We start from the raw sequence: 57,671 nt of genomic DNA, 5'->3' as shown, positions 1-57,671 counted from the left end.
ATGGACTTGCTATACGTGTTCCCAATCGTGGTGATATTTACGATCTAGAAATCGAGCAACGTCAACCCCTCGAAATCCGAACCACCGATATTGATATGGATCGGCTAAGAGGTGCAACGATCTCTGGTGGTAATAATTCGGGTGTAGCCACAGACTATATGCTGCCCTATAGCGGCATCGTCTATGCCTCCCGTGAAGATGCGCTCGAAGATCTGAGCTATTACGATAAAGATGGTTCTGGAAACCCCACCCCGACATCTCTGGGAAGACGTAAAAACCTTAGCTCGACTGACTTCCTGCTCGATCCTACGCGCAAGCCTAGCAGTATTCGTCTGATCAATGGCTATCGCCTCTGGCGCAGTAGCCTCAATAATGCCAACCTTGCGAATGTGGATGGTACTGCACTTGTTTCTAATGCCACCTATGCGACTTTCCCTTGGACAGAAGCAACTAAAGGCGAAAAGGGCTTAACCCTCGTATCCAATTTACCAGTATATATTAAGGCTCAACGCGATCCTGTTAACCCTGCTAGTACGACGATTGTACCGAGCTTTAATAGACACACCCGTGAAGAATTTACGCAACTTCTCAATGAAAATATCGCCACGCCAACGCTGATCTGGAATAACTTCTATCAGCGCCATGCCGACAATGGAGCGGCTGATCGCCTCGATGCTAACTTTGCCTGCCGTCCTACTTCTAATGCCAACTGTACACTTGGTGATGAGTGGAGACCAGCAACAGTATTAGCTGATGCGGTAACTGTCTTGTCTGCAAACTTCCGTGATGGCTATCGTACTGATGGTGACTTTGACCTTCGCAACAATGCCTATACATCTACTAGCATCAACTGGCAGTCACAACTCAATACCAGTTCTGAAGAGCTGAAAGACAGTAGCTATGTACTCGATCTACGTCGCAATGGATTCTTTAATAACAATTTTGTGACGAGTTCGCCATGGCTGAGAACCAGAAACTCGGATGGTGGTGCGGGGGCAAATACCACTACTTGGATGGGTGACCCTGATGCGACTCCTGCGGTTAACGGCAACCTCGCTAGTTACAATGCCAACGGGGTTACGCCTGTACAACGTCGGATTGCCTTTAATGAGTACGGCATGGAGATTTGCCGTAAGCTGCCAGTTAGTGAATGTACTTCTACTGATTGGTTTAAGGAGGGTGCAGGGACAACCACATTACCTACCTTTGATGCGGCTGGAAATATAACTACCCCAGCACCTACAAATACTCCCACTCCATCGACTGGAGCACCACGCTACATCGATCCAAATGATTGGCGCTATCCTCGTCGTCTTTCGTTCTTGCGCTTTGACGATATTTATAAAGATGGCAATAACCAACTGATTTTTGCTGGCTCCTGCCCTGGAAGCAATCAGACTTGGCCGATGGCAATTGGTGTGCAAAATGGCGATCTCGCAACTGGTTATACGTATCCCATGATTATGGGAGGCTTGGGAGCGCCCTTTACCTTGGGTAATAAAAATAGCTATGGAACTGTCGGTTGTCCTGATTCGGGCATTACAGTCAGTCTAGGCGGCAATGTAGATCAGCCTGAGGGACGAAGAAGAGATCAGAACACTCCTGTATTAACAGCTACTGATGGAAGGCTGGAGTCACAGCTAATTGCTATAGGTGCTAGTGGTACAAATTTACCTGCTCCTGATTGGACACCACTTATTGCAACACCGACTTGGGCAGCAGGCACAGGTAATATAACCAGCCCAACACCTGGAGACTTCCAAAATGACAATCTTTTAGGTGCTGCGATCACCAATGATCAAAGAAGGAGCACAAACAATGCAGTTTATCGCCGCTATAACTTTCCTGTAACGATCCAAAACCGTGGTCTTCTGTCGGCTGGAGAAACTGTAAAGGTCAGAGTAACTGCCTACAATAGCGGTGGTGCTACACCAGGTGCGGTAGGTTCACCATTCTCTTTGTTCGCAGATCCGATAGCTAACACTAAAACCGATTACATCAATTCTTTTTACAATGGTACAGTTGGTCTTAACCTATTGATGACGACATCGGCAGGTCTTGTCAACGTCGCTGCACCTATTGCGACAGCTACTACTAACATATTCCCTCGACTTCCAGTTGCAGCTAGTAGCACGGCTGGCGTAGCAACTGGAACTATTCCTCCTGAGAATGAATCATGCCCTGCTACAGAGTACTGTACTGTCGTCTCTTGGACAGGTCCAACAAACACAGCCACCGATCCTAACACTAAGACACTCACAGTTTTGGTTGTTCGTGATAGCACTGATGAAAACCAAGAAGAGTTTCGGGTAAAACTTAATAACCTTCAAGGACCTTTAACGACTTATGGAGCTATTACAGATGTCAGAGGACGTCTTCAAATCGCTACCACAACCGCAGCTTGTGGTTCTGGAATTACTCGAAACAACAATGACGATAGAATAACTACTCCTGGAGCTTGTCCAACACCTCCAACACCAACACCTCCAACACCTCCAACACCTCCAACACCTCCAACACCAACACCTCCAACACCTCCTCCAACTCCAACACCTCCAACACCTCCTCCAACTCCTCCGTTGACAATGTACCCTCGCGTTTATTTGCAGGAATACTTGCCAAAGCTTCCAAGTAGCGCCCGTAGCATGGGTATGCCTTTCTCTACGATCGTACCTCCAGCTGCGTCTTATCCTTTCTACCATTCAGGTACAACTGACACTCGTCCTCGTCCATTTACACCACCATCTTGGAATGGCAGCACTGGTAGTACCATAGGTCAATTTGTATGGAGTAATTCATTTGAAATTGAAAGTGCTGTAGATATTACAAACAATACATTTACGGTCAAGGGAAATAACTTTGCGAATGGTGACGCTGTGATTGTGTCGCCCAGTATCGGCGGGACATTGCCAACAGCAGCGCCAGCATTAGTTGCAGGTCAGACTTACTATGTTCGTGATGTAGATCCCTCAACCGAAACATTCAGGCTCGCGACGACCTTAGGTGGTGCTGCGATCGATTTGACGGCTCAAGGTACAGGTCAATCAATAATAGTTCGCGATAATAGAATCGATACTATTAATCTTTTAAATGATACATTCAGTATATTAGGATCGCGCTTTTCCAATGGCGATGCTCTCACTTTGTCGGTTACTGGTGGCACAGTGCCAGTAGCAACACCAGCATTGGCGGTAGGTTCGACTTACTATGTTCGTGATGTGGTCGGAGATACATTTAAGCTTTCGACAACATTAAACGGTGCAGTAATTGATCTAACGGCTCTAGGCACTGGTCAAGCGACGCTATCTCTAGAGAGTGGGATTTTCCCTGACATTCCTCAGCGCCCTGAAGCTCTAGGTGAAATTCCAATGTTGCCTGGTAACCTCACCACTGGTAGCAACAATGGTCAGCAGATGTCAAACAGCTTGCCTCCCACAGCAAATGGAACGCTTTGGTACAAGGCAGCAGGCAGCGCTGGTAACTGGATTGGAGAAGGAAACAATATTAGCTATTCAGCTAGTAACCTCTTTATCAATAACTTGAGTTTCCCTGCGATCGGTGGTGCGGGAAGAGCCAACTTAAACAGCACAGGAAGGCTTTTACTTCCTGATACTGTTTGTATTAACTCAAGTACTGGGATTGTCGATGAGCGATGCTCTACGGAGACTGCGGCTTTCAATACTAGTGCATCTACAGCTAATCTACTCAATCTTAATCTGCCTTATAACCCACACTTCCCCAGTGACAACATCAGTTCGCAGAGTACTACCAGTTCAGTTCAACCTGCTACTACCTTTGCGGTATGTGGTGGTACTGGCAATTCCCGTGCTTATCAGTCCATAGATAAGATTCTGAATCTTGCGAATGGTACAACTCAGACACAGAGAGACATCACGACTGGTAGTTGTCCCACGGGAACTAATACCCCTGGTGCTGCGATCTCTAACTTCATGGGTACTGCTCCTACAGGCACTTTCCCAAGTCTAGCCGCTGGTACTGGTCTACGCAGCGCTCTACTTGTACCTGGTAATGCTGGTTTTATTGGCTTATCACCTAATGCCTCTACAAACGGTAACAATGGTACAAATACTCCTGCGCCTGACTTTGGAAAACTTTCGTTTACTGCAAGTGCCACAACGGTAGATATTGCAACGAATGAACTTATATTGCCAGGTAATACTTTTACCAATAACCAGCCTATTGTTTTTGGTCCAGGTTCACTGCCAGCAGCAACACCACCACTAGCCCCAATCACGACATACTACGTTCGCGACAAAGATGTATCGACATCAACAACGGTCTCTAAGTTCAAGCTGTCAACCTCATTAGGAGGTCCTGCGATCGACCTTACTAGCAATGGCTCTGGAACTATCGACATTAGCTCTAATATTAATCTTTCCCTTGGAGCCATTAACACCTTTGCCAATAACAAGGTTCATGTTTACAACTTGAAGAATTTGGGTGCAGCCGATCCATCCGTGAGCTTAGGTACGGTAGTCGGAGGTACAAGAACTCTGACAGGTACGCTTACCTTTAGAGCCAACTGTGTTGATCCTGTTACAGGGGCTGGCAGTACTTGTACACCTACAAGTATCCGTCGCGGTCCTAGCCCTGTCTTCGTTATGATGGCTGACTCTGCTGAAGACGTTGTGTTTAATAGCTTCCGCATCAAGCTGGATGGAGTCGATCCAAACAACATTTTCTGGGTCTTCTCCAAGGTTGATGCAAATCCTACATTTGTAGCTTCAGCATCAAATACAATTACGACGACGACATCACATAACTTCCCAATCGGCAAACCTGTTTATTTCAATAGTTCAACTAATTCTCTTCCTACAGGTTTGACTAACGGCAGGGTTTATTATGTGCTGTCCACTCCTTCAGCGACTACTTTTACGGTGAGCGATACTTTGGGTGGTTCTGTAACCACAATAACTGCTGCCACAGGAGGTGGTACTTTAACGGTTGGGCCTGCTAACTTAGCGTTTTCTGGTACTGCAAGTAGACCAAGTGTAGTGACTGGTAACTTCATCGGTACGATGCCAAATGCTGCTTCTACTATAGCCAATACATCAGAACTAGCGGTAATGGACGAGTTTACATCCTTCCGAGGTGTACGCTTCTTAGGATTCCGTGCTACAGATCCAGCAATCAACGATGCGACATTGTTTACCGCAATGACGGAGGTCGATCAGCCCGCACTATTACCTGTGTTACAACTTCATGTCCCCGATGCCACCGCAAACAATAATCCTTCCATTTCTCAGCCAGCTTCTGGTGGTATTAACGGTACGCCTGGTGCATCAACTGGTCAATGGACGATTCGTCCGACCCAAACTGAAGTTAATGTGTACTTCGTCGCAGGTAGTACACCTTCTAGAAACGGTATAAGCTATACAGTATCTAGCACTATTAATTCTATAGTAGGAGTGAGCGCAGGTACTGTCTTGCCGACACCCGCTTTCCCAACAGGTGAGACAGGTGGCGGCTTAGCCAACTTTGTCCGATTCCTTGAAAATTGGCAAAATGTACCAGTCAAGATCGCAGGTGGATTTATCCAAAATACAAGGAGTCGTTTTGCAACTGCGCCCTTTGCAATTACAGGCCCTTTGGTCAACAATCCTTCGGTCGGGGCTTACAGTGATATGAAGACCATCTTTATGAATCCTGCGCTACCGACTTCCTCAGGGCTGAGTGGCTATAAGTTATTCTATCAGTCAGCTACAGGTCAACAACTCCCTTACTATTCTCCTCCGATTCGTCTCTGGGGCTATGATGTGGGTCTGCTGACACAGCAACCCGATCGCTTTGCTGAGCGCTTTGCCGTACCAATTGCTGGTTCTAATGAGTTCTTTAGAGAGATCAGTGGTGATGATGCTTGGGTTGAGGCTCTGCTCTGTGCTTTGGAGCCAGCTAATCCAACAGCGCTCACTGTTGCTGGTACTGCCGCTGTGAATGTGGGTAGGGCGCAAAGAGAAGGTACTACACCAACCAACTATGTCAAACGCGCTTTGCGCGGTAGCGATCGCCGTTCCGCTTGCGATTTTCCAAGGTACGGAACTACCACAGCAGGTGATAATCCAACCATTACATATGAATAACTCAATCCTCTTTAATCCTCTTTGATGAGGAAAGGATTAAAGAGGATTGATAGTTAAGATTCTGATTTTGGCGATTTTTGGCAATTAAGTGCGATTAAAATTTAAATGCTTTGTCCTTGTTCTTTGATGATGGTGGGTTATGTTAAATCGAAATTGCAAAGCTGACGGTGCTAAGACTAGTAAGCCATATATGGCTCCTTCTTTGGCGGGTTATCTGTCCCATCTTCTCAAGACCAGGCGATCGCTTGAGTCAGAAGCGGCTGGTTTCACCATACTAGAATCTCTGGTGGCGGCGGTAGTAGTCGGGATATTAATTGTATCGATCGCACCGATGGTCGCGCTTTCCACCTCAGCAAGAGTCAACGCCAGAAGGATCGATCAGGCGACTCAGGCAGGAAGGTCATATATCGATGCTGTAAGAGGCGGAGTCATTGACGTTACCAACTTCCCAAACAATCTTGTTATAAGTCAGCCAAATTCTCAAGATCAATATTCATTTGAAGATCCAGCTGCTCCACTTGATCCAACTAAAACGGTTCAGCCACCAACTACAACTAGCTTTCCACCCGCGACAATCTGTAATAACAGCCTTGCAAATAATGTTCCAGCAGGAAAAGTCCCTGGTGTCTGTGTTGATGCTAATGGCAATGGATTTAGTGTCGACGATCCGCAAGACTTCTTTATTCAGCCCATGCGAAGTGGTCCATTTAGCGCAGTAGCAACTGCATCTACTGACCTCAAAAATCAAGGTTTCTGGCTAGCGATTAGAGTCTACCGTGCCGATGCACTATCAGCAGGAGCTGCGTTACCTAGAGTTGGGACAGAACCTGAATGTGCTCAAAGTAAAACCCCATTTTCTAGTACAGGTACGAGTAGATGTCCGATTGTGACAATGCGATCGCAGATTTTTCTGCCTACTGTCAATCCCAAAAATATTGATGACATCAAAAAGGGCATTGGCTCGTAACAGTAATCAAGTAAGGCTAATCAAGTAAGGCAATCTGTCCTATGAAAAAACTTCTCCATAAAATAATGGCATTTCGGCAACACAAATGGCTATTGCGATCGCCAAAATCTCGGCATCGTCAAGGTTTTGCCTCTGGGTTTACCTTGATTGAGTTGTTAGTGGCGGCTCTGATTGCCTCGTTGATGGTTGCGATCATGCTGGGATTTTTGGTGGGTGTGCTAGATAGCGATCGGAAAGAGACAGTTAAGACCAATGCTCAAGAAGAACTTCAAGCAGCCATTAGCTACATAGCAGACGATCTGCAAGAAGCAATTTATATCTATGGTGCAGAAGGGCTGGCTTCGATCAATAGTCAACTACCACATATGCAAACAACAGGTCCCAGTACTGAATGTAATCAAACCTCTAATACCTGTACCCCGATCTTAGTTTTTTGGAAAAGATTTACTTTTGATCCCGACGCAAGATCAAGCTATAGCAATCCAGCGGCAACCTATCTAGTGCCGCCTGATGAATTTATTGGTTGTATGCCCTATGTAAATAATGCAGCAGCAACACCACCAGCATCACTAACAGAATTAACAGACTGTAGGACAAGTAGTAGTGGTGCTAATAGTAGAGCCTACGGGAGAGACACATACACCTATGCTCTGGTCGCCTATTACCTAAAAAACGATGACCCAACTATTGCTAGCAACAATACAAGTGGCTGGTCACAGACTGCTCGGATTTTGAGATGGGAGATCAAAGATGGGTATGTGGGTTATTGTAGTAATGGCGGCGCGATCGGGTCTGTCGGCTGCCCAGCAGCAACACAAGTAACTACGAGATTGCCCATCAACATTTCCCCGTTGATCACAGTTCCTGTTCCTCTAGAAGATCGTAATCAATATTTCATTTCTCCATCCGTAGGATTTAATCGACCCGACTTCTCAACCGCAGGTGGACTAACATCTTGGAAAAAGTTTGACGATTTTAATTTTACCCTTAGTCCTTTTGTCACCCTTGTAGACTTTATCGACGATACTGCCTATAACACCAACCAAGGTGGTGATGTAGTTGCGGCTGGTACTGGAATTCCTGCTTCAGCTACCGCTGCCTTTAAGATTCCTATTGGCAGGAATGATGCTACTACTCCAAATAAAAATCTGGATTGTGACGATCCTTCGGTGGGAGTTGGTACGACAGATCCTGCAAATAACTTCACGCAGAGAATTCCTGCCAATTTTGCTGATTCTGCTATCGGTGGCAGTAATCCTTCAAGGCTGAGTAGTTTTTATGCTTGTGTTTCTCCAAATACAGTTACAGCCAGAATCTTCATGCGCGGTAATGCGATCGCGCGGTTGACAACTCCTGCGACTGATAGAACTAGGAGAGCGCCAACAGCAAATAATATTACGTTTTTCCCAACCGCTGATGTGCGGAGCTTTGGGCGTAGTCAGATCGGTTTAGGTAAGTAGTAACAAGGTGAAATCCAAAAAAATGTTTACTTCCAATTTTTTTAGTAACCTTCCTAGAAATTTGTCAAGCTTCTTCCGAAGCTTGATTGTCACAAATCAGCGCAAAGTTCTAGCATTTACAACTCCCAAAAAACGCCGCGATCGCTATTCCAAATCTCTAGGGTTTACACTTTTAGAGGTTCTGGTTGTGATGATCATGGTTGGCATCCTCAGTGCGATCGCTGCGCCATCTTGGTTAGGTTTTGTCAATAACCAACGCATTAATGCTTCTCAAACCAAAATCTTCCAAGCAATTAAAGTTGCCCAATCAGATGCAAAAATCCGTAGTTCTAGTAATGCAAATAGAACTCAAATTACTTTTACGACTGGGCAAACTACAAATGCCTATCAGATAGATAATGTCAGAACTGGTGCTGGTCTACAATCTCTAGAGCCAGGTGTTAGGATTTCGAGTGTAACATCAGGTGGCTCGATCACTCCTGCTGTGGCTCCAACCATCTTAGCTAGCCCCTATACAATACAGTTTGATTCGAGAGGGCTTGTGTATGACCCTGGCAATCAGTTGGTTTATCCTATTTGTATAAACCTATCTGTAGACAACAGTCCTAGAATTAGGTGGATTGCCATCAGAACTCTACTTGGAGCTATTGTCTCAGGTTCTGATGGAAGCTGTATAAACCCAATTTGATCCAATTTTAGATATAGCAATGCAAGTTTTACTTAAGACATAAAACCCAATAAAAGAGCTGCGGCGCTTTGCGCTGAAGCTCTTTTATTGGGTTTATTAGCCTCTAAAATTATCCATAATCATTAAATAAATACTATAATTGCCAGATAATTATAGTTAAAAGTCACAGAAAAATGACACTAATTGTCAGAGGATATCGATCAAGAAAGCGCGATCGCCGTTCTACAATCATCGGGTTTACACTGATCGAAGTCTTAGTTGTGATGGCGATGATTGGCATTTTGGCAGCTATATCCGCACCATCTTGGTTAGGATTTGCCAATAACCAAAGACTCAACACTGCCCAAAGTCAAGCATTTAGCACTCTGCGCCTAGCTCAAAGTAATGCTAAACGCACCCAAACCATGTGGCAAGTAACTTTTAGAAATATGCCTAACTTTGCCCAATACGCAGTGCACCAAGCTCCTCCATCATCAATGACGAAAGAATATTGGGACAACCTGCCTTGGCAAAATTTCGATGGAGGCGTACGAATTGTTGAGAATACAGAAATGCAACCAAGGACAACATTTACACAACTGACGGCAGTTCCAGATCCAAACGTATATCGTGTTCAGTTTAAATCTAAGGGTAATCCCAACGGTCTAGGTGAAATGGGTCGGATCACTTTTGTGAGTAGATCTGGCGATCGCAAAAAATGTGTGATTATCTCGACAATATTAGGTGCTATGCGTGTAGCTGAAAACGAAGAATGTAATCAATGATAAAATTTCTCAATGATCGATAACATCTGTAAATTTCTGGCAGAGAGCTTCTCCAAAGACTTTGCGAGTTGGATATTAGGAAAATCTATCCCTCTAACCAAACTCGAACCGTCGGAACTTTCAGTCGAGCCGATCCGCGCTGACTCAATTATATTTCTAGAATCAACAGAACTGATCCTGCATATTGAATTTCAAACCGACCCAAATAAAAATATTCCTTTTCGCATGGCTGATTATCGGCTGAGGCTATATCGGAGATTTCCTGAAAAGGAGATTCATCAAGTAGTTATTTATCTCACCCCCAGCCAATCACCCTTGGTATATGAAAATACCTTTAATTTAAGAGAACTAAATCATCAATTCAACGTAATCCGTCTCTGGGAGCAGCCAACCGAAATATTTCAAAAATATTCAGGGCTTTTACCATTTGCCACACTGTCCCAAACCGACAACCCTGAAGAAACATTAAGAAAAGTTGCAAGGCAAATTGAAAATATTACCGATAAACAAGTCCAAAGTAACGTAGCCGCATCGACAGCTATAATATCTGGCATAGCCCTAGACAAAGAAATCATCCAAAGACTTTTAAGGAGCGAAATCATGAAGGAATCAGTGATTTATCAAGAAATTCTGCTGGAAGGCAAGGCTGAAGGCAAGGCTGAAGGCAAGGCTGAAGGCAAGGCTGAAGGCATAGCTGAAGGCATAGCTGAAGGCAAGGCTGAAGGCATAGCTGAAGGCATAGCTGAAGGTAAGACTAAGGAAAGAAACCAAATCGCCATAAACATGGTGCGTTCCAACGTTTCCATTGATTTAGTTGCCCAGTTTACAGGGTTAACCTTAAAACAAGTTAAAAAACTACAACTCCTCCAGACAAAACAGTCCCAGATTCCTAATGCATCAAAAGTAAAGCGTTCCTCAAAAAAATTAAAAAAATAGATGGGTCGCAAAGCGCCGCATCTATCACGATTGTTAGTGCATGTCATAGCCAAACAAATTAGGATCGGCTCCATCCAGCTTCAAGTCGGCTAAACCATATTCAGCCCAACGGCGCGTTACCATATCCGCCACATCAGGATCGCTCTCTAATGGATCTCCCCAATCGCGATCGGTTTCAGGATAGATCTTAGTCGTCGCATCAATTCCCATACGTCCGCCTAGACCTTCCTTCTCACAGGCAAAATCAAGGGAATCAAAGGGATTATCGGGCAAGATAAATACATCGCGAGTGGGGTCAACCTTGGAACTGAGCGCCCAAACTACCATACGCGGATCGCGAATGTTAATTGTGTGGTCAACGACGATCACAAATTTGGTATAGGTAAACTGTGGCAAGGCGCTCCAGAATGCGAGGGCAGCGCGTCTAGCTTGCCCAGGATAAGCTTTTTTGATCGAAATAATTGCGGCTTTATATGACAGCGCTTCCATTGGTAAAAAGAAATCGGTAATTTCGGAAACCTGTTGGCGAAGGATGGGGGTATAAATGCGATTTAGAGCGATCGCTATCATCGCTTCTTCCTTGGGAGGCAAGCCACTAAAGGTAGTCAGATAAATCGGATCTTTGCGGTGAGTCATGCAATGAAATCTAATCAATGGCGCTTGATCGTTAATACCGCCGTAATAGCCCATATGATCGCCAAATGGCCCATCAGTTCCCACTTCATGGGGCGTAATCGTGCCTTCTAAAACATATTCCGCACAGGCGGGAACTTCTAAGTTAAGGGTTTTACATTTAGTAAGCTGTACGCCTTCATTGCCATAGAGTCCTGCAAAAATCCATTCTGATAGATCTATAGGAATTGGAGTTGCTGCCGCCATGATCAGAACTGGATCAACACCGATCGCGATCGCAATTTCCAGTTTCTTTCCCGCCTCAGTTGCTTTGCGTAAATGTCTTGCGCCGCCACGTACTGACAGCCATTGCACCGTCATCGTGTTTTTAGACTGCTGCTGCAAGCGGTATACGCCCACATTAGGAATACCATTCTCGACATCTCTAGTGATAACTAAGGCAAGAGTCACTGCCCGCCCCCCATCTTTAGGATAGGGCTTGAGAATGGGAATCTGATCAAGATCGACATCATCGCCTTGCAGGATGATTTCTTGACAAGGCGCATTTCCAAAGAGAACTTTTTGAGGACGAGACTTAACTACATCAAAGAGAATCTTGCCGAACTCGATCGCTTGAGAGATTTTTTTTGGTGGTTTCGGGCTTTGCAGCTTTCCTAATTTTACGCCGAGTACTTCTAATTCCGATTGCTCCTTCATGCCCATCGCCCAGCAGACCCGCTCAACTGTCCCCAATAGATTTACAGCAACTGGTGTTTTATAACCCTTGACATTCTCAAATAGTAGCGCTGGCCCAGCCGACTGTAAAAGACGATTGCTAATCTCCGCAATTTCTAATTCAGAATCGACAAGGGCTTTAACGCGATGGAGTTGTTTGCGTTCTTCGAGCAGATTGAGAAACGATCGCAGGTCACGGGGCATAGGGATTTAGTGGCGCTAGGGAAATGATGTAATGATACTAAGTACCTCGGTATAATCAAATATAAAACCCCAGAATCTGTACCGCCCGCGCAGCGGGCGGTACAGATTCTGGCTCTGGTTTTTAATTATGCCGAGGTACTTAGCCTAATTCTAACTCAATAAATACAAGCATCTAAAATGCTCAAAACTTCAGCAAGTAAATCATTGGAAGCAGCCTCTATCCATTTTATTTTTCTCGATTGGTAATCAATAGACTTGACTTGCTCTACCATCACATAACCAGTTAACGTTTTACTATTGTCGATCGACACATGAAATGGGGAATCACGATATGTATTTGTAACTGGGCAGACAATTGCGAATCCAGTATGTTGATTAAAAACGCTATTACTCACAACTAAAGCAGGTCTTCGACCTTTCTGTTCATGCCCTGACTGTGGATCAAAAGTAATGATGATCAAATCACCTTTTTTAGGAATGTAGTTAGACATTTACCAAACTTCCATACCTACAGGGCTACCCCAATCCAACTCTTCGACTTGATAGTTAGGAGGCAACTTGGCAACTAAATCCTCGATTTTGTACTTCCCTCGAATTTTACGAACTGGCTTAATAACCAATCGATCTTCTATACTGATAACCTCCAACTCATCTCCAATCAAGATATTTGCTTGATTTAATATCTCTTTACTCAATCTGATTCCTTGACTGTTTCCCCATTTCTGTACTCTAACGAACATAATTTTGCTGTCCAAAGCTTAAGAAGTATAGCCTAAGTATAGCCTAAAAACTATACTAAACATTTTTGTCTATAATCCTAGAGTTTTGGCATATTCACAGTCAGCATTTGCCCCTTCAGCATCACCAAGTTTTGCCTTGGCTAAGCCACGATTAAAATAGGCAGGGGCAGCATCGGGAGCGATTTCGATCACCTTGTTATAATCCTCGATCGCACCAGCATAGTCCTCAATTTCAGAGCGATCGTAGGCGCGATTGTAGTATGCCTCAGCATAGTTGGGATCGAGGGCGATCGCGGCGGTGTAGTCAGCGATTGCACCTGCAAAATCTTCATTTTCGGCACGTTCCATACCGCGATCGTTGTAGGCTTCTGCGGAGTCAAGTCTATCCGTCATTGCTTTAAAAAATAATTACTACTGATGCTTTTCTTCTAAGATACAAGGTGTAAGGTCTCTTAGACCTAATATTTTTGCGCTGTCCATAACCAGTTAATTTTCCCTGTATGAATCTCAAGCTCCAACTACCATTTATCCATGTCTACAGTAAATTTTTGCAGTTAATAAGCCCGTTACAGGCTTGGCGCGAAGGTAGTCGCTTGGTCGGCGCGAAATTTTTGGGCGGTTTGTTAATTATCCTCATTGCCACTTTACCGTTTCTAGAGAATGCTCAAACTGGGGTAATTGGGGCGGCTGTAGCGATCGCATGGTTGATGATGTGGCTTAGCGATCGGCGGGATGAGGCGGATCAATCAGTACCAATTTGGACACCGATTCATTTGCCTCTGATCAGTTATTGGGCGATCGCACTTATTGCCACTTTAATTTCACCTGTACGAGTAGCTGCACTTGATGGCATGGTCAAGCTGACAATTTATATGCTTGCCTTCGTATCAATGAGTCGGATGATGCGCTTGGGTTGGCGATCGGTTTTAGTAGGTACATATTTGGTAACCGCATTAGTGGTTTGTGCCTACGCAGTGCAGCAATGGTATCTCGGCGCACCCGAACTAGCTACATGGACTGATGTTACTTCCGAGACGGCGGGAACTACGCGCGTTTATAGTTTTCTTGGCAATCCGAATCTGCTAGCTGGATATCTAGTGCCAGCGTTACCCCTAGGTGCGATCGCCGCGATTCATTGGCGCAGTTGGGGAATGAAAATATTGGGCGCGATCGCTGCCATATTAGGCGCATTTTGCATTACTCAGACCCAAAGCCGTGGCGGACTAATGGGATTGGCGGCTGAAAGCTTTGCCCTAGTGCTTCTATTAGTGTATTGGTGGGGCAAGCGTTTACCGACTTGGACTTTGCCAGCTACTTTTGGCGGAACTGCGGGTGCGATCGCCCTAGGAACAATTCTCGTCCCGACATTGCGTAAGCGGGTTGGCAGTATTTTTGGCACTGAAGATAGCAGCAACGCCTTTCGGGTCAATGTCTGGCAGGCTGTATTAAATATGATCAAAGCCAAGCCGATTTTAGGGATTGGACCTGGAAATAAAGCTTTTAACCTAGTTTATCCGCTCTATCAGAGATCGGGCTATAGCGCTCTGGGGACTTATTCAGTGCCATTAGAGATCACCGTTGAGACAGGAATTATCGGTGTAATTTGCTATGGCTGGCTAATTCTCTCCATCTTTCGCCAAGCATGGATAGCACTGAATCGTTTAAGAAGAGATCGCGATGCTAGTGGCTTATGGATTATCGCTGCGATCGCGACAATCGTGGGCATGATGGTTCATGGCTTAGTCGATACGGTTTGGTATCGACCTCAAGTGCAATTACTTTGGTGGCTTGCGATCGCGCTCAGCAGCAGCTTCTATATTGCTCCAATCAGGAATGAAGCATAAAAAGTAGCGTAGGGTGGGCAATGCCCACCTTACTAATTTCTTAACTATCTACAAAAAATGTGAGCACAGTTTCATCAACACCTTTAAGCTTGAGAGGTTCGCGCTTGCGAAGTTCCTCATCATTAAGATAATCAGCAACTGCCGCCGATACGAGAATGCAATCAGGTTCCGCCGCCGATTGGATACGTGCAGCAATATTTACTGTCGGTCCGATCGCCGTGTAGTCCGATCTCTCGGCACTGCCAAACATGCCAACTACGGCTGTACCTTGATGAATACCACAGCGAAATCTAACCTTGGGAATGCCATGAGCAGCCCATTCCTCATTTAGTACAGCTAGCGATCGCTGCATATGTTTCGCAGTCTGAACAGCGCGGCGTACTTGTTCATTGGGACTGCAATCTTCGGGCGCACCAAACAGAGCCATGATGCCATCGCCCATAAATTTATCGACCGTGCCACCATTAGCAAAAATCGCTTCCGTCATTGCACCGAGATATTGATTGAGAAGTTCGGCAACACGACGCGATCGCAAGGTATTGGCAAGGGAAGTAAAGCCGACAATATCCGTAAATAGAACTGTGATCATCCTTGGCTCAGGACGCAAATCGAGACTGAGTTCACCTGTAGCAGCTTTTGCAACTAAGCTAGGGGGAAGAAAGCGCTTGAGAACTGATTCGGTTAAATAGAGATTGAGTTGAGCAACGCGCCGCTCATTGGTCTTGAGGGCTAATAAATTGCGAACTTCCGCTAACAATTCGCGATCGTTAAAAGGCTTGGCTAAGTATGCATCAGCCCCCATCTCTGTACCTTCAATGCGTGTCTCTTCGTTAGCTTTGGCAGTCAGCAAAATCATCGGAATACCCGATAATTGAGGATCTTGGCGAATCATGGCAATTAAGTCTAAACCTGAAACTTGAGGCATCATCAAATCGGTAACGATTAGATCAGGGCGATATTCCTGAGCTTGAGTATAGCCATGAGCGCCATTATGAGCCGAGATCACACTATAGCCAGCCTGATTGAGAACCCTTCGTAAATATCCCCGCAGATCGCGATTGTCGTCAACGATTAAGATTTTACCTGTAGGTGTAAGTGGAGATTCTTCATGTTCACTATCAGTAATGAAAATATCTTCTTCTAAACCCAAGTCAGTTTCTAGATCTGCAAGTTCTACTGATGCTCTCGATATTTGGAGATCCGCAGGTAAGTTGGTAACTTGATTGGCGGGTAAATGTTTTTTACCTGTGGGAATGGCGATCATAAAGGTTGTCCCATAGCCATAATCTGAGGTAACGGAAATGTTTCCACCGTGCAGATTTACCAATTCTTTGACCAGCGATAAACCTAAGCCACTGCCTTCATAACTACGATTGACAGAACCTTCAGCTTGACGAAAACGATCAAATAGAAATGGAATTTGATCTTGACGAATGCCTATTCCAGTATCATGCACGCTGAGAATACAATGTTTGCCATCCGGATCGGCAGAAATATTAATAGTAACGCTACCGTTGCTAGGCGTGAATTTCATTGCATTAGACAGCAGATTGTAGAGCACCTTGTCAAACTTCTCTAAGTCTAGATAGATTTCTGGACATTCGCTAAACTCACTAAACAGATGAATATTTTTGCGATCGCAATAAGGACGAAAAGCATCAATGGTCTGGCTCGTAAATTCGACAAGATTGCAAGGATGGAAACAAGCTTGCATTTTCCCAGCGTCAAGACGTTGGATGTCCAGTAGTTGATTGACTAGACGCAGCAACCGACGGCAATTGCGTAAAGCAATCACCGATTGTTCAAGTGGAAGCGATTGGGATTTCTCGATCGCGGCTTCTAAGGGGCCAATGGTGAGGGTGAGAGGGGTGCGGAATTCATGGGACAGATTTTGAAAGAATTCGGTTTTTTGGCGATCAAGTTCAAGAAGTTGCTGTGCTTGTTGGCGAGTTTTTTGAAAGAGATTAGCTTGCTGTACGGCGATGGCGGCTTGAGCTGCCACGGCTTGTACCAGAGATACTTCTTCAGGTTGCCATTGTCGTGGCAGACTGTTTTGACGCATGGAAATACTGCCAATAATCTTGCCGTCAGATAGTAGTGGAACCATGAGCAGCGATCGGGCAATTGAACGTAATGGCAAATCGGCAATATTCCATTCTGGATTTTCACGTAAATCCGAGATTGCCACGGGTTGCTTGGATTCAATTAAAGCTTGAAAGACTGGGTTAACCGAAATATTCGCAATCGATTGTGGTAATGCAGGTTCGTTCGGATTTGACCGATCATGAATTACTTCATTCGGATCGAGCAAATGTAAGCCGACACAGCGCAAGTAATGATCTTCTTCTGTCCATAAAGACAAAGCACAGCTTTCAGAATTTAAGGCTTGACCTAATTGCTGAGTAATTGAGGCGAAAATCTTCTGAGGATCAAGGCTGGAGCGGATTGTACTCGTTATCGTATTTAGTAAAGATTCTCTTTTCGCAAGTTCCTGAATGCGATCGTAGGCTCTGGCGCGAGAACTGACGATCGCAGCCTGATCGGCTGCTAACTCAATTAAGTCTAATTCATCGCTACTCCATAAATGTGGACTTTCGCAATGATATAGGGCTAGCATAGCCAAGCATTCTTGCTGAACTTCAAGGGGAACAAATAGAACTGATTTGATATTCGCATCAGCATAGATAGACTTATCAGATTCAGAAACACGCTGATCGTCTTCAATGTTACTAATTGCGACAACCTGCGATCGCAAGGTGAGAATCTTCGATAGCTGTGGCAAAATAGTGATCGGTTGACTGCAATAGGCAAAATAGTCTTCTGAAAGTATTCTCGCTTCTGATAGCCTTAAGATGCTGCCTGAAACATCAAAATTACGGGCGATAGATTCTGCGATCGAGGCAATAATTTCTCGATATGGTGCGGCACTATCCACTGATGAAGCGATCGCATTTAGGAGCGATTGTTGGCGCAGGGTGCGGCGTAGCTCAGCAGTTCGATTTCGCAGGACATTGTGAGTATCAATGGCTTGGCTTACTACATTTCTGAGTTCTACTTCGTCCCAAGGCTTAGTGACATATTTAAATACCTTACAAGTGTTAATCGCCTCAACTAAATCCTCAACATCGGTATAGCCAGTCAAAATAATCCTCATTGTGTCGGGATATTTAACCGCCATTTGACTCAAAAATTCGGTTCCACTCATGATCGGCATTCTTTGGTCGGAGATAATTACTGCGACTTCCCCTTCGCGATCGAGTAATTCTAGGGCTTCCAAGCCACTATTGGCGCGCAAAACTTGATAATCTCTATAAAAAGTCCGAAATAGTAAATCCAAGTTATCGGGTTCATCATCGATAACTAGCAACTTAGGTTTGGGGGCATTTTGCGAACCCATGGAGCTACTTCTTCCTAAAAATTTTGATGCCGAAACACTCTGGATTTAAAGTATCAGAGAACACTAATGTGAATGAACTTGAAATTGATAAGCGCGACTTGGTTCTGAATATACTTCCTTTTGCATCATAACCGATACTCCTTACGTGTTTTTGCCTAGTAAGTAAGTTGTTGGAATTAAACGTAGGATGGGTTAGCGATAGCGTAACCCATCATTGACAACTAATTGATGCGTTACGTTTCACTAACGCATCCTACATTTAATTAACCTTTCCTACACATGTGACCAACAACTAATAAAAACAAGAATCTATGCTGCGAACAAGGCTCGCCATATAGATTCTTGTTTTTATTAAGCCAAGTTGTGGCGAAGGATTAAAGCTGATTGAGCCTCTTCGCGATCATCAAAATGGATTTTTTCTCGCCCAATGATTTGATAGTCTTCATGACCTTTTCCAGCGATCAGAATTGTATCGCCTGATTGAGCTTTCGCAATGGCTGTTTGGATGCATTTATGTCGATCGCCTTCGATAGTCATTGGCTTATCACCGATATCAGCTTTGACTCCAACTAAGACATCATCCAAAATTCGCTGGGGATCTTCAGTACGGGGATTGTCAGAAGTTACATAAACGCGATCAGCGAGTCTGGCGGCAATCCCACCCATTAACGGACGCTTAGTGCGATCGCGATCGCCGCCACAACCAAACACACAGATTAATTCACGCTGGGTAAAGGGACGCATCGCTTTCAATAGGTTTTCGAGACTGTCAGGGGTGTGAGCATAGTCCACCACGACCGTCACATCTTGATCGTCGCTGACTTGCACACGTTCGACGCGCCCAGGCACGTTTTTAAATTCTGGCAAGCGGCTGACCACTTCGGCAAGACTCATCCCCATATGCAAAGCCGTAGCGATCGCTGCCAAGATATTCTCGACATTAAACCGACCTACTAGCGGTGAGGTAAAAGCGATCGCTCCCTGTGGTGTATGTAATGTTCCCGTTGCGCCATTAGGCAAATAGGTCAAGTTTTCAGTATAAAAATCGGCTTGGGAATTACTAATGCTATAAGTCCAGATTGGTTTGTCGCGGATCATTTGCTCCAAACGCTGTCCAAAGGCATCATCAAAATTGATAATCGCTCTACCTTGCAAATAAATATCGCTAAATAGCAAAGCCTTTGCCTGAAAATAAGTCTCGATGTCTTTGTGATAATCCAAGTGATCTTGGGTCAAATTGGTAAATACCGCCACCTCGAAGGGGCAACCCAATACACGCCTTTGGTCTAAAGCATGGGAGCTAATCTCCATCAATCCCACATCACAACCTGCGGCGATCGCATCGGCAAGTTGCGCCTGTAAGTCCACGGCAAAGGGCGTGGTATGGCTTGCCGTCTTAGAATAGCCAGCCCAACGGGTATAAAGTGTCCCAAATAAAGCCGATGCATATTGGGTTTGCAGTAAAAACTCGATCAAGTGCGTGGTGGTAGTTTTGCCATTTGTACCTGTCACGCCTACCAATTTCAGTTTTTGAGCAGGATAGTCATAAAACGCTGTTGCGATTTGGCTGCAAGCGACAACCACATCGTCAACGGCGATCGCCTTTACCTGATCTTGCTCAGATAAATCACCAAAAGCTGCACGGGAGACGATGGCTGCGATCGCTCCCTGTGCGATCGCCTGTGGTGCAAATTTGCCCCCATCCACCTGTGTCCCCGTCATCCCGATAAATAAGTCCCCAGCTTGACAAGCCCGTGAATCTGTAATTACACGCTTTATTTCTAGCCCATCTAGTTCAGGCTGAGAATTTTGATACCCTGCTAACGCTAGCAATTGTCCTAAACGCATAATTTCTCGATCCTTCAAGCACAAAATATCCCAGAATTCTGACACGAAATCTTGATTTGTGACAACTAAATAAAACCCAAAAAGGAGAGACGGCGCGATGCGCCGCCTCTCCTTTTTGGGTTTATTTAGTGAGGCGATCACTATATTCTGCGATCGCCTCAGGATAAATAATATGCTCTTGAACTTGGATACGCTTTTGGAGATCTTCTAGAGTATCGTCAGGAAGCACGGGAACAGCAGCTTGCTTGAGAATTTTACCGCTATCGACTTCGAGGCTGAGTAAATGTACAGTGCAGCCCGTAACCTTGACCCCATAGTTAAAGGCTTGCTCGATCGCATGAATACCTTTGAAGCTTGGTAGCAAGCTGGGATGAATATTCAGAATGCGTTCTGGGAAAGCATCGATTAAAACTTGGGTGACAATTCGCATCCAGCCTGCCATGATCACCAAATCGACATGATATTGCTTGAGAATATCGATGATGGCGCGATCAAGGGATTGGCGAGACTTGTAATCACGATGATTGACTAAAATTGCAGGGATGCCAAATTTTTCAGCACGTTGCTTTGCAAATGCATCAGGTTCGTTATAGATGACTAAGGCGATTTTGGCTTGCAGTTCTCCATTCTCGATCGCAAAGGCGATCGCCTCGAAATTGCTACCACTTCCCGAAGCGAGAACGCCCAGAATCGTAACAGAATTGGAACTAGATGGACTTTCGGGCAGAACTGGCGAACTCACGAATCTTCAAGACCTCTAAACAAAAAGCGCAGTCACAAGCTTACTATATAGAGGCAGCGCGAAGCACTGCCTCTATATAGCTCTGATTTTGCCATGACTCGTTTATCGGAAATACTGCTTCCTACACAGGAACCTAGCGATCGCCTCCAAACCTATCCCCTTAGCATCGCGCCGATGATGGATCGCACCGATCGCCATTATCGCTATTTCATGCGCCAAATCACGAGGCGGACTTTGCTATATACAGAAATGGTGACCAGTGCAGCGATTAAGCATGGTGATAAAGACTACCTGTTAGGCTTCTCTCCGATGGAAAATCCCCTCGCTTTACAAGTGGGCGGCGACAATCCTCAAGACCTCGCCGAATGTGCGAGGCTTGCTGAATCGATGGGTTATGACGAAATTAATTTGAATGTGGGCTGTCCTAGCGATCGCGTTCAGAGTGGGCATTTTGGTGCTTGTTTGATGAAAACCCCCGATCGCGTGGCGAAATGTATTGAAGCAATGATCGCCGCCGCCAAAATTCCTGTATCAGTCAAGCATCGTATCGGAGTCGATGATTTAGATCGTTACGAAGATATGCAAAACTTTGTACGGATTCTGTCAGAAGCAGGTTGTCAGCGCTTCTCAGTTCATGCAAGGAAAGCATGGCTACAGGGGCTAAGCCCCAAAGACAATCGCGAAGTTCCACCTTTGCGCTATGCCGATGTGCATCTACTAAAGAAAGAATTCCCTTATTTATTTATTGAGATTAATGGTGGATTTACAACCCTAGAGCAAGCCCATGAACAGTTGCAGTATGTCGATGCAGTGATGATTGGTCGTGCGGCTTATGACAATCCCTATTTGTTTTCCATATGCGATCTCGAGTTTTTTGGTGAAGAAACTCCTATTCGTAGCCGTGTTGAGGTTGCCGAAGCGATGATTGAATATATTGATCAATGGACAGCTAAAGGATTGAGGTTACATAAAATTACTCGTCATATGCTGCAATTGTTTCACGGTCAGGCTGGCAGTCGGATCTGGAAGCGAATTCTTACAGATAAATCTTGTATTGCTGGCGCAGGTTCCGAAGTAATTCGTGAAGCGATCGCCGCCGTTAGCAGTTTGTGACCAATGCAAACCCATATTTTTGTAAAAGCCATGCTTCGCATGGCTTTTACAAAAATATGGGTTTTACTTCAGAGCAAAGCTTTGAATGTTTGGTAAGTGAAGCGGAATTGCGATCAAAATCTCAGTAAACTCGTTTAGTTCGCTGTTAATCACCAACGTTCCTTGATGTTGCTTAACGATAATGTCATGGGTAAGTGAAAGCCCCAGCCCAGTTCCTGCCCCAGGAGGCTTAGTTGTAAAGAATGGATCAAGGATTTTAGATTGGATCTGAGGGGCAAGACCACAACCATTATCACGAATACAGATTTCTACTTTCTCTCCCACCAGTTGAGTAGAAACTGTGAGGCTAGGTATGTATGTGCTGGGCTGTGTATCATCTACATTTAACTGCATCTCCTTGGAGCGCATCGCATCATAGGCGTTATCGATTAAATTAATGAAAGCTCGCATGAGGGTATTAGAAATTACGTTAACCAGATCCACTTCTGGATCATAGTTGGTGTGAATAGAGACATTGAAGTTAATATCTTGTACCCGTTTGCTATGACAGGCTAGTTTCACAGCTTCATCAAGCAAGTTGTTAAGTCTTGTGGGCTGCATTGAAGCAGGTTCGCAACGGGAATGTTGCATCATACTGTCAATAATCTCTGCGGCTCGGAGGCTATGTCGATGGATTGTCGAGGCATTCTCCTGTAAGTCGATGATTAGAGTTTCGATCGAGGAGGCTGTTTGCGGTTCTTGAGAAGAAAAAATCGGTCGCAAAATCTCAAGTAGTTCTCGAGATAGATCTATGGAACCTTCTGCATAGTTTTTGACAAAGTTGAGAGGGTTACGCATCTCGTGAGCGATTCCTGCGGTAAGCGTACCTAACGAGGCAAGCTTTTCTTGGGCAATAATCCGCTCTTGAGCACTATTGAGTTCATTAGTGCGTTCTTGGACACGCTGCTCAAGAGTTTGAGAGTAGTCTTCGAGTTGATGATTCGCTTTCTCTAGCTTGCTATTCAATTGAGATAGTTCTTGTAAAAGCTGATCAAGCTCTAGCTCGGCTCGTTTGCGATCGCTTATATCAGTATGCGTTCCCAACATTCGCAATGGCTGACCACTATCGTCCCATTCCACAATTTTCCCAAGGGAGAGAATCCATTTCCAGTCGCCATTTTTAGTGCGATGACGAAACTCTACCTTGTAATGATGAAGCTTCCTATTAACATAATCTCGATAGGTTTTTGTAACTGTCGCCAGATCGTCTGGATGGAGTCGTTCGATCCACTTAGATCGACTCTCTTGTAACTCCTCAGGGCTGTAACCTAACATAGTGGCATATTCTGGACTGACAACGGTTGCCCCCGATTGGGGATTAAGATCATAGAGTCCTTGATTGGCTGCGGTCAAGGCAAGACGCAACCGTTCTTCACTATCTTGCAGTGAAATCTCTGCTTCTCGACGCTCCGTCACATCTCGATTACTGATCACCACACCAGTGATCGTGCCATCGACTTCAAAATAAGGAGAATAGGTTGCACTGACAAATCGATTACCTGCCTTCTTAAAATAGAACCAATCCCCATAATCAATCGTTTCACCAGCAAGACATCGATCAAACCTTGGCCTGACAAGGTTTTGGAATGTATCATTCCCCATGATATCTTGAATAGATTGTCCAACAATCTCCTCCAATTGCCGCTCATTGTGCTGTAAATAGGTTTGATTTACCAAGCGATAGGTATAATCTTGGTCAACTAGTGCCATGCCGACTGGAGCGATCTCCACCATCCGTTTATATTGTCTCAAGACAATTTCAGCTTGTTTACGATCGGTAATATCACGAGCTACACCCACAATTCTTAATCCATTCCCATCTTCGTTTTCAACAACTTTTCCATTTACTGCTACCCAACGTATCTCTCCATCATTATTACGGTTAATACGATATTCAATGTTGTATGGGGACTGTGTAGTAAAGCTATGGTAGAGAGATTGAAACACTCGTTCTTGATCTTCGAGATAAACTAGTTTTAAAAAGGCTTCGCGATCGCCAGAGAATGTCCCAGTCTCATAGCCAAAAATGGATTCTGTCTTTGCTGACCAGATCCCAGTATCCAAGTTAGACTCCCAAGTTCCCATCTCCATTACTTCGAGAGCCAGTTGTAAACGCAGTCTCTCTGACTGGAGTTGTTGTTCTGAGCGTTTGCGATCGCTAATATCGTCGTAACAACCGAGAACCCCGATCACCTCTCCTTGGGTATTTGTTAAAGGGATTTTGCTACTACGAATCCATGTCTGTTCCCCATTTAGATCGCTGGTGGGTTGTTCATAGTCCAATTTTGGGATTTTAGTCTCCATGACTATAGCGTCATCAGCACGATAGAGAGAAGCCCACTCACTCCAAGGTAGCTCAAAATCAGTTTTGCCGATAATTTGATCGTCAGTGAGTTGATAGTCATTGGCAAACGCTGGGTTACAGCCTAAAAAACGCGACTGTAGATCTTTCCAGAAAACCCGTTGGGGAATGGTATCAAGTACCAATTGTAACATGTTACGAGATTCTTGCAGGGCTTGAGTTCGCTCTTGTACCCGCATTTCTAGGCTTGAATTCAATTGTTGTAGGCTTTCTAGGGTCTGTAATCTTTCTAATTCAGCACCAGCCCTTGCTGCAAAGATCTTTAGTAATATCTCAGCGCGTTTTGGGTTGGCGATGGACTTACGACTGAGAATATTAATAACACCAATCGTTTCGTTGAATTCATTTTTGATGGCAAGACCCATATAACTCTCAGACTCGATTTGGACAAGAAATTCATCTAGAGGGAAACAGCCTTGAACACCTTTGAGACAGTAATAAATACCCTGCTTGATTACTTCAGCACATGGGGTATTCGCAATTTCATAGATTACATTTGGCTGAAATTGTTGGTCATAATAGACGGCTAATGTTTCTAGCCTTTCCCCGACCTTTTTGCTGATACAGATATGAGATACATCTAGAGCAATGGCAATTTTCTCTGCTAAACAGAAAAAGAAGTCTGCGCCAGTTACTGAAGCTGTGCCTTCCATCAAACTCTGTAGGGTCAGTTCTGACTGTTTGCGATCGCTAATATCCATTGCAATTCCGGCTGTTCCGATGGGTTCGTTGCGATCGCCAAAAACTGGGGCTTTAAATGTCTCAATCCATTGAGGGCTTCCATCAGATGTAATTAGTTTTTCCTCAACCCGTTTTTGTTTACCAGATCTCATTACCTCAAAATCGTCACTGCGATAGGTTTCAGCTAATTCTTGATCCCAAACATCTAGATCGGTCAGTCCAACTAATTGTGAAGAATCATAACCACAGGCTTGGGCAAATGACTCATTAACTGCCAGAAATCGCCCATCTCGATCCTTTAGCCAAGCAATGTGGGGAATGTTATTCAGTAGTGAATAGACCTGACTGTTTCGTTGCAGCACGAGGTTTTCTAAGTCGGCATTTAATAACTCTAGTTGATCGTTAGCTTGATGTAGAGATACCTGCTGCTGGGCAATTTTCTTTTCTTGTTCGTAGCTCCGCACAGCTTCTGTTACTGTCAATTTGAGATCGACTTCATTCCAAGGTTTTGATATAAAGCGATAGAGATTACCTCGATTGACCACATTGGCTATAGCCTCTGCGCTTGCTTGACCAGTCAGCATGACTTTTAAGATCTCAGGATGTCGAGTATGAAGTTCAATCAAGACTTGATCTCCCTGCATATTTGGCATGATCTGATCGGCAATCACTAGGGGGATTTCTATCCCATTGGACAGTAGATCTTCAACCAAAGTCAATGCTTCTTCGCCACTTTCTGCGATTTCGATCGCATAGTTAGGGAAATACCTCATTAATTGATTTCTGAGGGTGAGTAAAACGTTGCGTTCATCATCCACGCAAAGGATTGTCATTTTGTTCATTGTTTCATCACCTTGCGGGGCTATGGTGTACATATAAGAACGCCTAGCACTCAAGTGCTACAAGTATAAATTGATTAAATCCTCTGGGCAATGCGTAACTTCGCCGATCTCGCTCTAGGATTTGCGCGAGTTTCTTCATCCGTAGCGATGATTACTTTTTTGGTGAGAACCTGTAAGCGATCGTCTTCACGAAATGTATGCTTGACAATGCGATCTTCCAGACTGTGGAAAGTAATTACGGCAATTTTACCACCTGTTTTTAGCCAATCTGGAGATACAGCTAGCCATTTTTCGAGGCTCTCCAATTCACGATTTACAGCAATTCTTAGGGCCTGAAATGTGCGCGTGGCAGGATGGATTCTGCCATGTCGATAGCTGGCGGGGACGCAAGCAGAAATGGCATTGGCAAGTTCCAACGTAGTTTTAAATGGACGCTTCTCCACAATTTGACGGGCAATTCGTCGCGAAAGTCTCTCTTCTCCCAGTTTAAAAAATATATCCGCAAGTTCAACTTCTTTGTAGTGATTGATAATTTCCGCAGCAGTCAGAGTCTGGCGATTATCCATCCGCATGTCAAGATCGCCCGACTCTCGAAAGCTAAACCCTCGCTCAGCAACATCAAACTGCGTTGAACTTACACCCAAATCGGCAAGGATGCCATCAAATTTTAAATCTGCCGAAGGTTTATATTCACAAAAGTTGCCACGCCAAAAGGTTACTTGATTTATATAATCTGCAAGTTTTTCGGTTGCCGCCGCGATCGCCATTTCATCGAGATCGATCGCTACTAAACGCACATTTTCCGCCCCTTGCAAAATTAACGAGCTATGTCCACCACCGCCAACTGTGCAATCGAGGTATATACCATCTGAAATAATCTCTAAACCTGCGATCGCTGGCTCGGCAAGTACGGGAACATGATGAAACTGAGCAGTCATATTTTTGAAGTTTGAATATATTACCTAAGAGGGGCATGAAGCAGCCCCCTTAGTTTTGAGAGCAAAGCACCTAAATCGTTATCAATATGTATCTTGATAATCGCAATAAGGTAACCAAAGTCATTAATATAGTCTACTGTGCTGTTTATTTGCCGAATTTGTCACCATGAAACATACTCTCTCCGTTGTCGTCCAAGATGAGGCAGGCGTGCTGACCCGCATTGCTAGCTTGTTCGCCCGCCGAGGTTTTAATATCGAGAGCCTTGCGGTCGGGACTGCCGAGCAAGATGGATTTACGCGCATTACGATGGTGGTCTCTGGCGACGATCACACGATTGAGCAAATCACGAAGCAGTTGCATAAACTGATCAATGTGATCACAATTCTTGACTTTACCGATATTCCTTGTGTTGAGCGCGAGCTGATGCTCGTTAAGGTAAATGCCGCTCCAAATGTGCGATCGGAAATTATTGAAATATCTCAGATTTTCCGCGCCCGTATTGTTGACGTGGCTGATGATTTCTTGACAATCGAAGTGGTCGGCGATCCTGGGAAGATGGTGGCTATTTTGAAGATGTTAAACAAGTTTGGCATTCGCGAAATTGCTCGTACTGGCAAGGTCTCGTTAACCCGCGAATCGGGGGTTAACACGGAATATCTCAAAATCTCCAAACATAGCCTAGGCAGCGCCGTATCTAATTTCTAATTTTAGCGATCTCGCTTTACACAAACCTATAAATTTAACAAGCCTTGCTATTTTGCGAGGCTTGTTAAACTTGTTAGGTCGGACAACTTTTTGTGAGATTTTTGTCAGACCTCGACTGCGAATATCACTCAAAAATGCTACGTTAATATAAAATCAATCACTAATCTTAAGTAATTGCGAAATATAAAATCAGAGTTTGTAGGAAATGACTCGACTGAAATTATGACTTTGTAATGGAGTGATTGAATGAGTTTCAAGGCTCTGACTATAATATGAGAACTTAGTTCGCAAGATAGGTAAACAAAAATGGTTCAAGCTTTAGCTAAGACTGAATTGGTAACTTTTGCAGAATTTGCCGCATGGAAGCCAGAGAATAGACTTTATGAACTTCATGATGGAGTAATTGTTGAGATGCCACAACCTGTTGGAAAGCATGAGCAAGTGAAGGGTTTTTTAACCATAGAACTTGCTTTTCTGGTTAGACAAGCAAATCTTCCTTACTTTTTGCCTAGTCAAGCTTTCGTGAAAGTACCTGATGCTGAATCGGCTTATTTGCCTGATGTCTTAATTTTAAAGACTTCTAATTTAGTAAATGAGCAATTGTGGGAGAGTCAATCTACAGTCACTCAGGGAGCATCTGTTGTCATTGCGATCGAGGTGGTGAGTACTAATTGGCGGGTTGATTATTTCACTAAGGTTAAAGATTATGAGGAGATGGGGATTCCTGAGTATTGGATTGTGGATTATTTAGGAATTGGTGGTAGAAGGTTTATTGGTAATCCTAAGCAGCCAACAATTTTAGTGCATGAGTTAGTTGATGGGGAGTATCAAGTAACTGCTTTTAGAGAAGATGAGCGAGTTATATCGCCAACTTTTCCAGAATTGAATTTGACGGCTAATCAGATTTTCCAAGCGGGTAATTAACAATTTGAAGCGATCACTAGACAAAATCAATATCAATAAATTTTTAACTGGAGAAAAAATATGACAGTTACTTTAATCAATCAAACTTACACATTTGACGAATATTTAGCAATGGAAGAAATTGCTACTGAAAAAAATGAATATAAAAATGGAGAAATTATTGGCATGACGGGTGGAACAACAGACCATAACAAAATCGCCTTAAATTTTGCCACAAACTTAAAATTTGCACTCAAAAAACAAAAATACAACATATTTATCGGTTGATGTTAAGCTCTGGATTCCTTCTTACTCAGAGGCAACTTATCCTGATGTGATGCTGATTGAAGGTGAACCTAATTATTACGGAAATAACCAAACAATCATAACAAATCCCTATTTGATTGTCGAAGTTCTATCAAAATCAACACAAAATTACGATCAAGGCGAAAAGTTTTATTATTATCGCTCAATTCCTGAGTTCAAAGAATATATTTTAATTAGCCAATATCAATATTATATAATGCAATTCAATAAAATTAATCAGGGCAAATGGATATTATCTGAATATCGAAATGATAATTTAGCATTATCTTTACAAACAGTAAAATTTGACATTTCCTTTGAAGAAATTTATGAAAATGTCAGCCTTGGCTAATCTATACAAATCAATAACTAAACGAACTCGGCGATCGCCTGTGGCTGATGATAGCGATCGCACAGGTCAGCATTAAGTAAACTTTCCTTTACACAATTAACCCAGCTATGAGGATTTGACTTTTTATTTGTATAGGAGATTACCTACCATAGTATGATGCTGTCAGCCCATAGCCAACGATTCCGTACAGTCATCACTATGCGTATCGCCATATTTACCGAGACATTTTTGCCAAAAATTGATGGCATCGTTACTCGCCTCAAATATACCGTCGAATATCTGGTCAAGCTCGGTAACCAAGTATTGGTGTTTTCGCCCGATGGTGGACTTAAAGAATACTGTGGCGCACAGATTTATGGCGTATCAGCCTTTGACTTCCCGCTATATCCAGAACTAAAAGTAGCTCTCCCACGTCCTTCGATTGGCTATGCGCTAGAGGAGTTCAAACCCGATATTATTCATATTGTAAATCCTGCAATTTTGGGCATGGCAGGTTTATATTATGCCAAATCGATGAATTATCCGCTTATGGCTTCCTATCACACGCATTTACCCCAATATTTGCAGCATTACGGATTGGGATTCCTTGAAGGCTTGATGTGGGAATTGGTCAAAAACACTCACAATCAAGCAGCTCTAAACCTTTGTACTTCGACAGTAATGATCGATGAACTGCGATCGCATGGTGTTGAGCGGCTAGATCTTTGGCAACGTGGTGTCGATACCGTGCAGTTTCATCCAAGATTTAAAAGTGCCGAAATGCGATCGCATCTCACCCAAGGTCATCCCGAAGCTATCTTATTTCTATATGTGGGCAGACTCTCTGCGGAAAAAGAAATTCAGAATATCTTGCCAGTGCTGCAAGCAATCCCAAATAGCCGTCTTGCACTAGTTGGGAATGGACCCTATCGTCAGGAACTTGAGAAGATTTTTGCAGATACCAACACTAATTTTGTGGGCTATTTACGTGGTGACGATCTTGCCGCCGCTTTTGCGTCAAGTGATGCTTTTTTATTCCCATCGCGTACTGAGACTCTGGGCTTAGTTTTGCTCGAAGCAATGGCGGCTGGTTGTCCAGTTGTTGCCGCAAATTCAGGCGGGATTCCTGATATTGTCACCAATGGCATTAACGGCTATTTGTTTGAGCCTAATGATAGCAATGGCTTAACTTTGGCAACTCAAAATCTTTTGCAAAATCGTAATCAATATATGTGCATCGAAGCACGTCTAGAGGCTGAAAAGTGGGGTTGGGATGCTGCCACGCGACAATTGCAAAATTATTATGAACAGACAATAGAGGCTTGTAAACCCGTTTTAATTGTTTAAATACTTGAGAGTGCACCCGCAGGGGCACACTCTAACATAAAGAAGTATTGCGATCGCGCTCTCAAGCGGTATTCCTTCACAGTACAATGGCGATCGCTATCATTATGTCGTAAGCATAAATACTCTTTTGATCTCCCTTGAATCTGTTACCGAAATTTATCATAAGCCCTTGCTGTCACTAGTTTTTGAGGCGCAATCAGTACATCGACAATATCATCAAACTGATGCTGTGCAGATGTGCACTCTATCAAACATCAAATCAGGTCGTTGTCCTGAAGATTGTAAATATTGCCCTCAAAGCTCGCGCTATCCGACAGGGGTAGAGACTTATCCGCTGTTGCCACTAGATGAGGTAATCAGTCAAGCACAAGAAGCCAAAAAGCATGGTGCAACTCGTTTTTGTATGGGAGCAGCATGGCGCAATGCGCCTGATGGTGAAGAGTTTGAGCGGGTTTTGCAAATGGTTGAAGCCGTAGCAGGGATGGAAATGGAAGCCTGTGTAACGATGGGGATGTTGCGCCCAGATCAAGCTCAGCGCTTAGCGAAAGCGGGCTTAACAGCCTATAACCATAATCTCGATACTTCCGAAAGTTTCTATCCCGAAATTATCACAACGCGAACCTATCGCGATCGCCTCGAGACGATTCAGCATGTCTCCGAAGCGGGTATTCAAGTTTGTTGTGGCGGCATCGTCGGCATGGGTGAGACTGACAGCGATCGCATTGATCTTTTGCACACATTAGCAAACCTCACGCCACAACCTGAATCAGTGCCAATTAATGCATTATCTCCCGTTACAGGAACTCCATTTGGCGATCTTGAAGCGATCGATCCTTTAGTTTTAGTGCGGATGGTCGCAACCGCGAGAATCCTGATGCCTAAGGCAGTTGTGAGACTTTCCGCAGGACGAGATCGGCTCAGCGTTTCCGATCAAGCTCTCTGCTTTCTCGCAGGCGCAAATTCTATCTTCTCTAGTGAGAAACTACTCACCACTGCAAATCCAGACTGGCAAGATGATGCGGAGATGTTCCAAAAACTAGGTGTAAAACCGAAGGAACTTGTTTAATTTCTAGCTGTCGCCAAGTGTATTAGTACATAAAACCCAAGAAGAGAATAGCGGCGCTTCGCGCCGCTATTCTCTTCTTGGGTTTTGATATTATACTGAAAGTACTCAATAGCAAAGGCAAAGCGATGAACCAAACTTTAGCTAAGGCAGAAAACCAATATCTTGTGAAAAGATCTGTAACTTGGGAGCAGTTTAAAACTTTGCAATCCGCCTTTGATGAAATTGGTGGTGTGCGGATGATCTATTGTGAGGGAGAACTAGAAATTATGGGTATTGGTTTACTGCATGAAATGATATCCAGTTTGCTTGGGGCTTTACTTATTTCTTACTTCGTCATCAATCGTATTCGTTTCACGGCAACAGGTGCTTATACACAAACTGTTGAGCCAAAGCTTGAGTTTCAGGCTGACTTATCCTTTGCTTTTGGTAATGATCCCAAACAGACGGACTTGTGTATAGAAGTCGTGGTTACTAGCGGCGGCATTAAAAAGCTAAGAAAGTATCAATTAAGAAACATTTCTGAAGTTTGGTTTTGGTATGATGGCAGAATTAGTATTTATCACTTAGAGCATGGCGAGTATGTGGAAGTTAAAACAAGCGTCTGGTTGCCACATCTGGATATAGCCCATTTAGAAGAATGTTTGTTGATGGATTCGCAGTTAGACGCAATGACCGCCTTTGAACAAAAATATGCTAACGAGTTCACCAATTAAGACCTTGCGCGAATTTCGTAAAAACGTTGCTCAATCATTTGGAGATGATAGGTATGCCTGTAAAAATAGCGATCGCCCAAATCCAATTACAAGAAGGACAAAGAGTTATCCTTGATAAGATTAGCTGGCAGGAATTTGAGGATATTTTGGCAGATCTTGGAGAGCATCGTCATTCGCATATTGCCTATTCCAAAGGAGTTTTAGAGTTTAGGATGCCATTACCAGAACATGAACGCAATAAGGTCATTGTGAGTGATTTACTAAAGATTTTATTAAATGAACTTGACTTAGATTGGGAATCTTTAGGTTCCACTACTTTCAAAAATCGTAGGATGCAAGCAGGGATCGAACCAGATGATTGTTTTTATATTCAGAACTATCGGGCAGCAATTGGGCTGAAGCGGATTGATCTAGATGTCGATCCCGTGCCTGATCTGGCGATCGAGGTAGATCTAACTTCACAGACTCAAATGAGCGCGTATGAGGCTTTGGGAGTTGCCGAAATTTGGAGAATTAGGAATGGCAGGTTAGAAATTAATCTATTGCAGAATGGGAAGTATGGAAGTTCTGCAATTAGTTTGATTTTTCCATCAATTCCAGTTTCTGAAGGAATTTCGTCATTTTTAGAACGCAGTGACAATCTGCCGATGAGTGTGCTATGTCGAGAGTTTCGGGCATGGTTAAATCAATTGCCTCCCAGTGAATGAAAGCAAAGAAACCAAGAACTCAAGTTCTGGGCTAAAAGCTCAAGTCCACTGAAGTGGACAACAGAATACTCTTAATTAAACCGTTTCAATGGGTTTGAGCTTTGAACTTCGCACTTGAGTACAAGGCTAATGCTTATTTCTAGGCAAATTCAGGTCTACCTTGCGACATGAAATGCTTTTGCGAACTCATTTCAGGCTCTCCATCCTTAGGAACCCTCTGAATATAGGTTCCATCTGCTTTAAGATCCCAAGCTTGACGATTATCAGCTAGGATAATTTCCAGAATCTGCTTAAGTTCTTTGATCAGAGATCCTTCCTCAACAGGGGTAATCACCTCAACCCTTGCATCAAGGTTTCTGGGCATCCAGTCGGCACTACCGATATATACCTGCTCTTCACCGCCATTACTAAAGTAGAAGATGCGTGAATGTTCTAGAAAACGACCGATTACACTGATTACCCTTATGCGATCGCTTAATCCCTTCACCTTCGGACGAATACAGCAAATACCACGAATGATCAGATCGATATTTACACCGACTTGCGAAGCCTCATATAGAGCCGAGATAATCTCAGGATCAACCAATGAGTTCATTTTGGCAATGATGTAGGAAGGATAGCCTTGCTTTTGATGTTCGATTTCGCGATGGATCAGGCTCAAGAACTTCTCGCGCATATTTACAGGCGCAACTAGAAGCTTGCGATAGTCACGCTGACGGGAATAACCAGTCAGGTAGTTAAACAGATCAGTCAAATCTGCACCCAAATTATCATTACAGCTAAAAATACCAAGATCGCTGTAAAATCTCGCCGTTTTGGGGTTGTAATTGCCAGTACCAATATGGACATAACGCACTAAGCGATCGCCTTCTTGCCTTACCACCAGAGCAGTTTTGGTGTGGGTTTTGAGATTCTTAAAGCCATATACGACATGTACTCCCGCATTTTCTAGCTTCTTCGCCCAGAGAATGTTATTCGCCTCATCAAATCTCGCTTTTAGCTCTACTAATACCGCTACCTGCTTGCCATTCTCCGCCGCCCGAATCAATGCATGGACAATTGGCGAATCTCCAGATGTGCGATATAGAGTTTGTTTAATCGCTAGTACATCATCGTCATTTGCGGCATCTTCAATAAATCGCTGCACTGTTGTTGTGAAAGACTGATAAGGATGATGAACTAAAAAATCACCTTCGCTGATGACATCAAAAATGTTCTTGCCATCTTCATCCCCTTGCTTCAATCGTGGATGAGTTACAGATTTCCAAGGCTTATCCTGATGCTCAGGCATTGGCAAAAAAGAGATCGCCATCAGACCTCCTAAGCCAATTAATCCGGGAATATCATACACATCTGCTTCGGTAATCCCCAATTGCTCGATTAACTCTTTACGGATTTCTGGCGGGATATCACTGGCGATTTCCATACGCACGACTGAGCCAAATTTCTGCTTGCGCAACTCTTCTTGCAGAGCCGAAATCAGGTCATCTGCTTCTTCTTCTTCGATGTCAAGCTGCGCATCACGGGTAATCCGAAATGGATAATAACTGACAATCTCCATCCCAGGAAATAATGCATCAAGATTATGAGCAATTACTTGTTCCAAAGGTACAAAGGTATGATCGTCGGTCTCAGGAATTTTGACAAAGCGTGGCAACACATTTGGTACTTTGACCCGCGCAAAGTTTTTTTCCTTAGTTTCGCGATCGCGCACGATCACGACCAAATTGAGGCTGAGATTAGAAATGTATGGGAATGGATGCGCAGGATCGACTGCTAGTGGAGTGAGAACAGCAAATAATTTGTCTTGGAAATAGGTTTTGAGATATCGCTGATGTTTCTTATCGATATCCTTGTAGTCTAAGATCTTCACTCCATGATTGTGTAATTCTGGACGCAGGATATTCTCAAAAAATTCATGCTGCATCGTGACCAATGGCACAAGAGCCTCACGAATTACTTGCAACTGCTTTTCTGGATTAAGCCCATCATCGGAAATAATATCCATTTGCTCGGCAAACTTCTTCTTTACCCGAGCGACTCTAACCATAAAAAATTCATCAAGGTTAGTACTGAAAATCGCAAAAAATTTAGCTCTTTCTAGCAATGATGTGCGCGAGTCAATCCCTTCGCTTAAAACTCTCTTATTAAAAGCAATCCAGCTTAGTTCACGATTAAAGAAATACATGGCGAGATCAACTGACTTTTCATCTTGTTCGTCAATTGTCTCTGATATAGATTCTGAGTTTCCTATCGACTCAATAGTCGTTTCGATCATGTCAATTTCGATGATGTCAACTTCTGAATCTTTTTTGGCTAAATCTTTTTTTATTCTGGTCATAGGAGCAAAGATATCGGCTTGCGTAAAATCACTTTCAGCAATTTGCTATCACAAGAACCACAAGATATTTTTTAAAAGTGTTGCAAAGCAACACTTTTAAAAAATATCTTGGGTTTTAGTTAAGCGCAAAGGTCTGTAAATACTAGATTATCGAAGTATATGTCATTGATGTGTGAGCTTAAACACTTCACCCAAAAAATGGTGGCGCTTCGCGCCACCATTTATATAAAAATTAGCCCAAAAGTGCTTCGATATCTTTACGCAGTCCAGCATCTTCAGGCGCAACGCTGGAAGGAAAATATTTCACGACCTTACCTTCTTTATCGACTAGAAACTTATTGAAGTTCCACTGCACTTGGCTACCTGTGGTCTCAGTGAGATACTTGTAAGTATCGGCTATACCACTACCACTTACCTTCACCTTACTAAACATATCAAAGGTGACATCGTAGGTGAGAGAACAAAAGCTCTTGATTTCTGCCTCAGTTCCTGGTTCCTGTGCGCCGAAGTCATTACTAGGAAAACCGAGAATCTCAAAGCCTTTGTCTTTGTATTCACGATAAAGAGATTCTAGTCCCTTGTACTGTTTGGTGTAGCCACATTTGGAGGCGACATTGACAACCAAGGCAACCTTACCTTTGTACTGAGCGAGATCGACTGGTTGACCATCGATGTTAGTAATCTTGAAATCGTAGAGTGTGGACATATTTTCGTTTTTAGAGTTATTTGATGATTGTTAGCATCAGCAGTAATTTTAGGATTTTCAGCACCTGCGGTGCTGAAAATCCTAAAATTGCTGCATAGTTAAAAAACTTACTTAGCTTTTTATAGCGATCGCATGGCAAGTGTAATTATCCTAATTGGTGTACCCGCGAGCGGTAAATCTAGCCTCGCTAAGAAGATGTTGCGTGCTACTAATCAGACTTCTCGTCAGAATAGTAGCAGCCTCACCCATGGGCAAACCCAACTAATCAGCCCCGATCGCATTCGAGAATCACTCTATGGATCAGCCGAAATGCAGGGAGACTGGGCAGAAATCTGGGCGCAGGTACAACGGTCATTTGCCAATGCAGCGAAATCGCAACAATCTGTAATATATGATGCCACAAACTATAAACGCGAATATCGTAAAAATATTATTGACCTTGCCAAAGAACATGGATTTAAGCCAATTACAGGAATTTGGCTAGATGTGCCGCTCTGGATTTGTTTGTCACGAAATGATATGCGCGATCGCGTTGTCCCTGAAGATGTCGTAGTAGAAATGTATCGCACCCTAGCCTATAACCCACCCACCCTAAGCGAAGGCTTCGATCGAATCTTGTTGCGCGATCAAAAACTAGACAACGAGTGGATCGACTGACGAAAGGCGATGCTTAGCACCGCCTTTCGTTTATGGTTTGGTAACCAGTATTTTTTCACTTAACGCAGCAGCCTCTTGAGTCTTGTTGTTATTTGGCATAATCTTTCGCAGAGCATCATTAGTTGACTCAAAACAATTTTCATGTCCAATTTCCTTGAGTAATCCACTGCGCTCTAATAACTGCTCGACTTCAGGACGCAAACCACTCAAAATTAATTGACAATTATGGCGTTGCAGATCGTGATAAATCTCTTCTAGTGCAACTAAGCCTGTTGTATCCATACTCGGTACATAGCGCATTCTCAAAATCAAGAATTTAACTTCAGGCGCATCACGCAAGAACGTAACAAAGCTCTCCGCAGCGCCAAAGAACATCGGACCATCAATCCGATAAATGGCGATTTGTTTACCAAAGTCGAGAGGAACACCAGCAAGAAAGACGTTATCTTCAGGCATTTTCACTAGACTGAGTTCACTCATCCGCTTAATAAAGAGAATACCTGCGGCAATCAGACCAACTTCCACCGCTAAAACTAGATCAAAACAGACGGTAACTAGCCATGTCAGCATCATTACCCCAAAATCAGCATAGGTGGTATGGATCAGCAAGCCGATCGCTTCCCACTCCATCATGCGAATACTGGTAATCATTAGAATCCCAGCGAGGGCGGCAAGGGGAACTTGCGAGGCAAGAGGCGCAAATGCTAATACGATCAGGGCAAGTGCCACACCGTGAATCACTCCCGATAAGCGAGTTTTGCCACCAGCACGCACATTCACCGCAGTCCTTGCGATCGCCCCAGTCGCAGGAATACCGCCGAAAAATGGCACGATCATATTTGCTAGTCCTTGCCCGATTAATTCCCGATCGCTGTTGTGGCGATCGCTAACACTCATACCATCGGCAACGACGGCTGCGAGTAGAGATTCAATACTGCCCAATGCTGCCAGTGCGATCGCGGGATTAATTAACTCACGAATCAATCGAAAATCATTCCAATGGGGAATCGATTGAGGCATCGGTAAAGATTGAGGAATCAGCCCAATCGTGGGTACTTCGAGATTCCATTGCGATTTGACGATTACGGCAGCTATGGTAGCGACGACTAAACCGACTAAAGATCCTGGAATCGATTGATTGATCCGATTCCATAATAATTTTGTGCCAATGGTTAAGAGCGCTAAGGCGATCGCTAACCAGTTATAGCCTTCTAAATTCGTGACCGTTTGCCAAAGCGCTTGCAAGAAATGCTCTTGATTTGGGAGATGTAACCCAAAGAAATTATTTAACTGCCCACAGAAAATAATTACGGCAATCCCATTTGTAAAACCTGCTGTGACAGGATAGGGAATAAACTTCACTAACCGTCCTAGTTTTGCAACACCAAGCGCAATTTGGATGATGCCTGCCATCACACCTGCAATCCAAACTTTTTCAAGCCCATACTTGGCAACGATTCCGACTAAGACGACCGCCATTGCCCCCGTTGGTCCCGTAATCTGTACAGGTGAGCCACCAAATACGGCGGCAACCACTCCAGCGACGATCGCTGTATAAAGTCCTGCCTTTGGCTCCACACCACTGGCGACGGCAAAGGCAAGCGCCAAGGGTAAAGCGACGACTGCGGCGGTAAGACCTCCCGTCAAATCGCCACGAAAATTACTAAACAGTCCCTTGAAGGGAGAATTTTTTGGAATTTGATTTTTTGGGATTGGATTGTTTCTAGCTAAGCTTCCTGCTTGTGCCATGAGATTCTAATTACTCCAATTTTTGTAGTGATTCCCGCATTTCAATTACGTGATTGTTAAAAAGTTCTAGCGCCGAATCCAATACCTTAAAAATCGTGGGATCGCCGACAGAATAGTAAGCAAAGTTCCCTTGTTTCCGCGATCGCACTAAGTTGTATCGCCGCATCACCGCTAACTGTTGCGAAACCGCTGAAGGTTCCGCCTCAATCCACTGAGCGATCGAATTAACGCTTTGCTCTCCGATCCGCAAAGCATTTAATATTTGAATCCGAACAGGATTGGATAAAACTTTAAATAAATCAGCTTTGAAATAGCTTGGTTGAAACGTCATATGAACGACCTTATTCACTTACACCTCCTAACTTTACGAGATTGAGTTACAAGGTCAAATGTGTATTCAGTAGATCTTTTATATTTAAAGATGTATATATTCTAACCTATAAATCTTCAAAGTATTGCGGATAGAATATCGAGAAGCAACTTTTGTCGTAGTGAAACCAATTTGGGGATTTTCAGCGCCTACGGCGCTGAAAATCCCCAAATTGGTTTTGATGCAAGTCCGCCGACGGCGGACTTGCATCAAAACCAATTTTTATAATGAGAATTGCTGCTAAAAAATAATTGGGCTTTGTCTAGTTCTCGTTTTGTGTTAGCTTAAATAGACTCAATCTCTAAGGGGTACAGTAGGTTAAAATGGCTAAGCGCCGCAATCAGAAAAAAGAAAAAGCACTTCGCAACCAAGCGTATGCGCGTAAGTTTCGTAAGCGTACCCCTATGGGTCGCTTTGGACGTAGAAGACCAATGGGCAGCTATAACGATCCTGAAGATTCTGAATCCAATGGTGCTGCGGATACTGGTGCAGCCGATACTGGCGCTGCTGATACTGGCTCTGGTGGCAATAAATTCTAATTTGAATTCTGGTGATTATATACCAGCATTCTACAGATCATGACCACAAGTTTTGCCCTTGCTTTACATACAACGACTACCAAATTAGAGCTTGCGATCGCGGAAATTAACCCAAACTCCGATCGCAATCCTCAAATTTATATTATCCACAAGCAGCAGTCATGGGAACTAGGCAGAAAGCTATCTGTACAGTTACATGACTGCTTAGGTTTGTTTGTGGGTGATCATTCATGGAATGATTTTGCTTTTTTAGCGATCGCCACAGGTATTGGTAGTTTCACTGGCACAAGGATCGGCATTGTTGTAGCAAGAACGATCGGCGAGCAGTTAAATATCCCTGTATATGGGATTGACTGCCAGACAATTGTCTCTAGAGCACAGCAGTCTACTCCAAACTTATCTTTGAGCGAAAGTTTGTTAGCGATCGCTTGCGATCGATGGCAAGCAGGAATTTATCCTAGTTGGCAAGATGCTTTGCCAATCTATGAACAATAAGCAGAAGGGGTGCTATGCACCCCTTCTGCTTTTTCGGATCTCCAAGTGGTAGAATTATGTTGCTGAAAGTAGATAAAAGTTGAATTTTCTTAACTAGCGATCGCTCGTTAGAACTAAAGGGGAACCATTTTATTACTTAAGCAAAACCCACTTAAGACGGTAGTTATTCCCAGCTTGACCTATGCTTCAAGACGCGATCGCCATTCGTCATTATCAAAAGATTACCGACTCCCTCGTCGAAATGTCAGAACGTGGTTATCGTGCTACGGACGAAATGAGGCTTTTTTTAGACGGTTATCTATCGGCTCTGCGCTTTACTAACGCTGTAGAAGCCCATCACATTCACCGTCTTGAAGAAGAAGTAATCCGATTTCTATATGATTCTTCTAACTTTGCTTCTCCTTATGAGTTGGAGTTGGAGGTTGAACGGGGTGAAAGATAAACGCTGTGGCGAATGCCTGCTGTAAGCGGAGTTTGAAAGCGATCTTGCTTAACGACTTGTAACCCTTGCTGCTCACAAAATATATCTAGCTGTTCGCTTTCTTCGGGTAGCCATTGACCACGATAGAGTACTGCTATGCCGCTTTTTTTGAGAAATGGTAATGCGTAATCAGCACAAATATCTGGTTTACCTACGGCTCGCACAAGGGCTAAGTCATACTTTTTTTTGTAATCAGAGAGCTTATTAATGTCTTCGCTCCGCCCTGCTAGGGCGATCGCATTCGATAATTGCAAAGTTTGAATTGTTTCTTCGACAAAAGCAACCTTTTTTTGTTTGCTATCCAGCAAGGTGACTTGCCATGACGGCTTGGCGATCGCGATCGGTAAACCGGGAAAACCTGCGCCTGTGCCAATATCAACTACCTTAATATCTTCACGATCCCAAAAAGCTAATACGCCACGTAACGAATCCCATAAATGCTTTTCCCAAAAATCATCGGCAACTGTAATCCGAGTCAGATTTTGTTTGCTATTGCCTTCCAAGACAAGCTCGTATAGCTTTTCAAATTGATCGATTTGGTCTGGGTTGGGTGACCAATTGAGGGTAGATTGCCAATGCTCAAATAGATGGGAAAAGTGGGGCATAAAAAACATGAAGTAAATTCTGCGCTTGGCGCGATCTCTACTTTACTAGCGATCGCGAGATCTCTCATTCGATGTTTGTTGAATTTTGACATTAGACGATAAGATCAAACAAACATTAAGATTCATGTAGCATTGCTAAGCGATGATAGATGATCAGCTACGCGCAGTCGCTTATAGACTGCCACCGATATAACAAAAAAATATAAAAGGATGAAATCTAATGACCGAAGAAACGAAAGTGCGAACTGCTTTTACAAAGGATGAGCGCGGCATCTTAAATAATTGGGCGATCGAACCCAAGATGTATTTTGATGACAAAGTCGAGAAGAAATCTGAGAAGCAAGTTGAGAAAAAAGGCGATGAGCAAGGTGAAGCGCGTTTTGAGATGAATGGACGCTCGGCAATGATTGGGATTACCTTGCTAGTCTTGACAATGATTGGAATTACCTTGCTAGTCATTGCCTAGAAAGAATCAGTTTTTTGTGGCGCGGCGAAGCCGCGCCACAAAAAAACTGGTTCTTTTTTAAATCGCAGAGAGTAATCGTTTTATGACAATTCCCCAAGACCCAATTCAGTTTTTAACGCTTGCCGAAGCCCATGCGATCGATGGGGCAATGCTTTCAACGATGGAAAAATTTATGACCCGCATCACCATTTCATCGATGCGGATCATTACCAAAATTGCTCAAGAATTGAATATTCACGCTGAAGAGATCGGGACTAGTCAAATCGTGCAATGGATTGAGCATGATTCCCAGATGCGTAAAGAGCAAGGTGAAGATGCCGCATTTTTGAAATGGACTTCACCTCATCCTGATTTAGATTTTGAAGACACTCGTCAGGATGAAGTTACACCTGCGAATCTTTCTAGCCATGAGAAATTCCTCACGCGCATGGTGATTTCGGCTATGTCAGCATTAGTCGCGATCGCGAAAGATTACAGCGCTCATATTGAAGATTTGACTGTAGCACAAATAATTTCTTGGGTGGAACGCGATGCTAAAGTTAAGCGCAAGCAAGGTGAAGAAGCTGCATTTTTATCTTGGTGATTTGTATTAGGCCATAAACCCAAGGATTGAATAGCGAAGCGCCGCCATTCAATCCTTGGGTTTTGACATGGAGATTGCGCGATTGCGACCTTGCGCCTTGGCTTCATACAATGACTGATCGGCAGAGGCAATTAATTCTTCAGCAATAGAGTCAGGTGTAGGAATTAGACAGGCGACTCCCAAGCTCAAGGTGACATATTCATTTACATCTGACTTTTCGTGAGGAATGGCAAGACTTGCAATTGCATTTTGAATCGAATCTGCAAAGATTAATGCTCCTTCTGTATTAGTGTTGGGCAAAACCACAACAAATTCCTCCCCACCGTAGCGAGCAACTAAGTCTGATGGGCGTTGTGGAACTAGATTGATCGTCTGTGCAACTTGAATCAAGCATTCATCTCCACCCTGATGTCCGTAGTGATCGTTGTAGCGCTTGAAATAGTCGATATCGATCAGAATTAAAGATAAAGGTTGTTGTTCTCGCAGATGTCGTTGCCATTCTTTAGATAGGAAGTCATCAAAGCTACGACGATTTGCAATCTGAGTTAGGCCATCTACATGCGCTAGGCGCGATAGCTCTAAATTAGCCCGTTGAAGTTCGATCGTGCGATCGCTGACTTTTTGTTCGAGATCACGAGCATACTCTTCTAGGCGTTTATAGGAGAGCCTCAGATATCGTCCTAGCTCCCAAATCGTAATTGCGATAGCGACACTGAGCAGTGACACCATCGGCGTGATGATCGGAATCCACCATCCATACTGGAATGCGTAGTAGTCCATAATTGTAATTATGATCAAGCCTAAAAATACAGCCAGAATTGACGATTGCCAATTACGAATAAATTTCGCGCCACAGGTTGCGCCGACAATCGCCCATAGTAAAATCCATAAATAATTTAAAGGCTTGCTAGTTGCTTGTAAAAGCACTCGACCATCTAGAGCCGCACTGATAATTTGACTGGTGCTGTTAGCATGGACGATTACTCCTGCCATTAAACTAGGATTGTAGGGACTTTGGTGCATATCGTTTAAGCTCGGAGCAGTTGTCCCAACTAACACAATGCGATCGCGAAGTAAGTCGGTAGGGATAAGATTTTCGAGGACATTGGTTACGGAAATGGTTTCAAAGTCTTTAGCTTCGCCGCGATAGTTAAACAGCGTTTGGTAACCATCAGTGTTGTCAGAGTTATATTCGCCTTCATTACCTGTAAGCGGCAAAAATTTCGCTTTACCTAAGCGAAATTTATTGCGATCTGTATCGTCTGGATTAAAACTTATCCCTTTTTGCGCGAGATAAGTAGTAGCCAGTTTTGTTCCAAATGATTGGCGATCGCTAATAAAAATTAAATTGCGCCGAATTTTGCCGTCAATATCTAGAACCAAGTCACTGGCTCCTATTTGACCTTTCGATTCTAAGATCGGTGGCGGTGGCACTGACTCTCTAGAAATTTTAGCAATCCCAATTAAATTAGATGTATTTGCAAAGATTTCTGCGAGTTCTTCTTGTCCTGGCTCGATCGGAAGATTGCGGTAGATGTCAATACCGATGACTGCTGGCTGCTGAGTCTTGAGATTGCGGATTAGTAAAGCCATATCGCGATCGGACATTGGCCATTTACCCATTTTTTTAATGCCTTCTTCATCGATCTCAACAATCACAATTCGGCGATCGCGTTCTTCTTTTGGGCTAATTTGCTTTAATGCGTCATAAGCTCTTAACTCAAAAATTGCAAACAAACCAAAATGACTACCTAGTCCTATCAGTCCCACTAGGGTAGTAGTTAGTAAATATATACCTAGCCTAGACCCCTGTTTCATACTTTAAAATGGTACATTTGGATCATCCTAAGAGAATTTTAGCTATGTTTACACAGGCTTTAAATATTTGCATAAAAACTACTGCCTTGGTCATCTTATTAAATTTAGGATCAAGCAGTCTAACAAATGACAAATTAGCGGCTCAATCTGAAGCTTTTACTTCTCAAAAAGTAAAAGCTGAATTTATTCCGCCTAAAGGCTCAGGGGTTCCCAAAGATCCGACTACCGCAGGCGGGACTCGCCCCGTTGAATGCTACGAGGTTAATTCTTGCTTAATTCCATTACTACCAGTATCGGCGATTAGCAAGCTAGATTATTATCCTTTAACAGTTTCTGAACGTCCTACCTTTTATATCAGCTTGCCAAGAACTTCTGGCACTGCCATTTTTACGCTGTACCAACATCTTCCCTCTCAAATCAAAAAGATTCACAGATTCTCTTTTCCAGTAAAAACTTCTGGTGGAATTGTCGGAATTACCCTCCCTAAATCATCTCCCACGCTCCAAAATGATAGTACCTATGAATGGAGATTGTCATTGAAGAATGAGACCGCTAATGGATTTGTCCGTCGCGTTCAACTCAAGCCCAATTTGTCACAGAAGCTTAGAGAAGCCAAGCCTTTGGACCAGTTAGCTATTTATGCTGCTGAGGGAATTTGGTACGATAGTATCGAGACTTTGGCAGCATTGGCGAATTCTCAGCCCAGCGATCGCAAAGTATTCACTGAATGGGCAGTTTTCCTTAAGTCGGCAAACATCGCTCCAGAGATGATCAAGCAAAGCTTTACGACCTGTTGTCAAGCTGAGAATTAATCTCAAAGCGAACTTTAAATATCTTTAGGATCGCAAATTAAATAAAACCCAATATTATTACGACGGGCGAAGCCCGCCATAATAATATTGGGTTTTGAATTGCATAAGTTATTTGATTTTCATCCCTTAGGATTTTCTAAAGCCATGAAACAATCAACCTCCATTCCTTTATGTTTTCTAGCTTCTCTGTGTTGGTGGGTGAGTGAATATTCAAGTATTAATTATTTCGCTCAGGCGCAAATATTGCCTGACGCTAGTTTGCCTCAAAATTCTGTTGTCACAATTAATGCAAATATCATTAATATTACAGGTGGTACTAGGGCTGGGAATAATCTTTTTCATAGCTTTTTAGATTTTTCAGTCGCAACAGCTAACACAGCTTTTTTTAACAATGCTATAGATATTCAAAATATTCTCACGCGAGTTACTGGAAGTTCCAGTTCTCAAATCAATGGGATTCTCAAAACAAATGGATTGGCTAATCTTTATTTGATTAATCCCAATGGCATTGTCTTTGGTGCGGATGCTAGATTGGATATCCGTGGTTCTTTCGTTGCAAGTACTGCTAATAGTATTAACTTTGCTGATGGTTCTCAATTTAGTGCTGTTAATCCTCAGGCTTCTGCATTATTAACCATAAGTGCGCCATTAGGTTTACAGATGGGGAGCAATCCCCAACCAATCTCTGTACTAGGAAACGGCGGTGGCATTAGAACCACTTCTAATTTAATTGACACCTCCTTGGGGTTGCGGGTGGATTCTTCCCAGACTCTTGCTTTGGTCGGAGGCGATATTGCGATCGCAGGCGGTACTTTGAAAACGGCAGGTGGCAACATCGAACTTGGCAGTTTAGGAAGCTTTGGACAAGTACAACTGAATTCTACCAATCAAGGGCTAAAGTTGTCTTATGGTGCTGCGACAATATTTCAAGATATTCGCCTCTCAGGCAAAGCTTCTGTAGATGCGAGTGGATTAGGCAGTGGCAATATTCAGGTCAGAGGAAAAAATATTTCTCTCATTGGTGGATCGCAAATTCAATCCAGCACAATCGGAAATCAAAATGGCGGCACATTATTGGTCAAAGCTTCTGACAAAGTAGAATTAACAGGTACTTCTCCAGATCTACGTTTCGCAAGCGGTTTAGTGTCAGAGATCAGACCTAATGCCACAGGAAATGGCGGCAATATGATTGTTGAAGCAGCAAAATTTTTCATGAAAGATGGAGCTGTGATTTCGACGAACAATCTAGGCAACGGAATTGGAGGGGACTTATCAATCAAAACTTCTGAGAATGTAGAAGCAATCAATAGTTTTATAACTGCAACTCTCAGAGGCAGTGCCAATGGAAAAGGTGGCAACCTAATCGTCGAGACAGCAAAACTATCTCTCCAAAGATCCCAGATTTCGGCTGATGTCCAAGGGAAAGGTATCGGCGGCTCAATTACAATAAAAGCTTCCGAGAGCATAGAGGCGATTGGTGCTGTTCCAAATGGCAGAGATCCCAGTGGTTTCGTGATTTCGGTCGGTCGGAGTGGAGAAGGAAAAGCTGGAGATATTTTCATCAATACGTCAAAGCTTTCTCTGCAAGATGGGGCTGGAATTTCATCTAGTACCTTTGGTAAAGGCGATGCTGGTTCTATTTGGGTGACAGCTTTAGATAGTGTGGAGATTATTGGTCGCTCCATTAATGATCGCCCTTCGTCTTTAGCTGCTAGAGTTGAAGACACAGCTCAAGGGAATGGCGGGAACATAACAGTTATTAGCGATCGCTTAGTCGTCGATCGCGGTGCTATTATCTCAGTCTCTGATATAGCAGGAGTCAAAGGGGCTGGCAACATTCAAATTTCAGCAAATTTTATGCGCCTCGATCGCAGTAGCGGCGTGGATGCCTCAACTAGAGCTGGTGTGGAAGGGAATATTTTTCTAAATACTTCAAACCTCCAACTATTTAACAATAGTCGAATTCAGGCAAATGCTTTTGGTTTAGCTACTGGCGGTAATATCAAGATTGTGACTGATACTCTGGTAGCTTTTGAGAATAGCGATATTACCGCCAATGCCCAGCAAGCATCTGGTGGTCGAATAACTATTAGTGCGGCTGGCATCTTTGGGACAGCCTTTCGTCGCGGACTAACACCCAAAAACGATATCACAGCCAGTTCAGATCTAGGAGCTGATTTTAATGGCGTGGTTCAATTAAATATCTTTGAAGCAGATCCCAGTAGATCCCTAAGCAGAGTTCCTATAAAAATTGACGATTCAAGTAGGTTAATTGTGCAACGTTGCCAAGCCGATGTTAATCAAAGTAAGTTCACAATCGCAGGTAAAGGAGGACTACCATCAAGTCCTAATGAAGTAATTACGGATAGCCTAACTCATGACATTTTGGGAGAAAGCGAACCTGTAATATCTAGCTCCCAGTCGTTCAATCCTCAGCCAGAAGCCAAACTCGAAATTGTCGAAGCAAATAACTGGGTGATTGCAACTGATGGTGGCATCGCTCTTATTGCTAACAAGCCAAATACTATGCTCAGATCAACAAATATTAATTCTTTAACATCGTGCAGACATTAACAACCCTCGCTTACCGATTCTCCCTTTTAGGGTTCATTTTAACGATCTTACCCATAATCGAAAATCGGTCTGTTAGTGCCGCTTCTTACAAATATTTCGAGATTGAACCGATCGCCGCTCAAATCACGCAAAGTACTGGAATGCAGTTAGTTACTTTGCAAAATATCGAGATAAATCAAGCTTATGTTTCCGATCTAGTTCAACAGGGCAAAGAATTCTATACAGAGGGGAAATTTAGTGATGCGATCATAGTTTGGCAAAGAGCACTTAAGGATTCAGAAGATAATCAATTAAGGCAAGCCATGCTATTAAGTAATATTTCTCTAGGTTATCAACAATTGGGAGAATGGGACAAAGCAAAAAGTGCGATCGCTAGTAGTTTACAGATTTTAGCAAGTCAACCAAATATCAAAGGCAAACTTAAAATATTTGCTCAAGCCATTAATACACAAGGTAGCTTGCAGTTTGCTTTAGGGCAAATGGAATCAGCTCTAAGCTCATGGCAAACCGCTACGAACACTTTTAGTCAAATTGAAGACCACACAGGCAAAATGTCTAGTCTTCTTAATCAAGTTCAAGCATTAAAAGCCTTAGGGTTTTATCATCGCATGGTGGAAGTCCTGAGCATTATCGATCTGTCCTTACAAACTCAACCAGACTCTGAATTGAAAGCCAGTGGATTGCGTAGTTTAGGCGATCGATTGCTATTGATGGAAGACTTCCCAAAAACTAAAAAATTATTAGGGCAAAGCCTAGAAATCGCCTCCAAGCTGAATCTCAAATCAGAAATTGGTGCCACGCAGTTAAGTTTAGGAAATCTTGCTCGTGCAGAATATGACTCTAATGCAGCATTCAAGTTTTACAATGCTGCGGCAGGTAACGCGACCTCGCCCCTTAGAAAAATCCAAGCAGAACTCAATCAATTTAGTCTTTTGATTGAAGAGAAAAAATTCTCAGAAGCGCAAACATTAATCTCCACCCTTGAAGTACAGAGCGATCGCTTACTTCCCAGCCGAAGCGCTATATATGCCAAGCTAAATTTCGCTCAGCATCTAGCTATCCTTGCAAAACAAAATACCACTAGTAAGCAGGATTTACTTCTTAAATCCGCAAACATCTTAGCTGAAACTATTCGTCAAGCAGAGTCATTGGGCGATCGCAGAGCTAAAGCCCATGCATTAGGAAGTCTAGGTGCATTATATGAGCAGTCTCAGCAATTTAAAGAAGCAGAAGATCTAACTAACCAAGCTCTGTTTATTGCTCAATCGATCAATGCTCTTGATATCGTCTATCGCTGGCGATGGCAGTTGGGAAGGCTACGCTACGCACAAGGAGATATATCTGGTGCGATCGCATTTTATAGTGAGGCAGTGGAAAATCTTCGACAAATTCGTAATGATCTGGTATCAGTTAATGCGGGATTGCAATTCTCATTTCGCGAAAGTGTTGAACCTATTTATCGGCAATTGATCAGTTTACTTTTATTAGAAGATGGTGCTATTTCTAGTCAAAAAAATCTTAAAAAAGCCCAAAATGTGATTGAATCTTTGCAATTAGCCGAACTAACTAATTTTTTGCGCTCTGACTGCCTCAGTGCTAATCCAGTAGAAATCGCTGATGTCGATCGCCGAGCAGCTGTAATTTATCCGATTATTCTCGAAGATCGATTAGAAGTTATTCTCAGTGTTACTGATCAGCCTTTGCGCCGTTATTCTACTAGTATCAACCAAAAGGAACTTGAGCAAATTGTCGATGAACTACGGATAGATTTACGCGAACCCAGAACCCAAGATTATTTATCCAAATCTCAAACTGTTTATGATTGGTTAGTTCGACCTGCGATCGCAGATTTGCGTAAGGGCAATATTAAAACTCTGGTATTCGTTCTCGATGGCTCTCTCCGCAATATTCCCATGTCAAGTCTCCATGATGGGGAAAACTTTCTGATCCAAACCTACAGCGTTGCTCTTACCCCCGGATTACAACTGCTAGATCCCAAGCCTTTGGTACGTGAAAAAATTGCAGTTCTGGCAGGAGGACTCTCAGAGGAGCGACATGGATTTACAGCCCTGCCTAACGTGCTCCAAGAAATAAAGAATATTCAAGCCCAAGTTCGCAGCAGTAGGGAACTGCTCAATCAAGACTTTACTGAAAATAATTTACGAAAAACCTTGTTAAATAGCCCTTTCCCAGTTATTCATTTAGCCACCCACGGGCAGTTTAGTTCTAGAGTTTCTGATACATTTTTGATAACTTGGGATGGAAGGTTAAATTTAGAGAGTCTTACTCAATTAATTCAAAGCCGAGGTCAAGATAAAGTGCTGGAGTTACTTATTCTTAGTGCTTGTCAAACTGCTGTTGGCGATAACCGCGCAACATTGGGTTTGGCTGGCATGTCAGTTCGCGCAGGGGCAAGAAGTACAATAGCCTCGCTTTGGTCAGTTGACGATGCAGCTACAGCTCTATTTATGACTGAGTTTTATCAGGCGTTAGCCAGTGGCAAAACTGAAAAGGCGGAAGCGCTTCGACAATCTCAAATCGCATTACTTGTGCAAACTAAATATCAACACCCTTATTACTGGTCTCCTTTCGTTTTATTAGGTAATTGGCTTTAAAAAATAACCAGTAAATAGCTTTGCAGAAGGTTTTTACAACCCATTACCGATCGCAAAAAATGCCGACCAATAATTAGGATGATTATATTTCTTTGATTTAATCAGAGCAACTTGTGATCTATGTAAAGCCTCAGTGGATGTAACATCGCCTTTTTTCAGTTCGCCATAGAAAGCTTCCATTAGGGCTTGAGTACCTTCATCATTGACTGCCCAAAGCGAGGCGATCGCGACTCTTGCTCCTGCGGCTTGCATTTGATAGCCCAATCCTAAGATCTCGACACCAGTGCCTAATTTGCTGCCAAGTCCTGACTGACAAGCACTGAGGATGACTAAATCCACATTACTCAGTGACCAGTCTTGAATCTCTCTAATCGTCGCTTTTTCACCATTGCCAAAGAGAATGAAAGAGTCTTCAGGAGTTCCCACTGATAGCTCTCCATGAGTAGCAAGATGCAGAATCGTATGGGAATTGGCTTTGGTTGCAGTGATTTGTTTGCTAAATTCTGATTCGGTGAAGGTAGTGGTATTGGGGAAAAGACTAGCAATTTTTTGGACTTCAGTGAGGGTGGCAGGTAAGCCATCAAATCCTGCACGGGTTTTGTCACCTGCTTTGCCGCCAAATGCACCTGCAAAGATGCGTGGTTTCGCAAGTGGTTTAGGCGCAAAGGATGTGAGGGATTCGGCAGTGATATTGTTGACACGATACTTCTCGGCTAGCCATTGTTTGCCATCGTAGAGAGACGAGAGGGGAATATAACGCAGTTGTCCATCGGGGGCATAAATAATCGTGTCAATTCTTAGCTCTTTCAGTTCTGCTTCAAAGGGTTGAATTAGCAATTTGTAGAGATTTTGGGCAGGTTCTTTAACGTCTTCGGAGCTAGAATCGCGCAGGTCGCTAAGGAAGTCAACTATTTCTTGATTGAGTTGTTCGCGTTTGATGTTGACGGTGCGGCGTAGGGGTGGGGTCTTGGCATTGATGATGATTAGTTCGAGGCGATCGTCAAGGATCAGCGGATAGAGCAGGACGGAATTGGGAACTTGAGTAAGAACATCTTTTTGGAGTTTGCGATAACTGGCGAGGTTGAGATTTTGTTGTTCTTCAACGCGACGCAGCTCGGCAATTAGTTTTTTGATTTCGGGGCTATTGAGGAAGGAATTAAATTGCTTGTTTTGATCTCGTTCGGTTTGCACAAGTTGGGCGAGGCGTTGTTGTTCTGATTGGTTTAGTTTGCCTTCACGATCTTTTTGTTGCAATTGATTGAGTTCATTGGCGAGGGCAATAATATTTTGTTCAGGGCGATGGAGATCTACTCCCTGTTGGGTTTGAGCGTTACCGCGTACGGTTTTCAGGTATTCACTGAGTTCTTGGACTTTGAGGAGGTCGAGGACTTGTTGGGCTTCGAGGATGCGGTCTTGTTTGAGAAGGAGAGCTGCGAGATTGCGGTATGTTTTTTCGACAGTGGCAAGATAGGATTTTTGTTCTGCTTGGTTGAGTCCACGGATGTCTTTGCGGATAGATTCTCTAACATTGATCGATTGTTTGTAGAAGAGAATCGCTAGTTCAGGTTGATTGAGTTGGGAAAATAAATCTCCTAAGTTGTTGAGAGTATTGCCCTCATTAGTGCGATCGCCAATTTGCTTTTTGATTGTTAAAGACTGCTGGAACAAATCAATCGCTTTTTGATACTGTCCTAAATCTTGGTAGGCTAGTCCCAAATTATTGAGCGAAATTGCCTCACCATTGCGATCGCCGCTATTCTTAAGGATTGCTAAGGATTGCTGATGAAAATCAATGGCTCTTTGGTACTGTCTTAGATTTCTGTATGCAGTTCCCAAGTTTGTGAGTGAAATTCCTTGTCCATTTAAATCTCCAACTTGTTTAGAGATTGCTAAAGATTGCTGATAATAATCGATAGATTTTTGATACTGTCCAAGACTGTCGTATGCAAGCCCCAGATTGTTGAGCGAAGCATTTTCTCCCATACGATTACCCAATTTTTTGGAGATTTCTAAGGATTGTTGATGATAATCAATTGCTTTTTGATACTGTCCTAGGCTATCGTAAACAAGCCCTAAGTTGCCAAGTACTCGTCCTTCCGAATAAAGATCGCCAATTTGCTTTGCGGTTATTAAGGATTGTTGAAAAAAATCAATCGCTTTTTGATATTGTCCGAGGCTGTCGTATGTATTGCCCAGATTGTTAAGCGAGTTTCCCTCACCTTTCCGATCCTCTATCGCTCGGTAAATATCTAATGCCAATTGATATGACTGTAAGGCTTCTTGATACTGACTCTTGTTAAACTGCTGATTTCCCAGATTAATCAATTGATCTGCTTCTGACCTACGATCTTGTGTTGTTTGCGATTGGACGCTTTCACTCATCATTATCTGCACTTGCCCACAAGACAAAAATGTCAACATCGCAACGCCAACAATCTTATTCATCGCCCACATCCTCACATTTACATCAAAACCTGCAGTCGCTTATTAGCCAGCATAAAGCGATATTCCCAACAATAGGTATTCGTAACAAAAAAAATATAACCAAATATTCACTAAAAATATCAAAATCTCTTAGAGGCGAAGCATTACCGCCACCATCCACGCATATCACCACAAGCTCCGAACAGTGATGCTGCGCCCACCCCCCACAACGCAGCCACAATTTATCTATGGGAGCGAAGAGGGTAAAGCATTTGCAAATCGAGATTTTTTGTGAGGAGTTCGAATATTGTGGCGCAAATGCAAAGCCCCTACAGTTCCTCATTCACCATCGGGATCGATACCCATAGCACGCAAGCGATCGGCAAGGCGATCGGCACGAAGTTTCTCTTGGTCAGCCCTTAAACTTTCCTGTCCAGCCCTTAAGCTTTCCTGCTCAGCACGTATAAACTCTTGCTCAGCGCGTTGACTTTCTAGCTGCAACTGGCTCTCAGACTGCTGCAATCTTCTCGCTAACTGCACTGGCGACAAAAAACGCTGACCATCAGGACGCGACAATACCAATTCCTCACCTGCCGCCCAATCAAAGCGAATCCCTAAAAGCGGACTTACCCAATTCATCATTGATGGGATCTGTCTCAGGCGATCGCCTTGACGCTGCCAACCTTCTAAAATCAAATCATCAGGATCGTAAGCATAATATTCCTGAATGCCATACCGTTCATAAAACTCAAACTTTTCCTCTAAAGAATCAAGCCCTCGACGATCTTTATTGCTAGGAGATAAAATTTCAAAAGCAACCTGCGGAGCAATATTTTCCTCTAACCATTGTTTGTAAGAACCACGTCTGCCCTTTGGCCTACCAAATACCACCATCACATCAGGCGCAGTACGTTTCTGGGTGTAGCGCACAGGATACCAAGCCAAATCTCCCGCCACAAATACATTCGGATCGTCGGCATACATTATCTCTAGATTTTCCTTGATCATCACAATCCAGCGATACTGCTCAGTATTGTCAGACATAGGATTGCCGTCACTATCGGGATAGTCGCTCTCTGGTTCAAGTTCAGGAGCGATCGCCTCAGAAGTCAAAGGTTGCAGAGTCATGGATTTGCCCTCACAGAAACCTGCGCGTGATTAGTCTATTTTATAACCTGTTTCCGATCGCCAAATAAGATTCAATCGCTATATTTCGCTAGGATTTAGCTTTTCATATTTCTCAAAAGGTTGATGAATCCAAGGATTGTCAGACAAAAAATCTACATAATAATCGGGCTTAGCGATCGAGCATTCTTTAAACCATAAAACCGCAGATCGCACTTCTGTAATTGCAAATTCTTCATGTTGCTGTAACCATTCCAAGATCCGCACAAGAGTCACACCCGAATCGACTAAATCATCCACTAGCAAAATCCTTTTACCCAATGTCGCCGTAGTCATGGTGATGTTATTTGCGATCGTCAAGTTGCCCCTCTCCTGAAAATCTTTGCCACCATAGGAAGAAGTCGAGAGAATGGCAAGGGGTTTGTCATAAATCCGAGAAAGCACATCACCAATGCGTAAGCCACCCCTAGCAAGACAGAGAATTTGGTCGAACTCCCATTGGGATTGATAAATTTGGGCTGCCAACTTCTCGATGCTGGCGTGATATTCTTCCCATGAAACGTAAAGATCTGACATAGTAGGGGATTTGGGTTATAGCCCAGAAATTAAGTGGCGATACTTCGTGCAACTGCCTAATTTTTGGTTTTTGGTAAGTTACTTATAGTATCAATTAGTACATTCAATTGGACTTGTCGAAAAGTAAGCATTAGACTGGTGATAGTTGAAAATCAGATAGGGAGACAAGATCGTGGTAGCTGCTGTTAAGAGTCCTTCTATTGTAAATGTTGCAGAGAAGTCGATTGAACGCCGACTCACTATCCAAGTTGCCGAAATTGCGGCTGACACGACCACAATACGATCGCTTGATTGGGATCGCGATCGCTTTGATATCGAGTTTGGCTTACAAAACGGCACAACCTATAACTCTTTTATCATTCGTGGTGAAAAACTCGCGCTCGTCGATACATCTCATGCCAAGTTTCGTGAACTATATCTCAAAACACTGCAAGGGCTAATCGATCCTGCACAGATTGATTATCTGGTAATTAGCCATACAGAGCCAGACCATAGCGGCTTGGTAAAGGAAATATTGGAGTTAGCCCCCAATGTCACTGTAGTGGCAACAAAGGTAGCATTGCAATTTCTGGGTGAGCTAATCAATCGACCTTTTAAGCAGCAAGTTGTCAAAAATGGCGATCAAGTTGATCTGGGTAATGGTCACATTTTACAGTTTGTGAATGCGCCGAATCTGCATTGGCCTGACACAATGATGACCTATGACCTTGGCACATCAGTTTTGTATACTTGCGATATTTTTGGAATGCACTATTGCAGTGATGCCGTTTACGATGAGGATTTAAAAAGAATTACGCCCGACTATCGCTTTTATTACGAATGCTTGATGGCTCCCAATGCGCGATCGGTAATTTCGGCGATGAAGCGGATGGATGATTTGCCACAGGCGGAAATCGTCGCCAATGGACATGGGCCTTTGCTGCGCTATAACATCAAAGAACTGACGGAAAACTATCGCCAATGGAGTCAAGCACAAACAAAAGGCGAAACTAATGTCGTGGTTTGCTATGTGTCGGACTATGGCTATTGCGATCGCCTATCGCAAGCGATCGCCCGTGGTATTGCCAAAACTGGTGTGGCTGTGGAAATGGCAGATTTAAAAGCGATCGATTTACAGGAATTGCGAGAACTCGTAGGTCATGCAGCTGGTTTAGTCGTTTGCACACCACCAGCATCCAATAGTCATGTAGAAACTGCGATCGGCGCAATTCTTGCCGCAGCTAGTGAGAAGCAAGTAATTGGTCTGTATGAACCGCATGGAGATCAAGATTCCTCTATCGATTTGTTAAATAACAGATTTAAAGATTTGGGCGTTGTCTCCGCGTTTCCAGCGATTCGGGTTCGCGAAAATCCGAACGAGGCAACCTACCAAACCTGTGATGAAGCAGGTACTGACTTGGGGCAAATGCTAACTCGTAAGCAAAACATCAAACAACTAAAAGCGATCGATGCCGATCTTGATAAAGCTTTAGGACGTTTAGCAGGTGGTTTGTATATTATCTCAGCCGCAAAGGGTGGCGCTCGCAGTGCGATGCTAGCATCTTGGGTGGCTCAAGCCAGTTTCAAGCCTCTTGGTTTCACGGTCGCCGTGGCAAAGGATCGGGCGATTGAGTCATTTATGCAAGTTGGCGATCGCTTTGTTTTAAATGTTCTTGAAGATGGCAATTATTCCAAATTGATGCAGCATTTCCTCAAGCGATTTGCTCCAGGGGCTGATCGCTTTGAAGGTGTAAAAACCCAGTTATCCTCCTTTGGCGCACCAATTCTCACTGATGCCCTTGCCTTTATCGAGTGTGAAGTCATGAGTCGGATGGAATGTAGCGATCACTGGATTATCTATGCGATCGCTGAAGAGGGTCGAGTTTCTAAGCCTGAATCCCTCACCGCCGCCCACCACCGCAAAATTGGTAATCATTACTAAAAAAGAGGGCGCTTTACGCTCTCTTTTTTGGCTAATTGGGATAAAAATCTTGATCAAAAATTTGGTCAAACGTATAAAGACATGCTGACGGCAAGTCATTTTTATCAAATGGGGTCTCTTTGACGACTAGAGCGATCGCTTGCTTATAAGATTTAGCGATCGCTTCTTCTAGATATGGCTTGAGGCTAGGATTTTCCTGAACAAGTTCGAGGATTTCATCACGTTGCAAATCAATGGTTATCCTCCAACTTTTACCCCGCAGATGTGGTTGATATTCCCACTTCAGCAAATGCCCGATTAAAACGCCAAAACGGTTTCGCAACTCTTGTTTTTGTTGTTTACCCAAGGATGCTATTTCCTCCGCGAGGTTTTCTAAATCTAAGCCTTGTAACTTACCGCGTCTAAGTAGCTCCGCTTGGTTCTGAGTCCATGCGTAGAAATCTTGCTCATATTGATCCTTAGCTTGTTTAGTTGATGAATAAACATCATTTAACTTTATATCCAGCATTTTCTTGCTCTCATTCAGAATATGTAGCGCGAAATGACGCATCTACTAACACTATAGTGTTTTTGATTTTGCATATTTCAAAATTAAAAACGCTAAACTTTACCGAAACGACGATCGCGTTCTTGATAGTCAACCAGTGCTCGATGAAATTCGTTGCGATTGAAGTCTGGCCAAAGCGTATTCGTAAAGTACATCTCTGTATAAGCCATTTGCCAGAGCAGAAAATTACTCAAGCGCATTTCGCCGCTAGTGCGAATTAGCAGATCGGGATTATGGTTTCCTGCTGTATAGAGATGTTGCTCAAAGAGATTTTCATCAATATTTTCAGGATTAACTTCACCAGCCAACGTTGCTTCCGCAATTTGGCGACATACCTTCACAATTTCGCGCCGACTGCCATAGTTGATAGCCACCGTAAAGTGAATCGCCTGATTATTTGCTGTCGCTGTTTGCGATCGCTCAATCTCATTGCGTAAAGACTTCGACAAAGAATCGAGATCGCCTACAAATGAAATGCGGACTCCTTCGCGGCACATTTCTTCCAATTCACGACGCAACATCCGCTCAAATAAAACCATCAAGAAATCCACTTCTTGCGCGGGGCGGCTCCAATTTTCCGTAGAAAAAGCATAGACCGTTAGTGCAGCAATTCCCCAATCTTTGCAGCAGCGTAATAAATCCTTCAGAGCATCCACACCCTGTCGATGTCCCGCAATTCTTGGCATACCCTTTTGCTTTGCCCAACGTCCGTTACCGTCCATAATTACGGCTACGTGTTGGGGTAAGCGTTGGTGATCGAGGTCTGGTGGCAAAGTTTGTAATAGCTTAGCAGTCATTTCTTTTCTGACGATTTTCGACTTACCATATTTTTGAGAATTGAGTTTGACCAGAGCCAATTAAAGCGTGGTACTGTTCTTCCTAAAGAAGTTGGACGATAATTACCTAGTTTAGTTTCTAATATTTCTCGCAGACGACTACTGGAAATCGGACGATCTAAGATGCCATTTTCAGCGATCGCGATCGATCCTGTTTCTTCCGAAACGACGATACAAAAGCAATTTCTAACGCGATCGGTAATGCCCATCGCCGCACGGTGTCTAGTCCCAATTTCCCGCGAGGCGGCTCGTTCAGAAATTGGCAAAATCACACCAGCCGCCAGAATCCGATCTTCTCGAATCAGGATGGCTCCATCATGCAAAAGCGTCGAAGTTTGA

At 43.5% G+C, this 57,671-nt stretch carries 45 protein-coding genes and 1 pseudogene (2 of these 46 cut by a window edge); 25 read left to right on the top strand and 21 right to left on the bottom strand.

The window, feature by feature from the left end:
- The 6 genes from hpsA to APA_RS13535 form a co-directional block, all read left to right on the top strand.
- Positions 1–6,101, top strand: partial view of a hormogonium polysaccharide biosynthesis protein HpsA gene (gene hpsA / locus APA_RS13560; protein ID WP_201322791.1) — the 3' portion only. Its footprint begins 3,376 nt before the window's first position; the window shows 6,101 of its 9,477 coding nt (coding positions 3,377–9,477); its start codon lies off the left edge, out of view; it ends in the stop codon at positions 6,099–6,101.
- Between the two features lie 139 nt (positions 6,102–6,240).
- Complete coding sequence (locus APA_RS13555; RefSeq protein ID WP_201322790.1) at positions 6,241–7,068, top strand: type II secretion system GspH family protein; 828 nt, start codon at positions 6,241–6,243, stop codon at positions 7,066–7,068.
- Between the two features lie 41 nt (positions 7,069–7,109).
- The gene (locus APA_RS13550; protein WP_201322789.1) at positions 7,110–8,528 is read left to right on the top strand and encodes a prepilin-type N-terminal cleavage/methylation domain-containing protein; all 1,419 of its coding nucleotides are present in this window, start codon (positions 7,110–7,112) and stop codon (positions 8,526–8,528) included.
- Between the two features lie 22 nt (positions 8,529–8,550).
- Positions 8,551–9,216, top strand: a complete 666-nt coding sequence (locus tag APA_RS13545) for a Tfp pilus assembly protein FimT/FimU (RefSeq protein WP_201322788.1) — start codon at positions 8,551–8,553, stop codon at positions 9,214–9,216.
- A gap of 173 nt (positions 9,217–9,389) precedes the next feature.
- A complete protein-coding gene (locus APA_RS13540) occupies positions 9,390–9,980 on the top strand; it encodes a prepilin-type N-terminal cleavage/methylation domain-containing protein (protein WP_201322787.1) in 591 nt (196 codons plus the stop codon).
- A gap of 12 nt (positions 9,981–9,992) precedes the next feature.
- The gene (locus APA_RS13535; RefSeq protein ID WP_201322786.1) at positions 9,993–10,916 is read left to right on the top strand and encodes an Rpn family recombination-promoting nuclease/putative transposase; all 924 of its coding nucleotides are present in this window, start codon (positions 9,993–9,995) and stop codon (positions 10,914–10,916) included.
- Positions 10,917–10,949: 33 nt separating this feature from the next.
- On the opposite strand, the gene APA_RS13530 is transcribed toward APA_RS13535, so the two are convergent.
- The 4 genes from APA_RS13530 to APA_RS13515 form a co-directional block, all read right to left on the bottom strand.
- Entirely contained in the window at positions 10,950–12,467 is a 1,518-nt protein-coding gene (locus APA_RS13530; protein ID WP_201322785.1) for a UbiD family decarboxylase, read from the bottom strand.
- 155 nt (positions 12,468–12,622) lie between these two features.
- A complete protein-coding gene (locus tag APA_RS13525) occupies positions 12,623–12,958 on the bottom strand; it encodes a type II toxin-antitoxin system PemK/MazF family toxin (protein WP_201322784.1) in 336 nt (111 codons plus the stop codon).
- Positions 12,959–13,207: an AbrB/MazE/SpoVT family DNA-binding domain-containing protein gene (locus tag APA_RS13520; protein WP_201322783.1), complete on the bottom strand. Its 249-nt coding sequence runs from the start codon at positions 13,205–13,207 to the stop codon at positions 12,959–12,961. It lies immediately after the preceding gene.
- A 69-nt stretch (positions 13,208–13,276) separates the two neighbouring features.
- Positions 13,277–13,600 carry a tetratricopeptide repeat protein gene (locus tag APA_RS13515; protein ID WP_201322782.1) on the bottom strand — a complete coding sequence of 108 codons (324 nt, stop codon included), beginning with the start codon at positions 13,598–13,600 and terminating at the stop codon, positions 13,277–13,279.
- A 107-nt stretch (positions 13,601–13,707) separates the two neighbouring features.
- On the opposite strand from APA_RS13515, the gene APA_RS13510 reads away from it, so the two are divergent.
- A complete protein-coding gene (locus APA_RS13510) occupies positions 13,708–15,051 on the top strand; it encodes an IctB family putative bicarbonate transporter (protein ID WP_201322781.1) in 1,344 nt (447 codons plus the stop codon).
- Positions 15,052–15,091: 40 nt separating this feature from the next.
- On the opposite strand, the gene APA_RS13505 is transcribed toward APA_RS13510, so the two are convergent.
- The 3 genes from APA_RS13505 to purN form a co-directional block, all read right to left on the bottom strand.
- Positions 15,092–18,448, bottom strand: coding sequence for a response regulator (locus APA_RS13505; protein WP_201322780.1), 3,357 nt, complete (start codon positions 18,446–18,448; stop codon positions 15,092–15,094).
- A gap of 351 nt (positions 18,449–18,799) precedes the next feature.
- Positions 18,800–20,296: a UDP-N-acetylmuramoyl-L-alanyl-D-glutamate--2,6-diaminopimelate ligase gene (locus tag APA_RS13500; RefSeq protein WP_201322779.1), complete on the bottom strand. Its 1,497-nt coding sequence runs from the start codon at positions 20,294–20,296 to the stop codon at positions 18,800–18,802.
- Positions 20,297–20,417: 121 nt separating this feature from the next.
- Complete coding sequence (gene purN, locus APA_RS13495) at positions 20,418–21,038, bottom strand: phosphoribosylglycinamide formyltransferase (protein WP_201322778.1); 621 nt, start codon at positions 21,036–21,038, stop codon at positions 20,418–20,420.
- A gap of 93 nt (positions 21,039–21,131) precedes the next feature.
- On the opposite strand from purN, the gene dusA reads away from it, so the two are divergent.
- Positions 21,132–22,151: a tRNA dihydrouridine(20/20a) synthase DusA gene (gene dusA, locus APA_RS13490; protein ID WP_201322777.1), complete on the top strand. Its 1,020-nt coding sequence runs from the start codon at positions 21,132–21,134 to the stop codon at positions 22,149–22,151.
- A gap of 63 nt (positions 22,152–22,214) precedes the next feature.
- On the opposite strand, the gene APA_RS13485 is transcribed toward dusA, so the two are convergent.
- Entirely contained in the window at positions 22,215–26,075 is a 3,861-nt protein-coding gene (locus APA_RS13485) for a PAS domain S-box protein (protein WP_201322776.1), read from the bottom strand.
- Between the two features lie 74 nt (positions 26,076–26,149).
- Positions 26,150–27,013, bottom strand: coding sequence for a 16S rRNA (cytosine(1402)-N(4))-methyltransferase RsmH (gene rsmH, locus APA_RS13480; protein WP_201322775.1), 864 nt, complete (start codon positions 27,011–27,013; stop codon positions 26,150–26,152).
- Between the two features lie 166 nt (positions 27,014–27,179).
- Here rsmH and ilvN point away from each other — a divergent pair, with 166 nt between their 5' ends.
- From ilvN to APA_RS13445, 7 genes and pseudogenes are all read left to right on the top strand, one after another.
- Positions 27,180–27,719: an acetolactate synthase small subunit gene (gene ilvN, locus APA_RS13475; protein WP_142653088.1), complete on the top strand. Its 540-nt coding sequence runs from the start codon at positions 27,180–27,182 to the stop codon at positions 27,717–27,719.
- Between the two features lie 306 nt (positions 27,720–28,025).
- Positions 28,026–28,643, top strand: a complete 618-nt coding sequence (locus APA_RS13470; protein ID WP_201322774.1) for a Uma2 family endonuclease — start codon at positions 28,026–28,028, stop codon at positions 28,641–28,643.
- A gap of 60 nt (positions 28,644–28,703) precedes the next feature.
- Positions 28,704–29,280 (top strand): annotated as a pseudogene (locus APA_RS13465) (Uma2 family endonuclease).
- 198 nt (positions 29,281–29,478) lie between these two features.
- Positions 29,479–30,606 carry a glycosyltransferase family 1 protein gene (locus APA_RS13460; RefSeq protein ID WP_201322822.1) on the top strand — a complete coding sequence of 376 codons (1,128 nt, stop codon included), beginning with the start codon at positions 29,479–29,481 and terminating at the stop codon, positions 30,604–30,606.
- A 127-nt stretch (positions 30,607–30,733) separates the two neighbouring features.
- Positions 30,734–31,672 (top strand): biotin synthase BioB, encoded by a 939-nt coding sequence (gene bioB, locus APA_RS13455; protein ID WP_201322773.1) that lies wholly within the window; start codon positions 30,734–30,736, stop codon positions 31,670–31,672.
- A gap of 125 nt (positions 31,673–31,797) precedes the next feature.
- Entirely contained in the window at positions 31,798–32,385 is a 588-nt protein-coding gene (locus APA_RS13450; RefSeq protein ID WP_201322772.1) for a Uma2 family endonuclease, read from the top strand.
- Positions 32,386–32,438: 53 nt separating this feature from the next.
- Positions 32,439–33,092 carry a Uma2 family endonuclease gene (locus APA_RS13445; RefSeq protein ID WP_201322771.1) on the top strand — a complete coding sequence of 218 codons (654 nt, stop codon included), beginning with the start codon at positions 32,439–32,441 and terminating at the stop codon, positions 33,090–33,092.
- A gap of 139 nt (positions 33,093–33,231) precedes the next feature.
- Here APA_RS13445 and ppk1 read toward each other — a convergent pair whose 3' ends face one another.
- Entirely contained in the window at positions 33,232–35,433 is a 2,202-nt protein-coding gene (ppk1, locus tag APA_RS13440; RefSeq protein WP_201322770.1) for a polyphosphate kinase 1, read from the bottom strand.
- Between the two features lie 232 nt (positions 35,434–35,665).
- The gene (locus tag APA_RS13435) at positions 35,666–36,139 is read right to left on the bottom strand and encodes a glutathione peroxidase (protein WP_201322769.1); all 474 of its coding nucleotides are present in this window, start codon (positions 36,137–36,139) and stop codon (positions 35,666–35,668) included.
- 132 nt (positions 36,140–36,271) lie between these two features.
- Between APA_RS13435 and APA_RS13430 the strand changes: the two genes are divergently transcribed.
- On the top strand, positions 36,272–36,796 hold the full coding sequence (locus APA_RS13430; RefSeq protein WP_201322768.1) for an AAA family ATPase: 525 nt from the start codon (positions 36,272–36,274) through the stop codon (positions 36,794–36,796).
- Positions 36,797–36,826: 30 nt separating this feature from the next.
- Here the strand turns inward: APA_RS13430 and APA_RS13425 are convergent, their stop codons facing one another.
- Positions 36,827–38,545 carry a SulP family inorganic anion transporter gene (locus APA_RS13425; protein WP_201322767.1) on the bottom strand — a complete coding sequence of 573 codons (1,719 nt, stop codon included), beginning with the start codon at positions 38,543–38,545 and terminating at the stop codon, positions 36,827–36,829.
- 10 nt (positions 38,546–38,555) lie between these two features.
- Positions 38,556–38,876, bottom strand: a complete 321-nt coding sequence (locus APA_RS13420) for a helix-turn-helix transcriptional regulator (protein WP_201322766.1) — start codon at positions 38,874–38,876, stop codon at positions 38,556–38,558.
- Positions 38,877–39,238: 362 nt separating this feature from the next.
- Between APA_RS13420 and APA_RS13415 the strand changes: the two genes are divergently transcribed.
- The 3 genes from APA_RS13415 to APA_RS13405 all read left to right on the top strand — a co-directional run bounded on the left by APA_RS13415 (position 39,239) and on the right by APA_RS13405 (position 40,391).
- Complete coding sequence (locus APA_RS13415) at positions 39,239–39,454, top strand: hypothetical protein (protein ID WP_094530815.1); 216 nt, start codon at positions 39,239–39,241, stop codon at positions 39,452–39,454.
- A 39-nt stretch (positions 39,455–39,493) separates the two neighbouring features.
- A complete protein-coding gene (locus APA_RS13410) occupies positions 39,494–39,949 on the top strand; it encodes a hypothetical protein (RefSeq protein ID WP_201322765.1) in 456 nt (151 codons plus the stop codon).
- A 181-nt stretch (positions 39,950–40,130) separates the two neighbouring features.
- Positions 40,131–40,391 carry a DUF6761 family protein gene (locus APA_RS13405; protein WP_201322764.1) on the top strand — a complete coding sequence of 87 codons (261 nt, stop codon included), beginning with the start codon at positions 40,131–40,133 and terminating at the stop codon, positions 40,389–40,391.
- On the opposite strand, the gene rsmG is transcribed toward APA_RS13405, so the two are convergent.
- Entirely contained in the window at positions 40,352–41,035 is a 684-nt protein-coding gene (gene rsmG / locus APA_RS13400; RefSeq protein ID WP_201322763.1) for a 16S rRNA (guanine(527)-N(7))-methyltransferase RsmG, read from the bottom strand. The genes APA_RS13405 and rsmG overlap by 40 nt on opposite strands.
- A 220-nt stretch (positions 41,036–41,255) precedes the next feature.
- Between rsmG and APA_RS13395 the strand changes: the two genes are divergently transcribed.
- Complete coding sequence (locus APA_RS13395; RefSeq protein WP_201322762.1) at positions 41,256–41,501, top strand: hypothetical protein; 246 nt, start codon at positions 41,256–41,258, stop codon at positions 41,499–41,501.
- 82 nt (positions 41,502–41,583) lie between these two features.
- Positions 41,584–42,084 (top strand): hypothetical protein, encoded by a 501-nt coding sequence (locus APA_RS13390; protein WP_201322761.1) that lies wholly within the window; start codon positions 41,584–41,586, stop codon positions 42,082–42,084.
- Between the two features lie 48 nt (positions 42,085–42,132).
- On the opposite strand, the gene APA_RS13385 is transcribed toward APA_RS13390, so the two are convergent.
- Positions 42,133–43,902, bottom strand: coding sequence for a CHASE2 domain-containing protein (locus tag APA_RS13385; protein WP_201322760.1), 1,770 nt, complete (start codon positions 43,900–43,902; stop codon positions 42,133–42,135).
- Between the two features lie 44 nt (positions 43,903–43,946).
- Between APA_RS13385 and APA_RS13380 the strand changes: the two genes are divergently transcribed.
- The 3 genes from APA_RS13380 (at position 43,947) to APA_RS13370 (ending at position 49,903) form a co-directional block, all read left to right on the top strand.
- Positions 43,947–44,714: a DUF928 domain-containing protein gene (locus APA_RS13380; RefSeq protein WP_201322759.1), complete on the top strand. Its 768-nt coding sequence runs from the start codon at positions 43,947–43,949 to the stop codon at positions 44,712–44,714.
- A gap of 144 nt (positions 44,715–44,858) precedes the next feature.
- Positions 44,859–47,288, top strand: coding sequence for a filamentous hemagglutinin N-terminal domain-containing protein (locus tag APA_RS13375; RefSeq protein WP_201322758.1), 2,430 nt, complete (start codon positions 44,859–44,861; stop codon positions 47,286–47,288).
- Positions 47,276–49,903 carry a CHAT domain-containing protein gene (locus APA_RS13370; protein ID WP_201322757.1) on the top strand — a complete coding sequence of 876 codons (2,628 nt, stop codon included), beginning with the start codon at positions 47,276–47,278 and terminating at the stop codon, positions 49,901–49,903. The genes APA_RS13375 and APA_RS13370 overlap by 13 nt, the downstream gene beginning before the upstream one ends.
- Before the next feature lie 33 nt (positions 49,904–49,936).
- Here the strand turns inward: APA_RS13370 and APA_RS13365 are convergent, their stop codons facing one another.
- From APA_RS13365 to APA_RS13355, 3 genes are all read right to left on the bottom strand, one after another.
- Entirely contained in the window at positions 49,937–52,348 is a 2,412-nt protein-coding gene (locus APA_RS13365; RefSeq protein WP_201322756.1) for a CHAT domain-containing protein, read from the bottom strand.
- Between the two features lie 318 nt (positions 52,349–52,666).
- Positions 52,667–53,455, bottom strand: coding sequence for a Uma2 family endonuclease (locus APA_RS13360; protein WP_201322755.1), 789 nt, complete (start codon positions 53,453–53,455; stop codon positions 52,667–52,669).
- 78 nt (positions 53,456–53,533) lie between these two features.
- Positions 53,534–54,028, bottom strand: coding sequence for a phosphoribosyltransferase (locus tag APA_RS13355; RefSeq protein WP_201322754.1), 495 nt, complete (start codon positions 54,026–54,028; stop codon positions 53,534–53,536).
- A gap of 172 nt (positions 54,029–54,200) precedes the next feature.
- Here APA_RS13355 and APA_RS13350 point away from each other — a divergent pair, with 172 nt between their 5' ends.
- Positions 54,201–55,949: a diflavin flavoprotein gene (locus APA_RS13350; RefSeq protein ID WP_236579571.1), complete on the top strand. Its 1,749-nt coding sequence runs from the start codon at positions 54,201–54,203 to the stop codon at positions 55,947–55,949.
- A 31-nt stretch (positions 55,950–55,980) separates the two neighbouring features.
- On the opposite strand, the gene APA_RS13345 is transcribed toward APA_RS13350, so the two are convergent.
- From APA_RS13345 to cdaA, 3 genes are all read right to left on the bottom strand, one after another.
- Entirely contained in the window at positions 55,981–56,457 is a 477-nt protein-coding gene (locus APA_RS13345) for a DUF29 domain-containing protein (protein WP_201322753.1), read from the bottom strand.
- A gap of 92 nt (positions 56,458–56,549) precedes the next feature.
- Positions 56,550–57,293 carry a polyprenyl diphosphate synthase gene (gene uppS, locus APA_RS13340; protein ID WP_201322752.1) on the bottom strand — a complete coding sequence of 248 codons (744 nt, stop codon included), beginning with the start codon at positions 57,291–57,293 and terminating at the stop codon, positions 56,550–56,552.
- Positions 57,290–57,671, bottom strand: partial view of a diadenylate cyclase CdaA gene (gene cdaA, locus APA_RS13335; RefSeq protein WP_201322751.1) — the 3' end only. The gene runs 506 nt beyond the window's last position; only the last 382 of its 888 coding nucleotides appear in the window; its start codon lies off the right edge, out of view — the gene reads right to left on this strand; the stop codon is at positions 57,290–57,292. Before cdaA ends, uppS begins: the two co-directional genes overlap by 4 nt.

Origin of the sequence: Pseudanabaena sp. lw0831, assembly GCF_016584665.1 — a bacterium.
Taxonomy (GTDB): domain Bacteria; phylum Cyanobacteriota; class Cyanobacteriia; order Pseudanabaenales; family Pseudanabaenaceae; genus Pseudanabaena.
This window is presented reverse-complemented; position numbering and strand designations above follow the sequence as displayed.

Bases quoted from the DNA above. Each gene is read 5' to 3' on its own strand.
- APA_RS13555 (WP_201322790.1), top strand. From the start codon at position 6,241: ATGTTAAATCGAAATTGCAAAGCTGACGGTGCTAAGACTAGTAAGCCA.
- APA_RS13550 (WP_201322789.1), top strand. From the start codon at position 7,110: ATGAAAAAACTTCTCCATAAAATAATGGCATTTCGGCAACACAAATGG.
- APA_RS13545 (WP_201322788.1), top strand. From the start codon at position 8,551: ATGTTTACTTCCAATTTTTTTAGTAACCTTCCTAGAAATTTGTCAAGC.
- APA_RS13540 (WP_201322787.1), top strand. From the start codon at position 9,390: ATGACACTAATTGTCAGAGGATATCGATCAAGAAAGCGCGATCGCCGT.
- APA_RS13535 (WP_201322786.1), top strand. From the start codon at position 9,993: ATGATCGATAACATCTGTAAATTTCTGGCAGAGAGCTTCTCCAAAGAC.
- APA_RS13530 (WP_201322785.1), bottom strand. From the start codon at position 12,467: ATGCCCCGTGACCTGCGATCGTTTCTCAATCTGCTCGAAGAACGCAAA.
- APA_RS13525 (WP_201322784.1), bottom strand. From the start codon at position 12,958: ATGTCTAACTACATTCCTAAAAAAGGTGATTTGATCATCATTACTTTT.
- APA_RS13520 (WP_201322783.1), bottom strand. From the start codon at position 13,207: ATGTTCGTTAGAGTACAGAAATGGGGAAACAGTCAAGGAATCAGATTG.
- APA_RS13515 (WP_201322782.1), bottom strand. From the start codon at position 13,600: ATGACGGATAGACTTGACTCCGCAGAAGCCTACAACGATCGCGGTATG.
- APA_RS13510 (WP_201322781.1), top strand. From the start codon at position 13,708: ATGAATCTCAAGCTCCAACTACCATTTATCCATGTCTACAGTAAATTT.
- APA_RS13505 (WP_201322780.1), bottom strand. From the start codon at position 18,448: ATGGGTTCGCAAAATGCCCCCAAACCTAAGTTGCTAGTTATCGATGAT.
- APA_RS13500 (WP_201322779.1), bottom strand. From the start codon at position 20,296: ATGCGTTTAGGACAATTGCTAGCGTTAGCAGGGTATCAAAATTCTCAG.
- dusA (WP_201322777.1), top strand. From the start codon at position 21,132: ATGACTCGTTTATCGGAAATACTGCTTCCTACACAGGAACCTAGCGAT.
- APA_RS13485 (WP_201322776.1), bottom strand. From the start codon at position 26,075: ATGAACAAAATGACAATCCTTTGCGTGGATGATGAACGCAACGTTTTA.
- rsmH (WP_201322775.1), bottom strand. From the start codon at position 27,013: ATGACTGCTCAGTTTCATCATGTTCCCGTACTTGCCGAGCCAGCGATC.
- ilvN (WP_142653088.1), top strand. From the start codon at position 27,180: ATGAAACATACTCTCTCCGTTGTCGTCCAAGATGAGGCAGGCGTGCTG.
- APA_RS13470 (WP_201322774.1), top strand. From the start codon at position 28,026: ATGGTTCAAGCTTTAGCTAAGACTGAATTGGTAACTTTTGCAGAATTT.
- APA_RS13460 (WP_201322822.1), top strand. From the start codon at position 29,479: ATGCGTATCGCCATATTTACCGAGACATTTTTGCCAAAAATTGATGGC.
- APA_RS13450 (WP_201322772.1), top strand. From the start codon at position 31,798: ATGAACCAAACTTTAGCTAAGGCAGAAAACCAATATCTTGTGAAAAGA.
- APA_RS13445 (WP_201322771.1), top strand. From the start codon at position 32,439: ATGCCTGTAAAAATAGCGATCGCCCAAATCCAATTACAAGAAGGACAA.
- ppk1 (WP_201322770.1), bottom strand. From the start codon at position 35,433: ATGACCAGAATAAAAAAAGATTTAGCCAAAAAAGATTCAGAAGTTGAC.
- APA_RS13435 (WP_201322769.1), bottom strand. From the start codon at position 36,139: ATGTCCACACTCTACGATTTCAAGATTACTAACATCGATGGTCAACCA.
- APA_RS13430 (WP_201322768.1), top strand. From the start codon at position 36,272: ATGGCAAGTGTAATTATCCTAATTGGTGTACCCGCGAGCGGTAAATCT.
- APA_RS13425 (WP_201322767.1), bottom strand. From the start codon at position 38,545: ATGGCACAAGCAGGAAGCTTAGCTAGAAACAATCCAATCCCAAAAAAT.
- APA_RS13420 (WP_201322766.1), bottom strand. From the start codon at position 38,876: ATGACGTTTCAACCAAGCTATTTCAAAGCTGATTTATTTAAAGTTTTA.
- APA_RS13415 (WP_094530815.1), top strand. From the start codon at position 39,239: ATGGCTAAGCGCCGCAATCAGAAAAAAGAAAAAGCACTTCGCAACCAA.
- APA_RS13410 (WP_201322765.1), top strand. From the start codon at position 39,494: ATGACCACAAGTTTTGCCCTTGCTTTACATACAACGACTACCAAATTA.
- APA_RS13405 (WP_201322764.1), top strand. From the start codon at position 40,131: ATGCTTCAAGACGCGATCGCCATTCGTCATTATCAAAAGATTACCGAC.
- rsmG (WP_201322763.1), bottom strand. From the start codon at position 41,035: ATGCCCCACTTTTCCCATCTATTTGAGCATTGGCAATCTACCCTCAAT.
- APA_RS13395 (WP_201322762.1), top strand. From the start codon at position 41,256: ATGACCGAAGAAACGAAAGTGCGAACTGCTTTTACAAAGGATGAGCGC.
- APA_RS13390 (WP_201322761.1), top strand. From the start codon at position 41,584: ATGACAATTCCCCAAGACCCAATTCAGTTTTTAACGCTTGCCGAAGCC.
- APA_RS13385 (WP_201322760.1), bottom strand. From the start codon at position 43,902: ATGAAACAGGGGTCTAGGCTAGGTATATATTTACTAACTACTACCCTA.
- APA_RS13380 (WP_201322759.1), top strand. From the start codon at position 43,947: ATGTTTACACAGGCTTTAAATATTTGCATAAAAACTACTGCCTTGGTC.
- APA_RS13375 (WP_201322758.1), top strand. From the start codon at position 44,859: ATGAAACAATCAACCTCCATTCCTTTATGTTTTCTAGCTTCTCTGTGT.
- APA_RS13365 (WP_201322756.1), bottom strand. From the start codon at position 52,348: ATGAATAAGATTGTTGGCGTTGCGATGTTGACATTTTTGTCTTGTGGG.
- APA_RS13360 (WP_201322755.1), bottom strand. From the start codon at position 53,455: ATGACTCTGCAACCTTTGACTTCTGAGGCGATCGCTCCTGAACTTGAA.
- APA_RS13355 (WP_201322754.1), bottom strand. From the start codon at position 54,028: ATGTCAGATCTTTACGTTTCATGGGAAGAATATCACGCCAGCATCGAG.
- APA_RS13345 (WP_201322753.1), bottom strand. From the start codon at position 56,457: ATGCTGGATATAAAGTTAAATGATGTTTATTCATCAACTAAACAAGCT.
- uppS (WP_201322752.1), bottom strand. From the start codon at position 57,293: ATGACTGCTAAGCTATTACAAACTTTGCCACCAGACCTCGATCACCAA.